The sequence below is a fragment of the Mycobacterium sp. SMC-8 genome (assembly GCF_025263565.1).
GTDB lineage: Bacteria > Actinomycetota > Actinomycetes > Mycobacteriales > Mycobacteriaceae > Mycobacterium.
This window is the reverse complement of the sequence record NZ_CP079865.1, coordinates 6305345-6362297: the sequence shown is the minus strand read 5'-3', so window position 1 is coordinate 6362297 and position 56953 is coordinate 6305345. Positions and strand designations below refer to the sequence as shown.

The following is a 56953-nucleotide window of genomic DNA, read 5'->3' as shown; positions in this document are numbered from 1 at the left end:
GTGACGTTCTTGACCATGCCCACTTCGGTGATCGGCCGCCGGAGTTCGGGGTCGATCACCTTGGCCAGCGCGGAACGGACCGCCGCTTCCAGGTCAGTCGGTGTAGATGTCATCACCGGCGAGTCTAGGCGCCGGACGGCCGGGCCCCCGAATGCGGGCGCCGGCGGTGCTCAGCCCACCGGGCCGGGCGCGGGTCCGGGTGCCGGACCGGGTGCCGGACCAGGCGCGGTCGGCATGTCGGGCACGGCGGCGGCCGGCGGCGCCGCCGGAGCGGGCGGCAGGCCGAACGGAGCCGCGGGCGCCGGGGCGGGTGCGGGGGGCGCCGCGGGCGGGAGGTCTTTGATGCAGAACACCGCGCACTCGGGCGCTCGCTGCTGTTGCTGCTGAATCCACGGCGGCACCCATGCCGGCGGCGGTGGGGCCACCGGTTCGGGCAACGCCTGCGGCGCCGGTCCGGGCAGCGGGCCGAGGCTTTGGCCCGGCACGAAGCCCGGCACGTTCTGGTTGATCTGGCTGGCCACATCGGTGCGGCTCATCAGGGGGATCAATGCCAGCGGATCGTTGGCGGGCAGGCCGGTCGCGTTGAGCGGAAGGCCCGGGCCGATGCCCTCTCGCCGGTCGAGGTGGCTGTTGGTGGTGGCCGCGGTGCTCAGCTCGGGAACCTCACCGGTGATCGGCGGTAGGTCGACCGGAACGACGCCGGTCGCGTATGCCGCGGCCCAGCTCAGCACGTTCTGGGCGTAGGCCATCGAGTTGTTGTAGCGCAGGATCGCGGCGATGACGTCGGGCTGATTGCGCAGGTTCATGTTGCCGCTGCACAGGTAGCGGGCCGCGGCCAGTGAGGCGTCGTACAGATTCTGGACGTCGGCCTTACCGTCGCCGTCACCATCGGAGGCATACCGTGACCACGTTCCGGGCAGGAACTGCATCGGCCCCATGGCCCGGGCGTAGATCACGCGATCGGCCGACCGGCTCTGCACGATGACCTCGTTGCCGGGCAGTGTGCCGTCCAGCGCGGGCCCGTAAATCGGCCGCACCGCGGTGCCGCGGGCGTCGGTGGCGCCGCCGTAGGCGTGCATCGACTCGATGCGCCCGATGCCGGCCAGCAAGTTCCAGCTCAGCCCGCAGCCGGGGTAGGCCGCCGCCATCATGGTCTCGGCGTTGCGGTAGGCGGCCAGCGCCGTCGACGGAATGCGAAGTGTGCCAGGCGAAGTGACGACCAGTGGCGGCGGGGGAGCCGACGAGCTGTTGGCCACGGTGCGCAACGGGGCCGGGGTCTTGGTGACAGCGACGACCGACGGGCCGGAACGGTCCGGTGCCGACGGGGCGACCGCGGCCAGTGGCATCACCGCCGAGTCGCGGCCGGGCTGGGTCGCCTGGGGAGCAGACGCGCCGACGGCTCCGGCGAGCACCAGTGGTGTGAGTACCGCGGCGACGCCGAATGCCGGCATCCGGACGAACTGCCCCGCGCGCCGCCGGGCCGCTGTGAGGGCCGGTCCTCCCCCTATGTGCACTCGACCGTCCTAGCTGTCAGATCACCTGTGAATCAAGTCACCATACCTATTGGGCAACGTTGGTGTTACAGCAATGGGCGTGAGTGTCTCAGCCGGATTTCTTGGTCCTGCGTTCACCTGCGTCTTGTTTGCCGCTCTCGGGTCTGCCGGCGTCGGCGCGGGCGTGCAGATCCTGGATCAGCTCGCGGATCTCCTCCAGTTCGCGGCGCAGGTAGTCGCGGGTGGCGACCTCGCCGACGGCCAACCGCAGCGCCGCGAGCTCGCGGGCCAGGAACTCGGTGTCGGCCTTGGTCTGTTCGGCGCGTCGGCGATCCTCCTCCAGAGCGACCCGGTCGCGGTTCTCCTGGCGGTTCTGGGCGAGCAGGATCAGCGGCGCCGCATAAGCCGCCTGGGTGGAGAAGGCCAGGTTGAGGAGGATGAACGGGTACGGGTCCCATTGCCAGGCGAACGCGCCGAGGTTGAGCAGGATCCACACGATCACGACGATGGTCTGGATCGCGAGATAGCGGCCGGTGCCCAGGAACCGGGCGATCCGTTCGCTGAACCGGCCCACGGCCTCGACGTCCAGCCGGGGCGCCAGGCTCCGCGAGATCCTGGGGGTGTCCAGGCGCTGACGCGACGATGCGTCGCTCATGTGGCCTTCTCGGCGGTCACGATCACGGGCTCGGCCTCTCGTTCACGCCAGTCGTCGGGCAGCAGATGGTCCAGGACGTCGTCGACCGACACGGCCCCCAGCAGGTGGTTCTCCTCGTCCACCACCGGGCCGCACACCAGGTTGTAGGCCGCGAAATACCGGGTCACCGCGCCGAGCGAGTCCTCCGGGCCCAGCGTCGGCAGATCGGTGTCGATGATGCCGCTGACCAGCGCGGCGGGCGGCTCGCGGAGCAGCCGCTGGAGGTGCACGCACCCCAGGTAGCGTCCGGTCGGGGTGGCGGTCGGCGGCCGCACCACGAACACCAACGACGCCAGCGCCGGGGTCAGATCCGGGTCGCGGACCCGCGCCAGCGCCTCGGCGACGGTGGTGTCCGGGGCGAGTGCCACCGGTTCGGAGGTCATCAGACCGCCCGCGGTGTTCGGTGAGTGGCTCAGCAGCCGGCGGACGTCCTCGGAGTCCTCCGGATCCATCCGGCGCAGGAACTGTTCGGCGTCGGCGGGCGTCATCGTGCCCAGCAGATCGGCGGCGTCGTCGGGGTCCATCGCCTCGAGCACGTCGGCCGCCCGGTCGGTCTTGAGTTGGCGGAGCAGGGCCACCTGCTGGTCCACCGGCAGTTCCTGCAGCACATCGGCGAGGCGCTCGTCGTCGAAGGCATTGATCACCTCGTAGCGCCGCTTGGCGGGCAGTTCCCGGATCGCGTCGGCCACCTCGACGGCGCGCTGGCCCTCGAACTGCTCCAGCAGCTGGGCCACTCCCTGATCGGGCATCGCCAGACCGGACGGGGTGAGGCCCTGCACGTTCTGCCAGTCGACGGTGTAGACGTTGCTCCGCCGGCCCAGCCGGCGCTGCTGGCGCACCGCGACCTTGGTGACCATCCAGTCGCGGGTGCGGGTCTGTTCGATGGCGAGGTCGACGACCACGACGTCCACCCCGGCCAGTTCCGGCAGGTCCGGATCGTCGACGCGGACCCGGGTCTCGATCACCTGCCCGAGCACCAGCACCTCACCGGGCCGCTGGGAGAAGCGCCGCAGCGAGACGTTGCCCGTCGACAGTGTGACCGCGCCCGGCTCGATGGCCGTGACGCGCAAGATCGGCACGAAAATTCTTCTGCGGGTGAGCAATTCGATGACGAGGCCGAGCACACGGGGTTGTTGGCGTACGACGCTGATGCCGACGACCACGTCACGGACACGGCCGATGGATTCGCCGTCGGGTCCGAGTACGACCATGCCCGCGAGACGAGCCGCATAGACCCTGTTGACCGACGCCATGGTTGTAAAGGGTAGAGAGTGTTGTTGTGGAAAACCGGTATCGACCCCGTCGGACGTGCCTGTCCGTGCCGGGCAGCAGCGCGAAGATGATCCAGAAGGCCAAGACCCTTCCCGCCGATCAGGTGTTCCTCGACCTTGAGGACGCCGTCGCCCCGGAGGCCAAGGCGCAGGCGCGCGAGCAGGTTGCCGCGGCGCTGGCCGAGCCGGGGTGGTCCGGAGCGCTGCGCGGGGTGCGCGTCAACGACTGGACCACCCCGTGGACGCATGCCGACATCATCGAGGTGGTCGCCAGGGCTGGGACCGCGCTGGACGTCGTGGTGCTGCCCAAGGTGACCGACGTGTCACACGTGTACGCCCTCGATCTCCTGCTCGGCCAGCTGGAGGCCACGCACGATCTGCCATTGGGGCACATCGGTATCGAGGCCCAGATCGAGGACGCCAAGGGGCTGACGAACGTCGACCTCATCGCCGCGGCACCCCGGGTCCAGGCCCTGGTGCTCGGTCCCGCTGATCTGATGGCGAGCCTGAACATGCGGACTCTGGAAGTCGGGGAGCAGCCCGAAGGGTACGGCGAGGGCGACGCCTATCACCACGTGTTGATGCGGATCCTGGTGGCGGCACGCGCCAACGGCATCGCCGCCATCGACGGCCCGTATCTGAAGGTGCGGGACGTCGAAGCGTTCCGGCGGGTCGCGGGCCGCTCGGCGGCGCTGGGCTACGACGGCAAGTGGGTGCTGCATCCCGACCAGATCGAGGCGGGCAACGAAATCTACAGCCCCCGTCAGGAGGCCTACGACCATGCCGAATTGATCCTGGAAGCCTACGAGTGGCACACCTCGAAGGCCGGCGGCGCCAGGGGAGCGGCGATGCTCGGCGACGAGATGATCGACGAGGCCAGCCGCAAGATGGCGCTGGTGATCGCGGGCAAGGGCAGGGCCGCGGGTATGCAGCGCAAGGGCGAGAGGTTCCAGCCGCCGAGCTAAGTGGTCCCGCGGGTCAGGAGCCCGAGCCGATGATGGCCAGGGTGGCGATGCCGCTGATCAGAAGGGTGAGCACACCGACGACGATGCCGGCGATCGCCAGCCCGTTGCCGTCCTGGTGGGTCTGCTTGATCTGGCCCATCGCCACGATGCCGAGCACGATCCCGACGATGGACCCCAGGCAACAGAACAGGCCGACGCACGAGGCCACCAGGGAGCCGATCGCCATGGTGTTGGTGCCCTGCGGGGGCGGCGGCCCGTAACCGAACTCGGCCCCGGTCCACCCGCCGGCGGGCGGATATCCGCCGGGTACGGCGCCGTACGGCGGCGGCGGGTAGGACGGGCCACCGAAATCCGGGGGCGGGTATCCCGGTGGGGCGTAGCCGGGGCCCGGGTAGGGCGCGGGCGGGCCGGCGTCGGGGTAGGGCGGCGGGTAACCGGCGGGCGGCGGATAGTCCGGCGCCGCGAAACCCCCGGGCGGCGGGTAGCCGGTGGTCGGCGTGTACGCCGGAGGCTGGTCGTACCCCGAGACCGGCGGCGGGTTGTATGCCGGCGGGTAGTTCTGCGGCTGCTCGGCCGCGGTGCCCTGGGTGTGCTCGATCGGAGGCGCTTCATAACCGGCCGAGGAAGGTTCGGACCCTCCCGTGGGGGAGTCGGACGATTCGCTACGGCCTGCGTCGTTGTCCGAATTTGTCATGCTGATCAACCTAGCCTAGCCGTGGGAAACCCGAGGTGAGCGCCGCGGCGGCACCTTCCGGGGGTGCCGCTCGTTGATCAGGGGACTAGCGTTACGTGGGCGTAGCGAAGGAGTGACGAGATGACCAGCCCGTTTCAGCCAGGACAGAATCCCGCTGCGGCGCCCGGCGGCCCGGCCACGGGACGTGGTCGCCCGGTAGGCCTTCCGACCCCGCCCAAGGGTTGGCCGATCGGTTCGTATCCCACCTATGCGGAGGCGCAGCGCGCCGTGGACTACCTGTCCGACCAAGAGTTTCCGGTCCAGCAGGTCACCATCGTCGGCGTGGACCTGATGCAGGTCGAGCGCGTCACAGGACGGTTGACGTGGCCGAAGGTGCTCGGCGGCGGGGTGCTCACCGGCGCCTGGCTGGGCCTGTTCATCGGTTTGATTCTCGGGTTCTTCAGCCCCAACCCGTGGAGTGCGCTCGTCACCGGGTTGATCGCCGGTGTGTTCTTCGGCCTGATCACCTCGGCGATCCCGTATGCGATGGCGCGCGGGACAAGAGATTTCAGTTCGACGCTGCAGCTGGTGGCCGGACGCTACGACGTGCTCTGCGACCCGCAGAACGCCGAGCGCGGCCGGGATCTGCTCGCCCGCCTGACCATCTGACTCCTGCGTCGTGCACCGCGGCGGCCTGCGGTGACGATGTTGCACTCGGCGACGCGTTGGCCCTAGTTTTGCCCCGCGGGACAATCCCGTCGCAGGGGCGGGTATCGGTGTGATGCCCGGGCCCGTGCGGTGAGAGGGAGCCGATGGCTGAGATCGTTTTGGACGGGGTGACCAAGAGTTACCCCGACGGCACGGCGGCTGTGCGCGACCTGTCGATCACGGTCGCCGACGGCGAATTCGTGATCCTGGTCGGGCCGTCGGGTTGCGGTAAGTCCACCACGCTCAACATGATCGCCGGACTCGAAGAGATCACCTCCGGCGAGTTGCGTATCGACGGTGAGCGGGTCAACGAGCGGTCGGTCAAAGACCGCGACATCGCGATGGTGTTCCAGTCGTATGCTCTCTACCCGCACATGACGGTGGGCGAGAACATCGCGTTCCCGCTGACCCTGGCCAAGCTGAACAGGTACGAGATCGCGCAGAAGGTCGAGCAGACGGCGAAAACCCTTGACCTGACTGCCGTGCTGGACCGTAAGCCGAGCCAGCTCTCGGGGGGTCAGCGCCAGCGGGTCGCGATGGGGCGCGCCATCGTACGGAATCCCAAGGCCTTCCTGCTGGACGAGCCGTTGTCGAATCTCGATGCGAAGCTGAGGGGGCAGATGCGCACCGAGATCGCGCGTCTGCAGAAGCGGCTCGGGACGACGACGCTCTATGTGACCCATGACCAGACCGAGGCCATGACGCTCGGTGACCGGGTGGTGGTGATGTCGAGTGGCGCTGTGCAGCAGATCGGCACCCCCGAGGAGTTGTACCGCTCACCTGTCAACCTTTTCGTGGCGGGGTTCATCGGTTCCCCGGCGATGAACTTCTTCCCGGCCGCGCTGACCGAGCTCGGTATCCGGTTGCCTTTCGGTGAGATCCCGTTGACCGGAGCCGTCTACGAGCGGCTCAGGGATCACCGCTTCGCCGATGACCTGATCGCGGGGATCCGTCCGGAACACCTCGAGGACGCGGCCGTCATCGACGCCTATGCCAAGATCGGCGCCCTGGTGTTCGAGGTCACCGTCGAGATGGTGGAGACGCTGGGCGCCGACAAGTACGTCTACTTCGGGGTAGACGGCCCCGCGGCGCAGGCGGTGCAGCTGGCCGAGGTCGCCGCGGAGTCGGCGGCCGGTGAGAACGAGTTCGTCGCACGGTTTCCGGTGCATTCGGCGGCCAAGCCCGGGTCGACCGTGCAGCTGGCGTTGAATCCGGCCAACGTGCAGCTGTTCGATCCCCGTACCGGAAGCAACCTGTCCCTGCCGGAAGTGCGCGCATGACCGAGGTTCTCGACCTGGTTCGTGCGCATGTGCGGGATCACTTCGCCCGCAACGGCATCACCGCCGAGCCGGGCATTGCCAGCGTCACCTTCCTCGGCACCGAACGCATCGACGTGCTGCGCTTCGCCGGGCCGGGAGACGCTGCGGTGCAGTATGTTTCGCTGGGGTGCTCGCGGCATCCGATGGTCGACCCGACCGACATGGTGGCCGATCCGGTGCAGGGTCCCCGTGCGGAGGTCGTGGTCGCGTTGCGCGGCCCCTCGCCTGCCGGGTTGTCGCGCTCGGTCGCGATCGTCGCGGCGGCCCCCGCGGTCGAGGGTCTGGTTCTGGCGCCGGACGCGCTGGTCGACCTCGAGACGCCGTTGTGGGAAGGTGCGCCGTTCACGGCATTTCTGTTGGGCCACAGCGATATCGACGACGTCGTGTTGCCCGAGCCGTTGTCGCCGGTGACGCTGCTCTCGGCGGTGCCGATCACCCCGACGGAGGCGGCGTGGGTGCGACTCAAGGGTGCGGAGGCGATGAGGGAGGCGTGGGTGCAGGACGGGGTCGATCCGACGGACCCACGGCGGCGAGCCGCCAATCCAACCTGAGCGGCGAGCCGCCAATCCAACCTGAGCGGCGAGCCGCCCCTGATTCGGCCGAGATTGCAGTCAGCGCGGGATCACCGCGAGATTCTGCGCGTGGAATGCGATTTCGACGAGAATCAGAGCCAGTTGTTGCGCCGGAAGTTGCGGTACAGCAGCACGCACACCGTGGCCATCACCAGCAGGATCATCGGATAGCCGAATTCCCAGTGCAATTCAGGCATCGCATCGAAGTTCATGCCGTAGATGCCGGCCATCGCGGTGGGTACGGCGGCGATGGCGACCCAGGCCGAGATCTTGCGCATGTCGACGTTCTGCTGCATCGCGACTTTACCGAGCGCGGCCTGCACCATCGAGCTCAGCATCTCGTCGAAGCTGGCGATGCGGTCGGCGGCTTTGATGGTGTGGTCGAGGACGTCGCGCATGTAGCGGCGGATCTCGGCGTCGACCAGGTCGGCGTGGTCGCTGCCGATGCTCTGCAGATCGGTGGCCAGCGGGCTGACGGCCCGCCGCAGTTCGACGACCTCACGTTTGAGCAGGTAGATGCTCTCGATGTCGGTGCGCGCCTGCGGCGAGAAGATGTCCTCTTCCATGGCGTCGATGTCGTTCTCGATCAGATCGGTCACGTCGAGGTAGGTGTCGACGACCTGATCGGCGATCGCGTGCATCACCGCGTGCGGGCCGAGCCTCAGATTCGCCGGTGAGCTCTCCAGGCGTTTGCGCACCCCCGCGAGCCCGCCGTGTTCACCGTGGCGCACGGTGACGACGTAGTCCTTGCCGACGAAGATCATGACCTCGCCGGTCTCGACGATCTCCCGGGCCTTGGCCATCGAGTCGTGCTCGACATAGGTGACGGTCTTGAGGACCAAAAACAGCATGTCGTCGTAGCGCTCGAGTTTCGGGCGCTGGTGGGCGTGTACGGCGTCCTCGACGGCCAGTTCGTGCAGGCCGAAGACGTCGGCGACGGTCTGCATCTGTTGTTCGTCGGGTTCGTGCAGACCGATCCAGACGAAGGCCGCTTTCCCTTCGGCTTCGAGGTCGTGCACCTTGGCCAGCGCGGCGGCGTGGGTGTACTTGCCGGGCAACCGCTGGCCTTCGGAGTAGACGCCGCAGTCGACCATCGCCTGCGAAACCGGGAGGTGGATTCGTCTCGCGTCCGGACCGTCCTGACCTGCACCGCGCGCCTTGCCGGTAGGACGGCCCATCGACGGCGGCAACGCACGGAACGCCGGCATGTGCGACCTCCCCTCGTCAGGGCGCAGGGCTCGGACCTGCCCTTCGGGCACCGGCGAGAATCGTACGCGCCGGTGCTGCGCCGTCGGCCTCACCGCGGGGGAACCCGTTCCGGTGAGTTCACGGGGTGGACTACCCTGACGCCCGTGTCGGAATCAGTGGGATCGGTCGAGCGCACGCCGCAGGTCGTCATCGAGGACAGCGAGATCTTCGAGGCTCACGAGGGCGGCAAGCTCTCGGTCGAACTGAAGTCGCCGCTGGACACCCAGCGGGCGCTGTCGATCGCATACACCCCGGGTGTGGCCCAGGTCAGCCGGGCGATCGCGGCGGACAAGACGCTGGCCGCGAAGTACACGTGGGCGAACCGGCTGGTCGCGGTCGTCAGTGACGGCAGCGCGGTGCTGGGACTCGGGGACATCGGTGCGGCGGCGTCGCTGCCGGTGATGGAGGGCAAGAGCGCCCTGTTCAAGACGTTCGGCGGGCTGGACTCGATCCCGATCGTGCTGGACACCAACGATCCCGACGAGATCGTCGAGACGCTGATCCGGCTGCGGCCCAGCTTCGGCGCGGTGAATCTGGAGGACATCTCCGCCCCGCGCTGTTTCGAGATCGAGCGGCGTGTCATCGAGGCCCTGGATTGCCCGGTGATGCACGACGACCAGCACGGCACCGCGATCGTGGTGCTCGCCGCGCTGCACGGTGCGGCGAAGGTGCTCGACCGCGACATGAATACGCTGCGCGTGGTGATCTCCGGTGCCGGCGCCGCCGGGGTGGCGTGCGCGAACATCCTGCTGGCCAAGGGCATCGCCGATGTCACGGTGCTCGATTCCAAGGGAATCGTCCACACCGGCCGTGACGACCTGAACCCGTTCAAGGCCGCGCTTGCCGAGCGCACCAACCCGGCCGGCCGTACCGGGGGGATCGCCGAGGCGCTCGACGGCGCCGACATGTTCCTTGGTCTGTCGGCGGGTCTGGTCACGGAGAACATCATCGCGACGATGGCGCCCAACGGGATCGTGTTCGCACTGTCGAATCCCGATCCCGAGATCCATCCGGACGCAGCCCGCAAATACGCGGCCGTGGTGGCGACCGGCCGCAGCGATTTCCCGAACCAGATCAACAACGTGCTGGCTTTCCCCGGGGTGTTCCGTGGGGCGCTGGATGCCGGCGCCCGGCGCATCACCGAGAAGATGAAGGTCGCTGCGGCCGAGGCGATCTTCTCGGTCGTCGGCGACGATCTCGCCGTCGACCATATCGTCCCGAGCGCACTGGATCCGCGGGTGGGCCCCGCGGTGGCCGCCGCGGTTGCCGCCGCCTCTGAGGACTAGTCGACTGAGCCGCAACAGTTTTCGGGGCCCCTTGCTGCGGCTGGCGGCCGTGGTGATGGCCGGTGGGATACTGGCCGGGTGCGGTGGCCAGTCGTCGCCCCCGTCGATCCCGGTCGGCTCGCCGGCCGATCCGGAATCGCAGCTGATCGCCCACCTGTATGCGGCGGCGCTGCGTTATTACGGGAACCCGGCACACGTGACGGTGGCCGATGACCCGCTCGAATCGCTCGACCGGGACGAGGTGCAGGTGGCTCCCGGGTTCACCGGAACGCTGCTGGCGCGGTTCGCGCCCGACTCCGCGGCGCGGTCGGATGTGCAGGTCTACCGCACTCTGTTGTCGGTGCTGCCCGAGGGGGTCGCCGCCGGTGACTACACCACCTCGGCCGAGGACAAGCCGGCCGTGGCGGTCACCGAACAGACGGCGGACGACTGGGGCGGTCGCGACGTCGGCGCGATGGCCCGCCGCTGCGAGGGAATCTCGCTCGGCGCGGTCGCCGCGGTGCCGCACCCGTCGACGGTGGGGACGTGCTCCTTGGCACCGGCGCGGTCCTTCGCCGACGACGACGCCATGTTCGCCGCGCTCCGGGCCGGGCAGATCGACGCGGCGTGGACGACGACGGCGGCTCCCGATGTGCCCTCGCAGGTCGTGGTGCTGTCGGACAAGACGGCGTTGATCCGCGCCGAGAACCTGGTCCCGCTGTATCGGCGCAACGAGCTGACCGAGTCTCAGGTGCTGGCACTCAACGAGATCGCCGGTGTGCTGGACACCGGTTCGCTGGCGGACATGCGACGCATGGTCGCCGAGGGCACCGAGCCGGGTCTGGTGGCCGGGCAGTGGCTCGACGCCCACCCACTCGGCATCGGCAACTGAGCCTGGCCCTCACCGCGACCGTGCGTGTCTGCGGCGGACACGCCGTCGAGATCAGGCACTTTCCGCACGCTCGTCGCGCCGGCTCCGCACGCTCGAGAGGGCGAGCGGGCTACTCGTCTTCGGTGTCAGCCGGGCCACGGCCTTGGGGAACAGGCTCTGGTATCCGGCGCCGACGACGCGGATGACGATCTCGAACATCTTCGCGTCGTTGCCCACCAAAATGCGGGCCTTGTTCTTGCGCACGCCGTCGAGGATGATCTTGGCGGCTTTCTCCGGGGTCGTGCTGGCGAGTTTCTTGTCGAAGGTCTTGGCCAGTTCCTCGGCGTCGAGCCCCTCGGCGGCGGTGGCGTTGCGTGCGATCGCGGTCTTGATGCCGCCGGGGTGCACACACGACACCTTGACCGGATGTCCGGCCAGTGCCATCTCCTGACGCAGTGCTTCGGTGAAGCCGCGAACGGCGAACTTCGCGGAGTTGTACGCCGCCTGGCCGGGCACCGAGAACAGGCCGAAGACGCTCGAGACGTTGACGACGTGTCCGTCGCCGGAGGCGATCAGGTGCGGCAGGAACGCCTTGGTGCCGTTGACCACACCCCAGTAGTCGACGTCCATCACCCGTTCCATGTCCTTGAACTGGCTGACCTCGATGTCGCCGGTGAACGCGATGCCGGCGTTGTTGTAGATCTGGTTGACCTTGCCGAAGTGCTCGGCGACGCTGTCGGCGTAGAGCAGGAACGCTTCGCGTTCGCTCACATTGAGGCGGTCGGCCTTCACCTGGGCGCCGATCGCCTTGAGCCGCTCCTCGGTGACCGCCAGGCCCTCGGTGTCGACGTCGCTGATCGCCACGTGCGCGCCGGAGCGCCCCAGTTCGATCGCCAGCGCCTGACCGATACCCGATCCGGCGCCGGTCACGACGACGACCTTTCCGGCAAAGCCCTCCATGTCAACTCCCTCGTGGTGTTCTACGCGTGTTGAGTTGGTGCGAGCTTACCGGTACCGCGGGTACCGATGCGGAATGGGTCACGGCGGTAATGACCGGAGCCGTCGCGACGACAGTCCGGGTATGAAGTTGACCTACCCGGCCGTCGCAGCGCTGTGCGCGTCGGCCGCCGCGGCCGCGACGCTCACCGCGGCCCCGGTCCACGCCGACACCGCGAACGACGTCTTCCTGTCGACGTTGCAGCACTACCGCCTCGGCGACATCGATCCGGCCACCGCGATGCGAGTCGGCCAGTCGGTGTGCCCGATGCTCGCCGAACCGGGGCAGAACGCGGCGAATGTGGCGGCCGACGTCGCCGACGCGCTCGGGCGCCCGCTGGGGCCCGCGACCATGTTCACCGGCTTGGCCATTCAGATCTTCTGCCCGCGCGCGGTCAATGCGCTCACCGACGGTGTGCCGTTCTCGTTCTTCCGCTGAGAGAACATCGGCGGCCCGTCCGGCCGCGCCCGCAGCCGACCGTGACCGTGCGCAAAGTGCGCACGATCCACGGCGTGTCGGCTGCAAACACGCACGCTCGCCGGAAGAAGCGCGCCGGGGCAGGAGGCGGCCCTCGGTCCTTACGCGAACGCTTCGTCGATGATCTCCTGCTGCTCGACTGCGTGCACCTTCGACGAACCCGACGACGGCGCCGACATCGCGCGCCGTGAGATCCGCTTGATGCCGGCGAACTTCTCCGGCAGCACCTCGGGCAGCGTCAACCCCAGCGTCGGCCAGGCGCCCTGGTTGGCAGGCTCCTCCTGCACCCAGAACTTCTCCTCGATGTTCGGGTACCGGTCCAGAGTCTCGGCCAGCCGTCGCTTCGGCAGTGGTGCCAGCTGCTCCAGGCGCACGATCGCCACGTCGTCGCGCTCCTGCTTGGCCTTGCGGGCCGCCAGCTCGTAGTACAGCTTTCCGCTGGTCAGCAGCAGCCGCTTGACCTTCGACCGGTCGCCGGTGCCCTCGGTGTAGGTGGGCTCCTCCAGCACCGACCGGAACTTGGCCTCGGTGAAGTCCCGCAGGTCGCTGACGGCGGCCTTGTTACGCAGCATCGACTTCGGCGTGAACACGATCAGCGGGCGGCGGATCCCGTCCAGGCCGTGGCGGCGCAGCAGGTGGAAGTAGTTCGCCGGTGTCGAGGGCACCGCGATCGTCATCGACCCTTCGGCCCACAGCTGCAGGAACCGCTCGATGCGGCCCGACGTGTGGTCAGGTCCCTGGCCCTCGTGGCCGTGCGGCAGGAGCAGCACCACGTCGGAGAGCTGGCCCCACTTGGCCTCGCCGGAGGAGATGAACTCGTCGATGATCGACTGCGCACCGTTGACGAAGTCGCCGAACTGGGCCTCCCACAGCACCAGCGCGTCGGGGTTGCCGACGGAGTAGCCGTACTCGAAACCGACGGCCGCGTACTCCGACAGCGCCGAGTCGTAGACCATGAACCGGCCGCCCGTCGGGTTGCCGTCGGCATCGACGGTCAGCAGCTCCAGCGGCGTGAACTCCCGGCCGGTCTTGCGGTCGATGATCACCGAGTGACGCTGGGTGAACGTGCCGCGCCGCGTGTCCTGGCCGGTCAGCCGGATGGTCTTGCCCTCGGCCAGGAACGAGCCCAGCGCCAGCAGCTCGGCGAACGCCCAGTCGACCTTGCCCTCGTAGGCCATCTCCCGGCGCTTCTCCAGCACCGGCTTGACGCGCGGATGCACGTTGAAGTCGTCGCCGAACGCCAGGTGCGCGTCACCGATGCGGGCCAGCAGGGACTTGTCGACGGCCGTGGTCATGCCGGCGGGCACCATCTGGTCGGACTCCACGGACTCACTCGGAGCGATCGTGTGTTTCTCCAGCTCACGGACCTCGTTGAACACCCGCTCGAGCTGGCCCTGGTAGTCGCGCAGCGCGTCTTCGGCTTCCTTCATCGAGATGTCGCCGCGGCCGATCAGCGCCTCGGTGTAGGACTTGCGGACACCGCGCTTGGTGTCGATCACGTCGTACATGTTCGGCTGGGTCATCGACGGGTCGTCGCCCTCGTTGTGGCCACGCCTGCGGTAGCACAACATGTCGATGACGACGTCCTTCTTGAACTTCTGCCGGAAATCGACGGCCAGCTTGGCCACCCACACCGCGGCTTCGGGGTCGTCGCCGTTGACGTGGAAGATCGGCGCGCCGATCATCTTCGCGACGTCCGTGCAGTACTCCGAGGAGCGGGAGTCGCTCGGCGAGGTGGTGAAGCCGATCTGGTTGTTGACGATGATGTGGAGCGTGCCGCCGGTGCGGTAGCCGCGTAGCAGCGCCAGGTTCAGCGTCTCGGCGACCACGCCCTGCCCGGCGAACGCGGCGTCGCCGTGCAGCATCATCGGCACGACCGAGAACTGCTCGGTGCCGTCGACCTCCTCGCCGACGTTCATCAGGTCCTGCTTGGCGCGGACGATGCCCTCCAGCACCGGGGCGACGGCTTCGAGGTGGCTGGGGTTGGCCACCAGCGAGACGTCGATGTCGTTGTCTCCGAACATCTGGATGTAGGTGCCGTTGGCGCCGAGGTGGTACTTCACATCGCCGGAGCCGTGCGCCTGCGACGGGTTCAGGTTGCCCTCGAACTCGGTGAAGATCTGGGAGTACGGCTTGCCGACGATGTTGGCCAGCACGTTGAGCCGGCCGCGGTGCGGCATCCCGATCACGACCTCGTCGAGTCCGTGCTCGGCACACTGGTCGATGGCCGCATCCATCATCGGGATGACGGTTTCGGCGCCCTCTAGCGAGAACCGTTTCTGCCCAACGTATTTGGTCTGCAGGAAGGTCTCGAACGCCTCGGCGGCGTTGAGCTTGCTCAGGATGTACTTCTGCTCGGCAACCGTCGGCTTCTCGTGCTTGACCTCGATGCGCTCCTGCAACCACTGCTGCTGCTCGGGCTCGAGGATGTGGGTGTACTCCACGCCGATGTGGCGGCAGTAGGCGTCCCGCAGCAGGCCGAGGATGTCGCGCAGCTTCTTGTGGGTCGCCCCGGCGAAGCCGTTCACCTTGAACTCGCGGTCGAGGTCCCACAGGGTCAGGCCGTGAGTGTTGACGTCGAGGTCGGGGTGGCTGCGGAATCGGGTCTTGTCCAGCCGCAGCGGGTCGATGTCGGCCATCAGGTGGCCGCGGTTGCGGTAGGCCGCGATCAGCTCGATGACGCGGGCGTTCTTGTCCTCGATGGAGTCCGGGTTGTCGATACGCCAGCGGACGGGCTCGTAGGGGATGCCCAGAGCGCGGAAGATCTCGTCGTAGAACTCGTCGTCGAGCAGCAGCTGGTGGATCGTGCGCAGGAAGTCGCCCGATTCGGCGCCCTGGATGATGCGGTGGTCGTAGGTCGACGTCAGCGTCATCAGCTTGCCGACGCCCAGCTCGGCGATGCGCTCCTCGCTCGCGCCCTGGAACTCGGCCGGGTACTCCATCGCGCCCGCGCCGATGATCGCACCCTGGCCCTGCATCAGGCGCGGCACCGAGTGCACGGTGCCGATGGTGCCGGGGTTGGTCAGCGAAATCGTCACGCCCGCAAAGTCTTCGGCGGTGAGCTTGCCGTCGCGGGCACGCCGCACGACGTCCTCGTAGGCGGCGATGAACTGCCCGAAGTGCATATTCTCGGTGTTCTTGATCGCGGCGACGACCAGGGAGCGCTTACCGTCCTTGCCCTGCAGGTCGATGGCCAGGCCCAGGTTGGTGTGCGCGGGTGTGACGGCAGTCGGCTTGCCGTCGGTCTCGGCGAAATGCCGATTCATGTTCGGGAACTTCTTGACCGCCTGCACGATCGCGTAGCCCAGCAGGTGGGTGAACGAGATCTTGCCGCCGCGCGTGCGCTTGAGGTGGTTGTTGATGACGATGCGGTTGTCGATCATCGCCTTGGCCGGGATGGCGCGCACGCTCGTCGCGGTCGGGACCTCCAGCGAGGCGGACATGTTCTTGGCCACGGCCGCGGCGGCGCCGCGCAGGACCTGGGTCTCGTCGTCCCCGGAGGTGGCCGCGGCCTTGGGCTTCGGCGCGGGCGAGGATTTGGCGTCGGACTTGTCGGTCCGGTCGGTCCTGTCGGTCCCGGTGCCCGACTTCGCGGGGGCTTTGTCCGTGGGTTTGGTGTCGCTCTTGGCGGGGGTCTTGTCCGCGGGTTTGGTCTTCGCTTTGTCGCTGGGCTTGGGTGTGTCGGTCCTGGTCGGCTGCCGACCGTTGGCGGTTTCCGGCGCCGGAGCCGGCGCGGGCTCCGGGGGAGCGGTCGGCCTGCCGTTGCTGCCGACAGACGACCCGCTTCCGCCGGGGGCGGGAGCGTCGTGCATGGGCTCGGGAGAGTAGTCGACGAGGAACTCGTGCCAACTCGGGTCAACCGATGACGGATCCTCGCGGAACTTGCGGTACATCTCTTCGACCAACCACTCGTTCTGACCGAATGGTGAAGGTGAGCTCACGGCTGCTTTTCGCCTCAATTCTTCGCTTCGGGCCAGCACCCCGCGGCAGCCGGCCACCCCTTTTCGACCCGGTGTGCGGTTACCCGCGTTTCAGCCGCCTCAAGGCTAGCGCTTCCGTCACCGACCCGACCAGGCAACGTACTTATGGTCATTGCGGTCACGCAGCGAGGACCGGCTGCGGCGAGTCGGATGCCCGCCGGGGCGCGCTACGAACGTTGTGGGGGCAGCAGATGCAGCAGGGAGGGCCAGCGGGTCGGCGGCTCGCCGAACGCCTTGTGCGCGTTGCCGACGATCCTCTTGCCCATCAACCGGTTGCCGACACCGCCGACGACGGCGCCGATCCCGACGGGCAGCATCTTGCCGAACGCCAACGCGCCGCGCTTGAGCGTGTAGCGCTTGACGAAATACCGCAGCAGCCGTGAGTTCAGCGTGGACAGGGCAGGCAGCGGCAGCGTCGCAGCGCCGTCGGACACCCACGCTCCGCTGGTGCGACGCGGACCGATGAGGTCGGCCACCGCGCGCTTGCTGTCCTCGCCGACGAGCACCGACAGCACGAGCGCGCGGCGGCGCTCGCGGTGTTCGGCGGGGATGCCGTGCACCTCGGCGACGGCGAGCACATACAGCGCCGTCGCCTCGAGGAAGACCACGGTCTCGCCGGCCACGGCCGACATCGCGACCAAGGTGCCGATGCCGGGATACGCGGCGGCGGACCCGACCGCCGCGCCGCTGGCCGTCACCGTCGCCATGTACTGCTTGTCCAGCCTGGCGATGATCTCGGCGGGGCCGGCTCCGGGATCGCTGTGCCGCAACCTCTCCACGTAGGCCTTGACGGCCGGCCCCTGCACGCGGGCTCCGCGCTCGATGATCTGGGAGAGCGCCTTGGCGGCGACGCCCGGATCCTCGTCGACGACCGCGGGCGGATTCTTGGCTCGTGACTTGGCACTCATGGGTGCGTCCTCCCTGTGAACCTGATCTCAGGCTAACGCGTAGACAACGAACGGCGACGGCGGCCACGTGCCCGGATGTGATCGCGGTCTCGGTCGGCGATCCGGGGAAGAAATTATTGGGAAGTGTCGCTAACCAAACAGTGGCAATATCCCCGGACGTGGATGTGAGGCAAACCGTGCTCGAAGCTCCGCCGAACCGCACCCGGATGATCGTGGTGCTCGGACTACTCGTGGCGTTGGGCCCGCTGACCATCGACATGTATCTGCCGGCCCTGCCGAGGATCGGTGAGGAGCTCTCGGTGTCCTCGTCGGTCACCCAGCTCACGCTGACCGGCACACTGGCGGGCCTGGCGATCGGGCAGCTGGTCATCGGTCCGCTGTCGGACTCGCTGGGCCGCCGCAGGCCGCTGTTCGCCGGCATCGTGGTGCACATGGCCGCCTCGCTGCTGTGCCTGTTCGCGACCAACATCACCGTGCTCGGCATCGCCCGCGGACTGCAGGGCATGGGTGCCGCGGCCGGCATGGTGGTCGCGATCGCGGTCGTCGGTGACCTCTACAAGGACAACGCCGCCGCGACGGTCATGTCGAGGTTGATGCTGGTGCTGGGTGTCGCGCCGGTGCTGGCGCCGTCGCTGGGCGCCGCGGTACTGCTGCACGGCTCGTGGCACTGGGTGTTCGCCGCGCTCGTGGTCATCGCCGGCGCGCTGCTGGTGATGGCGGTGCTGGGGTTGCCCGAGACACTTCCGGTCGACCACCGCCGTCCGCTCAAGGTGCGCGGCATCGCGATGACGTACCTGGAACTGCTCCGCGACGTGCGGTTCGTGATCCTGATGATGGTCGGCGCGCTGGGCATGTCGGGCCTGTTCGCCTACATCGCCGGTGCCTCGTTCGTGCTGCAGGGCCGGTTCGGCCTGGGACAGACCGCGTTCGCGCTGGTGTTCGGCGCCGGTGCGATCGCGCTGATCGGCACCACCCAGTGCAACGTCGTACTGCTCAAAAGGTTCACCCCGCAGCAGATCATGCTGTGGGCGCTGGTCGCGGCTTCGGTGTCCGGCGCGGTGTTCGTCGCGCTGGCCGCCGCGCACGTCGGCGGGCTGTTCGGTTTCGTGATCCCCGTGTGGGCCATCCTGGCCGCGATGGGCCTGGTGATCCCGAACGCGCCCGCAGTCGCTCTGATGCGCCACCCCGATGCCGCGGGCACCGCCGCAGCGCTGCTCGGCGCCGTGCAGTTCGGGATGGGAGCGGCGATCGCGCCGGTGGTCGGGGTGCTGGGCAACGACGAGCTCGCGATGGCCGTCGTGATGGCCGCCGGTGTCCTCGTCGCATTGACCGCGCTGCTGCTGACCGGCGTGCACCGCAACCCGTCACCGGCCGCCGTCACCGAGGAGGCGGTCGCCGAGTCCGCCTGAGCGCGCGGGCGTCCGCGCGCTGACTTGTCGGGGCTTCCGCCGGACCGTAGCGTCAGGCGCGACGATCATCTCCCCCCGAGTGAATTCTGGCTGACTGCACCATGTTCGAAACCGTGACGCCGCGTGCCAGGGGTGCCAACCCCTGGCACGCGTTGTGGGCACTGCTGGTCGGGTTCTTCATGATCCTGGTCGACGCGACGATCGTGCCCGTCGCCAATCCGGCGATCATGGCCCAGTTGAACGTCGACTACGACGCGGTGATCTGGGTGACCAGCGCCTACCTGCTGGCCTACGCCGTGCCGCTGCTGGTCGCCGGCCGGCTCGGGGACCGGTACGGGCCCAAGACCATGTACCTGCTCGGTCTGGCGGTGTTCACGGTCGCATCGCTGTGGTGCGGGCTTTCGGACAGCATCGCCATGCTGGTCGCCGCCCGGGTGCTACAGGGCGTGGGCGCGGCGCTGCTCACCCCGCAGACACTGACGGTGATCACCCGCACCTTCCCGGCGCACAACCGCGGCGTGGCGATGAGCGTGTGGGGCGCCACCGCCGGAGTCGCGACGCTGGCCGGACCGCTGGCCGGCGGGGTGCTGGTGGACACGCTGGGCTGGCAGTGGATCTTCATCGTCAACGTGCCGGTGGGCATCGTGGGCTTGGCCCTGGCGGTGTATCTGGTGCCGTCGCTGCCGACTCAGCGCCGGCAGCGCCTCGATCTGCCCGGGGTGGTGCTGTCCGGGGTCGGCATGTTCCTGATCGTGTTCGCGCTGCAGGAAGGCCAGGCCCACCACTGGGCCGCCTGGATCTGGGCCACCGTCGCCGTCGGTGTCGCGGTGATGGTGGTGTTCGTGTACTGGCAGTCGATCAACACCGGCGAACCGCTGATACCGCTGATCATCTTCCGGGACCGGAACTTCTCGATGTCCAACCTCGGGGTGGCGACGATCGGGTTCGTCGCCACCGGGATGATCCTGCCGCTGATGTTCTACGCGCAGGCGGTATGTGGCCTGACCCCGACGCAGGCGGCGGTGCTGACCGCGCCGATGGCCGTCGCGACCGGTGTGCTGGCGCCGGTGGTGGGCCGCATCGTCGACCGGGCCCATCCGCGCTCGGTGGTCGGGTTCGGCTTCTCCCTGATGGCGATCGGCCTGACGTGGCTGTCCATCGAGATGACGCCCACCACCCCGATCTGGCGGCTGGTGCTGCCGCTGACGGCGATGGGCGTGGCGATGGCGTTCATCTGGTCGCCGCTGGCGGCGACGGCGACCAGGAATCTGCCCCCGCAGCTGGCCGGTGCCGGTTCCGGTGTCTACAACACCACCCGGCAGGTGGGTTCGGTGCTGGGCAGTGCGGGCATGGCGGCGCTGATGGCCTCCGAGCTGTCGGCCAAGCTCCCGGGCGGCGCAGGCGGGCCCCCGCAGGGTGAGGGCCAGGTGGCGCGGTTGCCCGAGTTCCTGCACGCGCCGTTCGCCGCGGCGATGTCGCAGTCGATGCTGCTGCCGGCGTTCGTCGCGCTCTTCGGCGTCGTCGCGGCGCTGTTCCTGATGGACCTGATCCGGTCGGTGTCGCAGGCCGCTGCCGAGTCCGTCACCGAACCGGACCCGCAGTCCGATCCGGGCCCGGGGTACGACCCGGACCACGAGCTGTATTGGGCCGACGGCGAAGACGACTACATCGAGTACGAGGTGCCCTGGGAGGAGCGCAGCGGTGTGGTGGCCGACACCGACGTGCTGCGCCCGGTTGCCATTCCCGATCCGGACCGGGAATGGCGCAGCATCCTCGATCAGCTGATGGTCGACGACGAGCCGGACCGTAATGGCCGCAACGGCTTTCATCTTCCACACGACGGCGACGGCGACGGGGCGAGCGGCGCGCGGGGCAAGCACGCGCGCGGCTAGCCGCTCATCAGTCCGATCAGCTGTTCGTTGGTCTTGCGCAGCGCCACGGCGAGGGCGCCCAGCGCCTTGTCGCGCACCCGTTCCTTGCCCGGCGGGAACACCGGGAACAGGTCGCGCGCGGCGTTGAGGCGCGCCGACTTCAACCACTCCATCAGATCCTGGTCGTGCAACCAGCGCAACTGAGCGGCGTTGTCGGCCAACGTGTGCCGAAGCCAGTCGATCGGCGCGTCGGGGTGCGGGACCGGCACACACAACTCGTTGCGGGTGGCGTCGTCGGGGTAGGCGGCCTCTACGTGGGCGATGAACGCCGAGCTGAACACCTGCTGGCAGCTGCGCACGCTCTGCAGTGTGATGTGGTCGCCGTCGAACACCGGCACCGACGGAGGCCGGGGCAGCCCCTGGGTCGTGCAGTCCACATACAACGAGGGTGCGGGCACCGTCACCGTGCCCTCGCGCAACCGGATGTGGTCGTGGTCGACGTGATCGATGTGGCCGAGACGCACCACATCGCCGATTAGGCGCAGGTGCTCCAGTTCGCGTTCCGACACGATCGCGCAGTGGTACATGGTGGGGGTTATCGCGGGGTCGAGACGCAGCAGGATCCGGGCGTCCTCGAGCCCGGCGAAAAGATCGTCGAGCGAGCCCGCGTCGGCGATCACCTGCATCCGCACCGCGACGGAGTCGCGCAGCGCCTTGACGAACCGCGGCCCCGGCTGGATGTTGGCCCGGTTCAGCAGCCACGACTCGCGGGGCCTGACCCAGCGCACCTGCTCGGGTGGTACCCCGTTGCGCAGCAGCCACAGGCAGCAGTCCATCCCGGTCTTGCCGCCACCCACGATCGTGAAGTGCTCGTGGGCCGGCGCGCGGCGCGGCAGGTCGTTGGGGGCGGCCACGTCGATTCCGTCGGCGGCCGAGAACGGCGCCGCGCGCATCGACTGCACGACGGTCAGCAGATAGGTGGCGTCGACGGTCCGGCGCCGCACCGTCACGCGGCGCTGTTCTCCGTCGAGGGTGCGGAAGGTGTTGTCGCCCAGATACCGCGCCATCGGAAAGTAGGTGAGCCGTCCGGTGGGCAGCATGTGGTTGCGCATCACCTGGTCGTAGTAGGCGCACACCTCGTGGCCGGTGGCCAGTTCGAAGAAGCCCTCGTTCAGACCGCTGCGGTCCACCTCGTCCTCGTTGCCCAGCGACTGTGAGTTCACGCCGTAGTAGGCCGACGGCTGGTGCAGCCGCACGAACGGATATACCGAGTTCCAGTGCCCGCCGGGCTGGTGGTTCTCGTCGACGAGCGCGATCGTCGCGTCCGTCTCGCTCAGCAGTGTGTCGACGAACGCCATCCCCATGGCGCCCGCCCCTACGACAAGGTAATCAGCCTCGATCCCGGCCATCCTGTGCCAAGGTACCGGTCAGGAGAACAGCACCGCGGGATTCAGATAGCCGGTGGGGTCGAAGGCGGCCTTGACCGCGCGCATCGCGGCGATGTCCGCCTCGGTCCGCGCCATCGCCAGATAGTCGCGCTTACGGGTCCCCACGCCGTGTTCGGAGCTGACGTTGCCGCCGTGACGGGCGATCAGCGCCATCATCGCCGAGTACAGGTCGCGCTCCCGGTCATCGTGGAGGTTGCAGCGCACGATGTTCAGGTGCAGGTTGCCCTCGCCGATGTGGCCGAACAGCACCGGGATGGCCTCGGGCGCATGCTCGGCGATCAGGGCTGCGGCCTCGTCGGCGAACCCGCGGATAGCTGAAAGCGGAAGCGACACATCGAACTTCAGGGGCGGACCGTAGACGCCGAGCACCTCGGCCACGGCCTCGCGGACCTGCCACAGCCGCTGCTGGGCATTCGTGTCGACCCCGACGGCCGGCTCGTCGGCCAGCTCGGCGTCCTCCAGCGCGTCGGCCAGCCGGTCGGTGAGATCGGTGACGCCGGCCAGTTCGATCAGCAACTGCCACGCGCCAAGGACCGGCGCGGCGACCCCGGCATGCTCGGCGGTCAGCGCGCTGGCTCTGGCGTCGATCAGCTCCAGCGCGGCGATCCCCTCCATGTCGCGGAACACCCGGCCCGTCGCGATCAGGGCCTCCAGGTCGTCGAAACCGCAGATCGCGGTGACGCGCTGCCGGGGTGTCGGGTGCAACCGCAGGTCCAGCGCGGTGATCACCCCGAGCGTGCCCTCGGCGCCGACGAACAGCGACGCCAGGTCGTAGCCGGTGTTGTCGCTGCGGACCTGGCTGTGCCGGTGCACCACGGTGCCGTCGGGAAGCACCACGTCGAGCCCGAGGACCTGTTCACCCATGTTGCCGTAGCAGACCGTGCGCAGTCCCCCGGCGTTGGTGGAGGCCATCCCCCCGACGGTGGCCGAATCCCGCGCGGCGAGATCGACGCCGAACACCAAGCCCGCCGTCCCGGCCGCGCGCTGCACCTCGGCCAGTGTCACCCCCGCGCCGACGCGGACCCGGCGCTCGAGGACGTCGACCTCGCCGATGTCGCGCAACCGCTCGGTCGAGAGCAGCACGTCGTCGTGTTCGGGCACCGTGCCGGCGACCAACGAGGTGCGTCCGCCCTGCACGGTCACGCTCACACCGGCGTCGCGGCACGCCCGCAGCACGGCGGCCACCTCGTCGGTGGAACCCGGACGCACCAGCAGCGACGCCCGGCCCCGGTACCGCCCGGTGTGGTCGACGCTGCGTCCGGCGAGCACGTCGGGATCGGTGCTCACGTGGGTGGCCCCGACGATCGCGGTGAGCCGGTCGGACAGCGCTTCGGTCACTCCGTGGGTGTATCACATGCCGACAGCGACAGGAACGCGCCCAACTCGCTGAGGCGTTCCGGCGTGCCGGGCAGATATTCGGTGAGGTGGCGCGAGCGCACGATCACGGCAAGGTATTTCGCGCGGCTGACCGCGACGTTGAGGCGATTCCTGTTGAGCAGGAAGGCGATCCCGCGGGGCACGTCGTCCACCGAGGAGGCGGTCATCGACATGAACACCACCGGGGCCTGCTGACCCTGGAACTTGTCGACGGTCCCCGCCCGTACCTCGGTGAGCCCCACCGCATCGAGGTGGCGGCGGACCAGCGTCACCTGCGCGTTGTACGGAGTGACGACGAGGATGTCGCGCTGGGCCAGCGGCCCGGCGCCGTCCTCGTCGGACCATTCGGTACCGAGCAGTCCGGTGATCTCGGCGACGATGGCGGCGGCTTCCTCCGGGCTCTCGGTCGCGTTGCCGAGGTGGTCCAGGGCCAGTGTCCGCACACCCGGCGCGACGCCGGCCAGGCGGCGCGCGGCGGTGACGCTCTCCGCCGACAGCAGCCGTCCGTCGTAGGACAGCCGGGACACGGCCCGGCACACACCGGGATGCATGCGGTAGGAGCGGTCCAGGAAATAGCCCCGCTCGGGCGGCAGGGTGTGGTGGCCGTCGACCAGCCAGCCCAGCGCCGATCCGTCGACTGGTTCGGGATGGGTGCCCTGGCTGACTTGCGGGAGTTGCTGCGGGTCGCCGAGCAGCAGCACGTTGCGCGCCGACTGCGCCACCGCGACGGTGTTGGCCAGGCTGAATTGCCCGGCCTCCTCGATCACCAGCAGATCGAGGCTGTCGCGGGCGATCTTGGCGGCGTTGGCGAAATCCCACGCGGTGCCGCCGACGACGCAGCCGTCCTGGCACAGGAACTGCGCGTAGTCGTCGCGGTCCAGTGCGGTCCACCCGGTGGTGACGGTGTGCAGTTTCTTGCCGACCCGGGCGCCGTCCACGCCGGCCTTCATCACGTCGCCGAACAAGTTCTCCACCACCGCATGCGACTGCGCCACCACCCCGACCCGCCAGCCGTGCCGGTCGACCAGGGTCGCGATCACCTTGCCGGAGGTGTGCGTCTTGCCGGTGCCGGGCGGGCCGTGCACGGCCAGGTACGACGAGTCCAGGTCCAGCAGTGCTGCGGTGATGTCCGCGACGGCATCACCGGTGCGCGGCAGTGCCGAGCCGCTGCGCATCCGGGGCGGCCGGCGCAGCAGGATGTCGGTGAGTGCGTCGGCGGGCAGGTTCGGCAATCCGGCGGCCACCAGTTCCGCGGTCCGGGCGATCGAGTCCTGCAGCTGGGTGGTGCCGATCGGCGGTCCTGGGGTCAGCGCGAACGGCACCTGCGTGAACACCTCGCCGTTCTTGGGCTGCCGCTCGACGACGAGGACCTCGGTCGGCGCTTCCGGGTCGTCGCATTCGGTGACCTTCACCGCGCCGAACGCACGCCGGTCCGGGTCGTCGGACAGCCCGGCCGGCGACGGTGGGTCGTACAGCGCGTACATCTCTGCGGCGATCTCGCCGGCCGCGATCTCGCCGAACAACCGGACGTGCCGCTGCGGCTTGCGCGCCCTCGGCGGCGTGTGCCAGTCGGCAACGATCTCGTGGCGATCGGCGATGAAAACCCCGCTGTCGTCCGCCCATTCGTCGACCGGATTGTTCACCCGGTCGAAGTGCGCCCACCAGAACGGCTTGTCTTCGCGCTTGTGGAAACCCTTGGCAGCGGCGACCATCGCGACCGCGGCCTGCGCCGGGCTGCGGACCTCGATGCCGTCGCCGGCGAACTTGAGCAGTGTGCGCTCGACCCGGTCGGGCGCGGAGTCCGCGGCTTCGCGGCTGCCGGTGGTGGCCGACACCGGCGTCGGCCCCCGTGGCGGCACGCCCGACTCGATGGCGCGGGCCATCAGCCAGTCCCGGAGGCGCCGTGTCGAGCGGCAGTCGTAGCGGTTGTACTCCTCGATCTCCTTGAGCACGGTGGCGGCCTCGTCGGTGCGGCCCTCGTCGCGCAGCTCGCAGTAGCGGGCGTACTCGGTGATCGAGGCGGTGGCATTGGTGACCTCGCCGTCGCGCAGCTCGTTGCCCATGTAGAGCGGCTCCAACGACTTGATGCTGTAGTTCTCGGTGCCCACCCGGATGGTCTTGCGCACCAAGGGGTACAGGTCGACGAGCACACCGTCGCGCAGCAGTTCGTCGATCTCGCGCTCACCTTCGCCGTAACGCCCCGCCAGCCGCAGCAGCGTGCTCTTCTCGTAGGCGGCGTAGTGGTAGATGTGCATACCCGGGTGGCGGCGTCTTCGCTTGCGCACCATGGCGAGGAAATCCTTGAGCGCCTGACGTTCGTCGGGGCGGTTGTGCGCCCAGAACGGATGGAACTCGTCGTTGACCGTCAGCACGCCCCACAGGTACTCAAGCCCCCACTCACGGCCGTCGCCGGTCCACAGCGGGTCGCCCTCGAAATCGAAGAACAGGTCACCCCGGTCGACGTCGGGCAGCACCATCAGCGGCTGCGCGTCGACCAGTTCATACGGCGGCTTGCCGTCCACCCGGTCGGCGAGCTGAAGCCGGGCTTGCGCCGTCAGCGCCGTAACGGTACGAGCGGACAGCTCGGGCACCGGGCCGCGGTGGGCGGCCAGTTCCCGCATGGTGGTGATGTCCGCGTCGAGCAGCCGGGCCCGCTGGCTGACCCGCATTCCGGCGACGAGCAGCAGATCGTCGTGTGCGCGCACCTGCGGCTCACATTCGGAGCACCGGAAGCAGGCCCGGATGTGTTGGTCCTGCCAGCTCACCGGCCGCCCGCCGGACAGGTGGTCGTCGAGCAGCCGCTGCAGCGCGTCCCGCCGCGGCCGGTAGACCGGCAGCAGCTCGTCGACCGGGTAGCTGACGGTGGTGCCGTCGCCGAGCACCAGGTCTACTTCGTCGGCGACGGGAACGCCTGCGGCGGTGAGGGTTTCGGCGTAGGCTGCCATCTGCAGCAGCGCCTCGACCTTGACCGAGCGGGCCAGTTTGGTGTCGCGCAGGCGGTAACGCGGCCGGCCGGGGGTCCTGCCGGGGCCTTGCGGGTCCTCCAGGATCAAAAAGTCGGCGAACCCGACAAACCGGCCATCGAACATCGCGGCCTGATAGATGACCGGTGCCCGGCGTTCGATCGCCTGTCTGGTCTGCTCGGCGGCGGCCGTCAGTCCGGCGACCGTGTACTTGGGCCTGCCGATGATCGCGACGTCGGCCTCGTGCCGGAGGGCATCGAGGTGGCGCTGTTCGTGCTCGTCGCCGAGAGTTGCGGTGCGAGCCAGCAATTCGTCGTCGCCGGACACGGCGGGACCCCATCCCAGCCGCGCGTCGAACGAACGAAGCAGCGCGTACTCACAACGCGCCGCGGCGGCGAGGTCGGAGGCGCTGTAGACGACTCGGACCTCGTCAGCGTCGGTGGCGACGAACACGCAGTCACTGTAGGTGACGCCTCCGACAGCTCGCGGTCCCGCGAAACCGCCACCACGGTAGCGCGCGGCACCGATTCACTACGCTGTGTGCGCTTTCGCGAAACAGCCGCGACAAGCTAGCCGGGCGTGTTGCCGATCAGCTCGACCCCGCTGCCGTTCCACCGAAACTTCACCACGCTGTCCAGCCCGGGCACCCCGCCGGAGTACTTCAGCGCGACGGTGTCACCGGTGCTCTGGGTGGAGTCCAGGCCGTTGAACCCGTAGGTGTCGGGCACCCCGGTCGGGATGAACTTGCCTTGGTGGAACAGCAGCGCGCGGGTGTTCGGGTTCTCCGCGTTGGTGTTGGCTTTGATGATCACCGCGGACAGCTGCGCGCACTCGTTGTAGTTGCCCGCCAACGGCTCGGGGCTCCAGCCCTGGCTGCTGCGCGAGTCGCGTGGCAGCTCGTTGACAGCCCTGGCGATCTCGGGTGCGGCCAGATCGGTCGCGCACGGATCGTCGGCGGGCGCCGGGCCCGGCGGCGGACCGGACGGGGCCGGCGCAGCGGTCGTCGACACCGCGGCGGACGCTCCGGCGCTGGGCTCAGGAGTCTTGGAGACCGTGGAATCCCCGGAGCTGCAGGCGGTGGCGGTCAGCACTGCTGCCCCCAGCAGGAGGGAGCCGATGGTCGCCGCCCTTTTCACAGTTGCGCACCGTACCGGGCCGGGCCCGGGTGCAGGGGAAGGCGCGCAGGGGCGGGAACACCTCGCGACAAGCACTAGACTTCCACCACGATGACGTCGACGAATGCGGAGCCAGAGCCCGCGGACCTGACCTTTGCCGACCTGCGGATACACCCTTCGGTGCTGCAGGCGGTCGCCGACGTCGGCTATGAATCGCCTTCGCCGATCCAGGCGGCCACCATCCCGGCGATGCTGGAAGGGTCCGATGTCGTCGGGCTGGCCCAGACCGGGACGGGCAAGACCGCGGCGTTCGCGATCCCGATCCTGTCCAAGATCGACACCGACAGCCGCCACACCCAGGCCTTGGTCCTGGCCCCCACCCGTGAGCTCGCGCTGCAGGTTGCCGAGGCTTTCGGCCGGTACGGAGCTCACCTGCGGGTCAACGTGCTGCCGGTCTACGGCGGGTCGTCTTACGTGCCGCAGCTGGCGGGTCTCAAGCGCGGCGCCCAGGTCGTCGTGGGCACCCCGGGCAGAGTGATCGACCACCTGGAGAAGGGGAGTCTGGACCTTTCGCACCTGGACTATCTGGTGCTCGACGAGGCCGACGAGATGCTGCAGATGGGCTTCGCCGAGGACGTGGAGCGCATCCTCGCCGACACCCCCGAGTACAAGCAGGTCGCCCTGTTCTCGGCGACGATGCCACCGGCGATCAAGAAGATCACCGCCAAGTATCTGCACGACCCGGTCGAGGTGACGGTCAAGTCGAAGACGCAGACCGCCGAGAACATCACGCAGCGGTACTTCCTGGTGTCGTATCCGCGCAAGATGGACGCGCTGACCCGCCTGCTGGAGACCGAGCAGGGCGACGCGATGATCGTGTTCGTTCGCACCAAGCAGGCCACCGAGGAGGTGGCCGAGAAGCTGAGGGCCCGCGGTTTCGCGGCGGCGGCCATCAACGGCGACATCCCGCAAGCGGTCCGCGAGCGGACCATCTCGCAGCTCAAAGATGGGACCATCGACATCCTGGTCGCCACCGACGTCGCGGCCCGCGGCCTCGACGTCGAACGCATCTCGCATGTGGTGAACTTCGACATCCCGCACGACCCGGAGTCCTATGTGCACCGTATCGGGCGCACCGGACGCGCGGGCAGGTCAGGCACCGCGCTGCTGTTCGTGACGCCGCGGGAACGGCACCTGCTCGGCGCGATCGAGCGGGTGACCCGGCAGAAGCTCGTCGAGTCCGAGCTCCCGTCGGTGGAGGATGTCAACGAGAAGCGGGTCGCGAAGTTCCGTGACTCGATCACCGACGCGCTGGACAAGCCGGGCATCGACCTGTTCCGCACGCTGATCGAGGGCTACGAGCGCGATCACGACGTCCCGATGGCCGACATCGCCGCGGCGCTGGCACTGCAGAGCCGTGACGGGGCGGAGTTCCTGATGACAGAACCCCCGCCGGAGAAGCGGCGAGAACGACGCGAGCGCGACGGTGAGGATCGGGCACCGCGTAAACCGCGCGAGCGGCGCAGCGACCTGGCGACGTACCGGATCGCGGTCGGCAAGCGGCACAAGGTCGCCCCGGGAGCGATCGTCGGAGCGATCGCCAACGAGGGCGGTCTGCACCGTAGCGATTTCGGGCACATCACCATCAACGTCGACCACTCGCTGGTCGAACTGCCGGCCAAACTGTCGCCCAAGACGCTGAAAGCGCTGGAGAACACCAGGATCCAAGGTCAGCTGATCAGTCTCCAACCCGACCGCGGGCCGAAACCGCATCGGGGGAAGCCCAAGTCCAAGTGACCCTGTCCGACCGGGACCGCCTGTCCCTCGGCGACGACGACGTCGGTGGGCTGGAGTCGGTCACGACGACCGGGCGCGTCGCGTCCCTGACGGGAATCCGCGCGGTCGCAGCGCTGCTGGTGGTGCTCACCCACGCGGCCTACACGACGGGCAAGTACCCGCAGGGCTTTGTGGGCCTGGTGTATTCGCGCATGGAGATCGGGGTGCCGATCTTCTTCGTGCTGTCGGGCTTCCTGTTGTTCCTGCCCTGGGTGAAGGCGGCACACGCCGGTGATGCGCCTCCGTCGGTGCGCCGCTACGCCTGGCACCGAGTTCGGCGGATCATGCCCGCCTACGTCGTCACCGTCCTGGCCGCGTACCTGGTCTATCACTTCCGCACGGCGGGCCCGAATCCCGGACACACCTGGGAGGGCCTGTTCCGCAACCTCACCCTGACCCAGATCTACACCGACAACTATCTGTATTCCTTTCTGCATCAAGGCCTTACCCAGATGTGGAGTCTGGCCGTCGAGGTCGCGTTCTACGTGGCGCTCCCAGTGCTGGCCTACCTGCTGCTGGTGGTGCTGTGCCGGCGGCGGTGGCGTCCGGGCCTGTTGCTGACCGGCCTCGCGGCACTGGCTCTGGTGTCGCCGGCGTGGATGTGGTTGGTGCACAGCACGACGTTCCTGCCCGACGGGGCCAAACTGTGGCTGCCCGGATACCTGGCGTGGTTCGTCGGCGGCATGGTGTTGGCGGCGCTGCAGCCGTTGGGGGTCCGGGCTTACGCGCTGGCGTGTGTGCCGCTGGCGTTGATCTGCTACCTGATCGCGTCGACCCCGATCGCCGGTGAACCCACGACCTCGCCGGCGGAGTTGCGGGAGGCCTTGGCCAAGACGGTGTTCTACGCCGTGATCGCCACTCTGGTGGTGGCACCGCTGGCGCTGACCGACCGGGGCTGGTACCCGCGCCTGATGGCCAGCCGGCCGATGGTGTTCCTCGGTGAGATCTCCTACGAGATCTTCCTGATCCACCTCATCACCATGGAACTGGTCATGGTGGAGATCCTGCGCTACCCGATCTACACCGGGTCGGTGTGGTTGCTGTTCTTCGGCACGCTCGCGGTGACGATCCCGCCGGCGTGGCTGTTGCACCGTTTCACCCGCGTCCGGTCTTGAGGAAGGGCCGGGCTCACCGATCAAGTTAGGTTACGCTTACCTGACACAGGGATCGAGGGGTGATGAGTCCATGACGGACACCAGGAAGTCGCGCGGATTCGCGGGCGCGGTGCTCAAGCTGTTGCGCGCTGGGGACTATGAGCTCACGGTCACCGGGCGGACCCAGGTCAGCCCGCATTACCTGCGGCTGAGTTTCCAGGCCGGCGGCCTGCTCACAGACCGTGCGCTGCACCCGACGATGTGGGTCCGGATGTGGTTCTCCGACGGCGACAAGCTGCATCAGCGGGGGTACACCCTGGTCAACCCCGATCCGCAGCACGACACCGTCGACGTCGAGTTCGCGCTGCACGACGGCGTCGCATCCGGCTGGGCCGAACAGGCCCAGCCGGGCGACACCATCGAGGTCACCGTGCTGGGCAGCAACTTCGCGCTGCCCGACCCGCGCCCGGCCGGCTATGTGATCGTCGGCGACACCGCGTCGCTGCCGGCGGTCAACTCGCTGCTCGACGCGATCGGCGACGCGCCCGCCCAGATCTTCCTGGAGGCTGCGCACGACGACGACCGGCAGCTCCCGGTGCGGCGCAGCGCCGACGTGACGTGGGTGGACCGCAAGAACGACGGCGAGGCGCTGGTGTCGGCGGTGGCCGCCTCGGCGTTCGACGCCTCCGACCGCTTCGGCTGGGTGGCCTGCGACAACCGCACCACCCGAGCGGTGGCCAAGCTGCTGCGGGAGGACTACAAGATTGCGCGCAAATCCATCAAGGCGCAGGCCTACTGGGTGGCGTGAGCTGTCGATGACCAGCTGGTGACGGCCTGTCGGCGAAGACGTCAATACCGGGCGTCGGCCGCCGCCGCGCCTTACGCTGACGCTGCGGAGAACCCAAGAAGCGTGGTTCCAGGACGGAGGGCAGCCTTGTCCGATTCAGTAGCGGATCCGGTGCGGCGGGACATCCTGCCGATCCCGGATCCCCAACATGTCGGATTGACGACATACGACGCCAAGGATCCGGACACCACCTATCCGCCGATCACGACGCTGCGGCCGCCCGAAGGCGCGCCCAATGTGCTGATCGTCCTGCTGGATGACGTCGGATTCGGCGCAAGCTCGGCGTTCGGTGGGCCGTGCCAGACCCCGACCGCCGAGCGGTTGGCGGCGAACGGTCTCAAGCTCAACAGGTTCCACACCACCGCTTTGTGTTCTCCGACGCGTCAGGCCCTGCTCACGGGTCGCAATCACCACTCCGTCGGCATGGGTGGTGTCACCGAGATCGCCACGTCGGCGCCGGGCTACTCCAGTATCCGGCCCAAGGACAAGGCTCCGGTGGCGGAAACACTTCGGCTCAATGGCTATTCGACCAGTCAGTTCGGCAAGTGCCACGAGGTGCCGGTTTGGGAGGTGTCGCCGGTCGGGCCGTTCCACCAGTGGCCGACCGGATCAGGGTTCGAGCACTTCTACGGGTTCATCGGGGGAGAGGCCAACCAGTACTACCCCGGACTGTACGAAGGCACCAAGCCGGTCGAACCCGAGAAGACTCCGGAACAGGGTTACACCCTCACCGAGGACCTGGCCGATCGCGCGATCACTTGGGTGCGCCAGCAGCAGGCGCTCACACCGGACAAGCCGTTCTTCATGTACTTCGCCCCCGGCGCCACGCACGCTCCGCACCACGTACCCCGGCAATGGTCCGACAAGTACAAGGGGAAATTCGACGACGGCTGGGACATGTTGCGGGAGAACATGCTCGTCAACCAGAAAGCGCTCGGCGTCGTCCCCGACGACGCGGTGTTGACTGCGCGCCACGACGAGATACCCGCGTGGGACGACATGCCCGCCGAGCTCAAACCGGTGCTCGCGCGGCAGATGGAGATCTACGCCGGCTTCCTCGAACAGACTGACCACGAGGTCGGCCGGCTGATCCACGCGATCGACGAACTCGGCGCGCTCGACAACACGCTGATCTACTACATCATCGGTGACAACGGGGCCTCGGCCGAGGGCACGCCGAACGGCTGCTTCAACGAGATGTGCACCCTCAACGGGCTGGCCGGCATCGAGACGCCGGAGTTCCTGTTGTCGAAGATCGACGACTTCGGCACACCCGACGCCTACAACCACTACGCCGTCGGTTGGGCGCATGCGTTGTGCGGACCGTATCAATGGACCAAGCAGGTGGCGTCGCACTGGGGCGGCACCCGCAACGGGACCATCGTGGTTTGGCCGAACGGGATTGCGGCCAAGGGAGAGACCCGAGATCAGTTCCACCATGTGATCGACGTGGTGCCGACGATCCTTGAGGCCGCAAAACTCCCGGCGCCGACAGTGGTGAACAGCATCCAGCAGGCCCCGCTCGAGGGGGTCAGCATGATGTCCACGCTGCGGGATCGCGACGCCGCGGAGACGCACACCGTGCAGTATTTCGAGATGTTCGGCAACCGCGGGATCTACCACAAGGGCTGGACAGCGGTGACCAAGCACCGGACCCCGTGGATGGCCGACCAGCCGTCGCTCGACGAGGACATCTGGGAGCTCTACGCTCCGCAAGACTGGACCCAGGCACACGACCTGGCAGCGGAGCAACCGGAGAGACTTGCCGCGCTGCAACGTCTTTGGCTGATCGAAGCTGTCAAGTACAACGTCGTGCCTCTGGACGACCGGTCGTTCGAACGGTTCAATCCGGACATCGCCGGGCGCCCACAGTTGATCAAGGGCACGACCCAGACGCTGTTCTCCGGAATGCGGCTGCTGGAGAACTGCGTACTGAACATCAAGAACAAGTCGCATGCGGTAACCGCGGTGATCTCCGTGCCGGACGGAGGGGCCGAAGGTGTCATCGTCAGTCAGGGTGGCGGCGTGGGCGGTTGGTGCATGTACGCCCACGAGAAGCGGCTGAAGTACTGCTACAACTTTTTCGGTATCGAGTACTTCTACGTGACCGCGGACAGTCCCATTCCGCCGGGCCGGCATCACGTCGGATTCGAGTTCGTCTACGACGGAGGAGGTCTCGGTAAGGGCGGAAGCGTCACCCTCTACTGCGACGAAAAGCCGGTCGGGAGCGGACGAGTCGAGCGGACCGAGCCCTTGGCGTTCTCGGCCGACGAGGCCTGTGATGTCGGCTCCGACACCGGCTCACCGACGTCCCCGGATTATGGCCCGCAGGGTAATGGATTCAACGGTCGCATCGATTGGGTGAAGATCGACATCGGCCCGGACAGCCACGACCATCTCATCACCGCCCAGGACAGGTTCACCATCTCGATGGCGCGGCAATAGCCGGATTCACTGCGTGGCCTGAGCCGGCAGCACGATCGGCACCACGAACTCCTCGAGCATGCTGCGCTCGTCGGCCTCATCGCGGCCGGGGAACACCAGCAGCGACGTCATCACGCGCACCAGCCACCGCGCCCGGTGCGCGACCAGATGTGATTCGTCGGGCCCGAGCGAGATCACGAACGCCTCGGTGAGTGCTTTGATCACCTCGGACTGTTCGGCCATCTCTCCGCCGATGGGGCGCTGGGCGGTGGCGAACCACGATGCCAGAGCTGGACTCTGGCGTACGTTCTGCAGCGAGGCCAGCATGCCCTCGATCAGCCGTTCCCGCGGATCGGTGAAGGACATGACGTGGTCGGTCATCTCGCGGTAGAGCCGGTAGGCCTCACGGTGTACGTAGGCGGTGTAGAGCGCCTCGCGATTTTCGAAGTAGCGATACAGCGTGGCTCGGGAACATCCTGCCGCCGAGGCGATTTCATGCATACCGACCGTGGCTGCCGGTTGTTCGGCGAACAGTTCGCCGGCCGCGTCCAGGATGCGGTCGGCGGCCACCTCGGTGCGGCGGGCCGCCAGCCAGTCTCCAGCCATCAGCCCGTTACCGTGAACGGCACCGACAGGGGCCGTCGGACGTAAGAACCGCCGGCCCAGGTGATCCCAGACTCGTCGACCTCGAACTCCGGGATTCGGGTCAGCAACTCGGTCAGCGCCACCCGCGACTGCATCCGCGCCGCGGCGGCGCCCAGGCAATGGTGTGCCCCATGGCTGAAGGTCAGGATGTTGCGGGGCCGGCGGGTGACGTCGAGTTCACCGGCGTCGTCGCCGTACTGGCGTTCGTCGCGGTTGCCCGACCCGTACAGGAACATCACCCGACGGCCTTCCGGAATCGTGACGTCGCCGATCGTGACCTCACGCGTCACCGTGCGGCCCAGCATCTGTACCGGGGAGGTCAGCCGGAGGAACTCGTCGATGGCGTCGGGGATCAGGGTGGGGTCGCCGCTGAGCAGGGCGCGCTGGTCGGGGCGCTGGTGCAGCAGTTGCACCGATCCGCCCAGCATGCCGGTGGTGGTGTCGTTGCCGCCGGTGACCATCGTGAACGTGAACGCCAGAATCGACAGCACCCCGGAGATGTCGCCGTCGGAGCCGACACCGGCGGCCACCAGATGCGACACCGTGTCGTCCTCGGGGTCGGTGCGGCGCCGTTCGATGAGTGCGGTGAAATAGGCCATCATCTCGCCGAGTGCGTCCCCGACCGTCTCCAGCGCTCCAGAAAGACCGCCCACGCTGGTGTTGGCCGCCACGATGGCGTCGGTCCAGCCGTCGAACTTGGCCCGATCCTCGTCCGGCACACCGAGATAGTGGGCGACGACCATCGACGGCAGCGGCTTGAACAGCTCGGCGACGATGTCTCCACCGCCGTTGGCCTTGAGGCGTTCGATCCGTTCGACGACGTACGCGCGGACCTTGGGCTCGACCGCCTCGACCTGGCGCGGAGTGAAGCCCCGCGCAACCAGCTTGCGGAACTCGGTGTGCACCGGCGGATCCTGCATCACCATCGGCGGGTTGTCGGCCAGCCCGATCAGGTCCAGCTCGCCGTAGTTGACGGTCAGCCCGAGCGCCGAGGAGAACGTCTGGTGGTCGCGGGCGGCGGCCCAGATGTCGGCATGCCGGGACAGGACGTAATAGTCACCCGGTTCGGCAGCGTCCAGGCGGTCCTGCGGGACGACGTGGTGCACCGGGTCGCGATCGCGCAGCGCCCGGTACATCGGCCATGGATTCTGCCAGCTGTCCGCGTCGGCGAGCACGAACCGGGCAGGGGAGTTCTGAGACAAAGTCGCAGTCATGTCTTATGGGTACGACAATCGCCAGTGAATGTCAACTATCGCCGGCGTATCCGATCGCGTCGGTGTGGCGCGGCGCGGCGCGGCGCGGCGACGGAAATGACTCGACGTCTCAGATCGCCGCGCCGGGGTTGAGGATGCCGTCGGGATCCAACGCCTGCTTGATGCGGCGGTTGAGCTCCATCACCTCGGGGCCGAGCTGACCGGCCAGCCACGGCCGCTTCAACCTGCCCACGCCATGCTCGCCGGTGATCGTGCCGCCCAGGCTGACCGCCAGATCCATGATCTCGCCGAACGCCTGCTGGGCCCGCTGCTCCATGGCCGCGTCGCTGGGGTCGAACACGATCAGCGGGTGGGTGTTGCCGTCGCCGGCGTGCGCGATCACCGAGATCATCAGGTCGTGCACGCCCGCGATCTTCTCGATGCCGCCGACCAACTCGGCCAGTGCCGGCAGTGGGACGCCGACATCCTCCAGCAGCAGTGTGCCCTTGGCCTCGACCGCCGGGATCGCGAACCGCCGGGCGACGACGAACGCCTCACCCTCGTCCGGGTCCGACGTCGAAAACACTTCCTTGGCACCGTGTTTGGTGAAGACCTCGGCCATGAACTCGGCGTCCTGCGCGCCGGAGGGTCCGCGGTCGTCGCTGGCGGCGACCATCATCGCCGCCGCGTCACGGTCCAGCCCCATCTTGAGCTTGTCCTCGACGGCGTTGATCGCCGCCGAGTCCATGAACTCCAGCATCGACGGCCGGATCCTGCCCGTGATGGTGACCACAGCGTCGGCGGCGTCCTCGACCGAGTCGAACGTCGCCACCACCGTGCAGGCGCCGCTCTGGGCGGGCAGCAGTTTGAGGGTCACCTCGGTGACAACGCCGAGCGTGCCTTCACTGCCGACGAACAACTTCGTCAGTGATAGTCCGGCAACGTCTTTGAGGCGGGGCCCGCCGAGCCGCAGGGCCGTGCCGTCGGCCAGCACCACCTGCAGGCCGAGCACGTAGTCGGTGGTCACCCCGTACTTCACGCAACACAGCCCACCGGCGTTAGTGGCGATGTTGCCGCCGATGCTGCAGATCTCGAACGACGACGGGTCCGGCGGGTACCACAGCCCGTACTCGGCGACGGCCTTCTTCACCTCGGCGTTGAGCAGCCCGGGCTGGGCGACCGCAGTCCGGGTGACGGGATCGACGGTGATGTCACGCATCCTCTCGGTGGACAACACAATGCCGCCGTCGAGAGCCGTTGCGCCGCCGGACAATCCGGTGCCCATACCACGCGGGACCACCGCGATCCGGTGGGCGGTGGCCCACCGCAGCACGGCCTGGACCTCCTCGGTGCGCCGGGGCCGCACCACCGCCAGCGGGGTACCCGCGCCCGGGTCGGCGGCGCGGTCCTGGCGGTAGGACTGCAGAATGTCGGGATCGGTCACGACCGTGCCCTCGGGCAGTTCGGCGATCAGGCTTGCCAGCGGTTGCACAGCCGCCAGTGTAGGTCTGCCCCGGACGCGGCCACGGCAAAGTCAGGCAATGCCCGAATCCGGTCTGGGCTCCAGATCCAGCTCGCGCAACGCCGGCAGGAACACCGCCACGACGCCAAGCGCCAGCATCGGCAACGACAGCGCGAGGAACGTGGTGTGCAGACCGGCCGCGTCGGCCAGCGGACCCGCCAGGATCAGCCCCAGCGGTCCGGCCGCGTAGGCCAGCGATCCCATCACCCCGACCACGCGGCCACGCAGGTGTTGCGGGGCGCGGGTCTGCATCACGTAGTTGTAGATCGGTGCGATCGGGCCGTAGACGAACCCGACGACCGCGCACAGCACCAGGATCACCGGCAGCGGCGGAAGGAACGCGATCACGGTCATGGCCGCTCCCAGCGTCAGCACCGCGGCCAGCATCACGGTGCGCCGCCGCAGGTAGCGCGACATCACCGCATAGCCGAGGGCCCCGACGAGCCCACCGACGCTCAGCGCCATCAGCACCCACCCCAGTTGTGCGGGTTCATTGCGGTCTGTGAAGTACTTCGGGAACAGCACGCTCTCCATCGGCATGTACAGGCCGGTCGCCGCGAGGTCCACGAAGGCCAGCGTGCGCAAGACCTTGTTCTCCCACACGAAGCGCAGACCCTCGACGATGCCGGCCCACACCCCACCGGACATCGCCGACGGGTCGGGCCGCCCGGCGCCTTCCAGCTTCAGCGCGGCGATCGCGACCATCGACAGGACGAACGCCCCCGCGGTCACCCACATCGTGTCGATGCCGCCGAGGGTGGCGATCAGCAGTCCGCCGATGCCGGGCCCGACGATGTAGGCCAGGTTGAACACCGCCTCGAAGACGCTGTTGGCGTGGTCGAGGGTCCACCCGGCGCGCCGCGCCGCCTCGGGGAGCATCGTCTCGCGGGCCGTCATCCCGGCGGGGTCGAAGAACGCACCGAGCGCGGCGAGCGCCGCCAGCACCCCGACGTTGACGGCGTCGGCGCCGAACAGCAGCGCCAGCACCGGCACGGCGGCCACCGACACCGCCGACAGCGCGTCGGAGATCATCGACACCCGCCGGCGGCCGAGGTAGTCGACCGCCGCCCCGGCCAGCAGGGTAGCGGCCAGCAGCGGCAGCGTCCCCGCCATCGCGACGATCGACGCGTCGAGCGCAGAACCGGTGCGCTGCAACACCAGCCACGGGAACGCCACGATCGAGATGCCGTTGCCCGCGCCGGCCATCAGCGCCGCGAACAGGATCAGCAGCAGCGGGCCGCGCCTACTGGGCGCTCGGGTGGGCGTCATGGGTTATCGCCGGGAATCTAACAGCGCCGCGCCCCGCCGGCCACGGAATTTACTGCAGAAGGCTCGGTTTCGCGGCTACCACGTCGCCTCGACGTTGGTGGCGATCTGTTCGGCGATCCGCACCGCGGAGTCACCCGGATCGGCGCTGCACGTGTTGACGTCGACGATCACGTTATTGCGGTGCACCAGCGCCCGCCCGCACCCCCAGCCCGGCGCCGCGGCGTCCTGCTGCATCGCCACGGTGCTCAACGTGCGCTCGCGCTCGGTGATCTGACCGACCTTCCACTGCGTGCCGCTCTGGGTGTCGGTGTACTCATGGCAGGCCGGCCACTGCCGGACCGAGGCGTCGAAAAACTCGGCGGCCTTCTCCAGGTACGGGAAGAGCACCACCGACTGCTTGACGTAGTTCTTCCACGTGCTCTCGGCGCTGCCGTCGTTGAGGCTCTGATCGCGCTCGGCCTGGAACCCGCTGGCGGCGTAGACCCCCCACTCGGCCGCGCCGTCTACGGCGAGGCATTCCGGCGGCGACATGATCGCGCTGTGGTCGGCCATCGTCGCGCGTGACTCCGTCACCGTCATCGCCGGCACGCCCATCGCGGCGGCGGCGTCCTGCGGGCTGAGCAGCAGACCGCCCAGCTCGCGTTCGACCAGCGGCCGCGGAATCATTGTGCGGGTCGGGGTGGCCGACTCCGCGCTGCTGATCGTGTTCGCGCATCCGGTGACCACGATGCAGATGCCCAGGATCGCCGCTTTCGCCCGTCGCATAGTGTCCCCCAATCGAAACGCTGCGCGACCAATGGTGCGGGAGTAGCGATCGCCCGCGTGTGAGGGAAGCGGTGTTTCGTGATAACGATGAACGGTGCTTTCTGGTAACGAATGACGCGGCCCGGTAACGAATGATGCGTCCCTCGCAGCAACGGCTGCCGCACCCGCGCACCGGTGAACTGTTCACCTCGCCGGTGCGGCCGGGTAGCGGCTGGCCGGGTGACCCCGCGACGCGACGGACAGCGGTGGCGGCCACGCCGGCCGATGTGGCGGCGATCGCGGAGGCGGCCACGAGCCTCAAGCAGGTCGACGCCGGGATCTCGGTGTGCCGGGCCTGCCCGCGGCTGGTGCGTTGGCGGGAGGAGGTCGCCGTCGAGAAGCGCAGATCGTATGCCGACGAGCCGTACTGGGGACGGCCGGCGACGGGACTGGGGCCGGCGCGGCCCCGCATCTTCGTCGTCGGTCTCGCCCCGGCCGCGCACGGGGCCAACCGGACCGGGCGGGTGTTCACCGGGGATCGCTCTGGCGACTTCCTGTTCGCCTCGCTGTACCGCAGTGGTCTGGCCAACCAGCCGACGGCCACCGACAGCGGGGACGGGCTGGAGCTCATCGACGTCCGCGTGGCGGCCGCCGTACGGTGCGCGCCGCCGGGCAACGCGCCGGCTCCGGCCGAGCGCAGCACGTGCGCGCCGTGGCTGGACGCCGAGTGGCGGCTGGCCGGCGCCGGCGTGGGGGTGATCGTCGCGCTGGGCGGGTTCGCATGGCAGGCGGCGCTGGCGATGCTGCGCCGGGCGGGCGCGTCGGCCGGAACACCCGCGCCGAAGTTCGGGCACGGCGCCACGGCCGCGGTGCGGACGCCCCGCGGGGACGTCACGCTGCTGGGCTGCTATCACCCAAGCCAGCAGAACACCTTCACCGGCCGGCTGACCCCACAGATGATGGACGACATCTTCGCCACCGCCCGTGAGATATCGGCGTGACCGTCCTCGCTCAGCGACCCTCGCTCAGCGACAGAGTCCACGTCGAAATTCCGCCGGAAACCAGGGACGGAAACAGGGAACGGACCGGTACCGCGGGGCGTTGAATTGGGAATGCGGCTCTCAGTTCTCGACCTCGTACCCGTGCGCTCGGACCAGAGCACCTCCGACGCGATCGCCGCGTCGACGCTGCTGGCCCAGACCGCCGACCGGCTGGGATACACCCGCTACTGGGTCGCCGAACACCACAACATGCCATCGGTCGCGGCCACCAGCCCTCCGGTGCTGATCGCCCACCTGGCCGCGCACACGTCGACGGTGCGACTGGGTTCCGGCGGCGTGATGCTGCCCAACCACGCGCCGCTGGCGGTCGCCGAACAGTTCGCCCTGTTGGAAGCGGCCCACCCCGGACGCATCGACCTCGGCATCGGACGGGCCCCGGGCTCGGATCCGGTGACGTCGCTGGCGCTGCGCGGGGCGGCCGGCCGCGACGAACGCGACATCGAGGCGTTCCCCGAGTACCTCGACGACGTGGCCGCGCTGATGAGCAGCGAGGGAGTACGGGTGTCGCTGCCGCGCGACCTGATGCGCGACAACTACATCCTCAAGGCCACTCCTGCCGCGGTCACCGAACCGCGGCTGTGGCTACTGGGTTCGTCGATGTACTCCGCGCGTCTGGCCGCCGCCAAGGGCCTGCCGTACGTGTTCGCACACCACTTCGCCGACCACGGCACCGAGGAGGCGATGCAGTACTACCGCGACAACTTCCGGCCCAGCGAGCTGACTCCGGAGCCGGTCACGTTCCTGACGGTCAACGCCGTCGTCGCCGAAACCCGGGACGAGGCCATGCGCTTGATCCTGCCCAACCTGCAGATGATGGCGCGGCTTCGGACAGGGCAGCCGCTGGTGCCGATCGACCTCGTCGAGGACGCCGAAGCCCGGGACGTCGATCCGCGGGCCCGCGCCGTCATGGACGCCGGGCTGCGTCAGGCCGTGGTGGGCTCGCCAGCCGACGCGGCCGGCCAGGTGCACGAGCTGGCTGAGAAGTTCGGCGTCGACGAGGTGATGGTGCATCCGGTGGCGTCGGCGTACCGCGGGGTCGACCCGGCGACCGCGCCGGCGCGCGAGACCACGCTGGAACTGCTGGCCAGGGAGATCTTTTAGCTCTTCGGTGTGAGCCGGACCAGCGGGATGCTGCGCGAGGTCCGTTTCTGATAGCCCTCGTAGCGGTTCGAGTTCCCGTCGTTGACCATCTTCCACAGCCGCGGATAGTCCGGATCGCCGGCGAGCACCGGGGTGGCGGTCACGGCCAAACGCCTTGGTCCGATGTTGATCTCGATATCCGGGTCAGCCTTCAGGTTGTGATACCAGCCGGGGGACTTCGGGTCACCGCCTTTGGAGGCGACGACGTAGTAGCTTGCGCCGTCGGGGAAGTACGACAGCGTGTTGGTGCGCGGCTTCCCGGTCTTGGCGCCCACGGTGTGCAGCAGCAGCGACGGCGCAACGCCGGGCAGCGGGATGCGATGGCCGATGCGCCCGCCGGTGCTCTTGTACAGCTTGTCGTGCAGCATCAGCAGCCGAGTGCCGATGTTCTGTTCCACCCACTGCGCAATGCCCATGGGTCATTCTTTCTCGGCGGCATCGAGTTGCGCCAGTGCTTCGCGCAGCAGCCGTCCGGTCTCCTCGCGGTCGGGGTCGCGGCGTATCAGCATGCCCTTGGCGAACTTCACCTTGTCGCCGTCGCGCCGCGGCACCACGTGCAGGTGGACATGGAACACCGTCTGGAACGCGGCCTTGCCGTCGTTGACGGCGATGTTGTTGCCGTCGGCGTGTAGTCCCGACGCGCGGGCCGCCTTCGCGATGCGCTGACCCAACATCGCCATTGCGGCCAGCGTCTGGGGCGGGGTGTCGGTCAGATCGACGGTGTGCGCCTTCGGGAACACCAGTGTGTGTCCGCGGGTGAACGGCCGGATGTCGAGGATGGCGAGAAAGTCGTCGTCCTCGTGGATGCGGATGGCGGGGGCCTCACCGGCGACGATGGCGCAGAAGACGCAGGACATCCCGTGAGGTTAACGCCTACCCGTGCCGTGTGGCTCGATCGTTGAGGCGGCGGTCGCGCTCGTCGGCGGACATGTCCTCGATGCGGACCATGTCGGTGATCTGGCGCCAGGCGTCCAGTTTGCGGTCGAAGGACATGGTCTGCGCCGGGCTGGTCGACGGCAGCCGGCGGTAGCGCAGGGTGTCCCGCGCGCCGACGAGCCGGCCGTAGTTCTTCTCGGCGGCGGCGCCGTTGAAGTACACGTGGGTGATTTCGGGGTGCGCGGCGTAGAACCCGTCGAAGTCGTTGGGCGCCATGCTGTCCGGCTCGACGGCCGAGTCGAGGCTGCCGATCCTGCGGCAGTGTTTGAGCACATCCCACACCGCGACCCCGGCACCCGTCAGCGTGGCAACGCGGTGCTCGTACGGGCCTGCGGGGTCGAATCCGAACAGCTCGCCCATGATGGCCCAGAACGCATTGCGCGTGTAGGCGTAGTAGCGCTGCGCCTGCAGTGACGCGACACCGGGCATGTTGCCCAGAATCAGGATGCGGGCACCGGCCGCGGCGAGCGGCGGGAAGCTCTGCAGCGTCGGGGAGGTCATGTGCCCGACTATGCCGTATACCTTGGGCGGGTGGCCGAACACCTCGATCTGGAGACATCCGGGCTGCTCGATGGGCTCGAAGGCGCCGCGCGGGCCGAGCGTGCCGAGTTGATCCGCTGGCTGGCCGAACGCGGGGTCGGCCTCGATCAGATCCGCGGTAACCCGGCGCCCATGCTGCTGGCGTCGCGGCGGGTCATCGGTGACGACGGCCGGTACGTGTCGGCGCGGCAGGCCGCGTCGCAGGCCCGCGTCGACCTGGCGCTGTTCGAGCGGATTCAGCGCGCCATGGGACTGCCGCGAGTGGACGATCCCGACGCCGAGGTGTTTCTGCGTGCCGATGCCGAGGCGGCGAAGTTCACCCGTGATTTCCTCGACGTCGGGATCGATCCCGATGAGCTGGTGCAGATCACCAGGCTCCTCGGTGACGGGTTGTCCCGGGCGGCCGAGGCGATGCGCCATGCCGCGTTGGCCGCCGTGATACGCCCGGGCGCCACCGAATTGGAGATCGCGCAGGCGTCCGAGAGCCTCGTGGCGAACGTGGCGCCACTGCTCGGTCCGATGATCCAGGAGGTCCTGCTGCTGCAGCTGCGCCACGCGATCGAGACCGAGGCCGTCAACGCGACCGAACGTGCTGAGGGACAACATCTGCCGGGTGCGCGGCTGGTGACGATCGGGTTCGCCGACCTGGTCGGGTTCACCAGGCTGGGCGAGGCGGTTCAGCCTGAGGAGCTGGAGCACCTGTCGCAGCGCCTGGCGGACATGACGCGCGAATTCGCGCTTGCCCCGGTGCGATTCGTGAAGACGATCGGTGACGAGGTGATGCTGGTCAGCCCGGAGCCGGCGCCGCTGCTGGAGACGATGCTGCGCCTGGTCGAGGAGACCGAGGACGAGGACGACTTCCCGCGGTTGCGCGCCGGTGTCGCGACCGGCATGGCGGTCAGCCGCGCCGGGGACTGGTTCGGCAGCCCGGTCAATCTCGCCGCCCGGGTCACCGGTGCGGCGCGGCCGGGGTCGGTACTGGTGGCCGAATCGGCCCGGGAAGCGATCGGCGACGACGAGCGGTTCACCTGGTCGTTCGCCGGGGCCAAGCACTTGAAGGGGATCAAATCGGATGTGAAAGCCTTCCGGGTACGTCGGCAGAGCTCTGAGAAACGCTGAAAACTCTTCTGCCACTTTGGTTTCTCTGGTCACGTGGCGGAATGGATCTGTCGGTGGTTCGAACTAGTGTTCGAGGTATGGAGTTGGTGTCGGAGGCGGTGGGGGCGATCGTCGAGCAGATCGGTGTGCTGTCCAAGGCCGCCGATGAGCTCTCGCACCGCGAGTTGGTCGGGCTGCTGGCCGAGCTGACCACGGTGTTGCGCAGCGTGCCGGCGCTCGAGCACAAGGTGTTGGCCCGGTTGATCGAGGAGACCGAGCCGCATCGGCTCGGGGAATCGTCGTGGAAGGGCGTTCTGACCACCTCGCTGCGGGTCAGTGGCGCCGAAGCGGGGCGGCGGCTGCGACGGGCCAAAATGCTCGGGCCGCGGCGGGCGATGACGGGCCAGCCTCTTGCGCCGGTGTGGGAAGCCACCGCCGCCGCCCAGGCTCAGGGCGTGCTGGATGACGAGCACATCACGGTCATCGCGAAGTTCCACCAGAAGCTACCCGCCTGGGTGGATGTGGACACCCGCGCGGCCGCCGATGCCCACCTGGCCGCCCTGGGCTCGGGTCTGGGTCCCGACGAGCTCGATGCGGCCGCGGGGCGGTTGTTGATGATGATCGATCAGGACGGCCCCGAACCCGCCGACGACGAGGTGGCCCGGAAACGCTGGGTGAAGATCGGCAAGCAGCAGCGCGACGGGTTTCGCAAGCTCTCCGGCTACCTGGACGCCGAACTGGGCGCCTACCTGGAGGCGACCCTGGCCAAAGAGGCCGCCCCCGGGGCCAACATGCCCGACCAACAGCCGGGCGAGGATGGGGCACCGGAGACCGCGTGTGGCGATACCCGCACCGAAGGGCAGCGCAATCACGACGGCCTCAAAGCCCTGCTGCGCCGCACCCTCGAATCCGGACAGCTGGGCAGCCACAACGGGTTACCAGTGACCGTGATCGTCTCGACCAGCTTGCAGGAACTGGAAAAGGGGGCCGGGGTGGCGGTCACCGGCGGCGGCTCGCTGCTGCCGATGCCCGATCTGATCCGGATGGCCGCCCGCGCCCACCACTACCTCTACGTCTACGACGAACACACCGGTCAAAGCCTCTACCTCGGCCGGGCCCAACGGCTGGCCAACGCCGCCCAGCGGATCGTCCTGCACGCCCGTGATCGTGGCTGCACCCGGCCCGGCTGCACCGTGCCGGGGTACTGGTGCCAGGTCCACCACGCGGCCGCGGACTGGAAAAACGACGGCCAGACCGACATCGACGACCTCACCCTGGCCTGCGGACCGCACAACCGGATGATCGAGAACACCGGCTGGACCACCACCAAAAACGCCAAGAACCAGACCGAATGGCACCCGCCACCCGAACTCGACGCCGGCCAACACCGCACGCAGCTGATCAATGGCTACCACCACCCCGAACGCCACCTACTCCCCGACAACGAGGACGACGACGATCCGTGATCAGCGGGACGGCGTGAACGCGCGCAGCCGAAGGCTGTTGCTGACCACGAACACAGAACTGAAAGCCATCGCGGCGCCTGCGATCATCGGGTTGAGCAGCCCGGCAGCGGCCAACGGCAGCGCCGCGATGTTGTAGGCGAACGCCCAGAACAGGTTGCCCTTGATCGTGCTCAACGTCCTGCGGGACAACCGGATCGCGTCCGGCACCGCCCTCAGGTCGTTGCTGACCAGCGTCAGGTCACTGGCCTCGATCGCGACGTCGGTGCCGCTGCCCATCGCCAACCCGAGGTCGGCTTGCGCCAGCGCCGCTGCGTCGTTGACGCCGTCGCCGACCATCGCGACCACCTTGCCGCTGTCCTGGAGGCGTCTGACGGTGTCGACCTTGTCCTGTGGCAGCACGCCGGCGACCACCTCGTCGATGCCGACCTCGGCGGCGACCGCGCGTGCGACCGCCTCGTTGTCACCTGTCACCATGATCGGCGTCAATCCCAGCTGCTTCAGCAGCGAAATCCCCTCGGCGGAACTGGGTTTGATCGCGTCGGCAACCATCAGCACGCCGCGGGCGCGACCGTCCCAGCTCACCACGACCGCTGTCTGGCCGTCAGCTTCGGCGCGTGCCACCACGGCGTGGACGTCGTCGGGGATGTCGGCCGAGTGCTCCACCAGCAGGCGGGACCGGCCCAGCAGGACCGTCCGGCCGTCCACCTCACCGGACACCCCGAGGCCCCGCAGGTTGGTGAACGCCGCGACCTCGGGCAACTCGCCGAGCTTTTCGCGTGCGCCGGTGGCGATGGCACGGGCGATCGGATGCTCCGACGGGTTCTCCACCGCGCCGGCGATCCGCAGCACCTCGTCGGGCTGCTCCCCGTCGGCGGCGAACACGTCAACCAGCGTCATGTTGCCCGTCGTCACCGTGCCGGTCTTGTCGACGATCACCGTGTCCACCCGGCGGGTGTCCTCGAGCACCTCGGGACCCTTGATCAGGATGCCGAGTTGGGCCCCGCGGCCGGTGCCGACCATCAGCGCCGTCGGCGTCGCGAGGCCCAGTGCGCACGGGCACGCGATGATCAACACCGCGACCGCTGCGGTGAACGCCGCGGCCGGTGAGAACCCGCTGCCGATCCAGAAGCCCAGGGTGGCCACCGACAACGCGATCACGATCGGGACGAACACCCCGGAGATCCGGTCGGCCAGCCGCTGCGCCTGCGCCTTGCCGTTCTGTGCGTCCTCGACAAGGCGTGCCATCTGCGCAAGCTGCGTGTCGGCGCCCACACGTTCGGCACGCACCACCAGACGGCCGTCGACGTTCACCGTCGCTCCGACCACCTGGTCGCCGGGGGCCACCTCCGCCGGCACCGATTCGCCGGTCAGCATGGACGCATCGACCGCCGAGGCGCCCTCCAGCACCACGCCGTCGGCGGCGATCTTCTCGCCCGGCCGCACCACGAACTCGTCGCCGATCGCCAACTGGTCGATCGGAATGCGTTGCTCTGCACCGGCTCTGCGGACGGTGACTTCGCGGACGCCGAGCTCCAGCAGCGCCCGCAGCGCGGCTCCGGCACGTCGTTTGGCCCGCGCCTCGAAGTAGCGGCCCGCCAGGATGAACGTCGTCACCCCGGCGGCGGCTTCGAGGTAGATGTTGGCGCTGCCGTCGGTGCGGGCAATGGTCAGCTCGAACGGGTGCGTCATCCCCGGAACACCCGCCGTGCCCCAGAACAGCGCATAGACCGACCAGCCGAACGCGGCGAGCGTGCCGATCGAGACCAGCGTGTCCATCGTGGCGGCTCCGTGGCGCAGATTCGTCCACGCCGCCTGATGGAACGGCCAGGCGCCCCACACCACCACCGGCGCGGCCAGCGTCAGCGACAGCCACTGCCAGGAGGTGAACTGCAGCGCCGGCGCCATCGCCATCGCGATCACCGGGATCGAGAGGGCGACGCAGATCAGCAAGCGGCGCTTCAGCGCGTCCGCCGGATCGTCGGGATCTGCGGCGGCATCTGCCGATTCGGCCGGGGGCTGCGGCAGCGCAGCCTGGTATCCGGCGGATTCGACCGCCGTGACCAGCTGTTCGGGGGTGATCTGCTGGTCGTATTCGACGCGCGCCTTCTCGGTCGCGAAGTTCACCGTGGCGCTGACGCCGTCGAGCTTGTTCAGCTTCTTCTCGACCCGCGCCGCGCAGGACGCGCAGGTCATCCCGCCGATGGTCAGTTCGACCGTGTTCATCGATGCACGCCTCCGTGATGGTCGCTCGTCGCGGGGGCCACGCCGTCGGGCGCGGGTCCGAAGGTATGGCCCACCCACAGCGACGCCGCGAACACCACGGCGAGCATGGCGAGGAAGGTGGCGATCTTCACCGGGGTGGTCATCACGGTCAGCTCGCCAGCGAGTAGCCGGCCTCTTCGACCGCCGCGCGGATGACCGAGGGGTCGACCGGGTCGTCACTGTCGATCGTGACCGTACCGTTGGTGACGTCGACGTCGACCCCGACAACGCCGGGGATGTGGACGAGCTCGGCGCGCACGGAGTTGGCGCACCCCCCGCAGCTCATTCCCTCGACGGTGATGGTGGTGGTGCTCATCGGGCTCCTCCCGCATTGTCTGAACTTTATGTACCATACCCCCCTAGGGTATCGAAGTCACACGAAGGGAGCGCAAGTTGCTAGCGAAACGCAGTCTGCAGGTCGGGGCGGGCGCAATGGGGGCCACCGTCGCTCTGCTGTTGTCCGGCTGCAGCGATGTGGGAACGCAGACCGCCGAAGATGACCACGCGACCCACGCACACGAGACGACCTCCCAGGCGGCCGCAGGTGAGCACGGCCACAACGAGGCCGATACGGCGTTCGCGCGCGACATGATCCCGCATCACGAACAGGCCATCGTGATGAGCGACATCATCCTGGCCAAACAGGGCATCGACCCCCGGGTGACGGAACTGGCCGAGCAGATCAAGGCCGCTCAGGGTCCGGAGATCGACACGATGCGTCAGTGGCTGAACCAGTGGGGCGCCCCTGCGGCCTCTGGCCACGAGGGCCACGACATGGGTGGCGACATGGGAGGCGACATGGATCACGCCGCGATGGGGATGATGACCGACGCGCAGCTGGAACAGTTGCGTCAGGCGCAGGGCGTCGACGCCGCCCGTCAGTTCCTGACCGGGATGATCGCCCACCACGAAGGCGCGGTCAGGATGGCCCAGACCCAGGTGGACACCGGGCAGTCCGCGGACGCCACGCACCTGGCGCACGAGATCATCGACACCCAGCAGCGGGAGATCGCCACCATGAAGGAAATCCTGGGCTCCCTGTAGGTTCACCGGATGCGCATCCTCGTCCAGCGGGTGACCTCGGCTCGGGTGACGGTGGCCGGCGAGACCGTCGGCGAGATCCATCCACAACATCAGGGTCTGCTCGCGCTCGTCGGCGTCACGCACGACGACGACCCCGCCAAGGCCCGCCGGATGGCCGAAAAGCTGTGGTGGCTGAGGATTCTCGACGACGAGATGTCGGCCGCCGATGTCGGGGCGCCGATCTTGGTGGTCAGCCAGTTCACCCTTTACGGCAATACGACCAAGGGGCGACGGCCGACGTGGAACGCCGCGGCGCCGGGTTCGGTCGCAGAGCCGTTGGTCGATGCGTTCGCCGCGGCGCTGGCCGACCTCGGCGCCGAGGTGGCCTGTGGCGTCTTCGGCGCCGACATGCAGGTCGAGCTCGTCAACGACGGGCCGGTCACCGTGATGCTCGAACTGTGACCTACTGCGGGGTGGTGACCGGAATCCCTTCGGAGGGTTGGACGATCACGAACCCGTTGCCGTAGAACGACACCTGCATCGCCTCACCTGAGCCCCGGCCGATCAGCGCCCCGGCCTTGAAGCTGGTCTTGAGCTGCGTCTGCAGGTTCGCCGACCACGCGACCACGGCGTTGGTGTCGGCGAACGTCGGGGCCTCGGCGGCGTTGAGCACCACGGGCGGGCCGTCGGTGGTCAACGCCACCCATCCGGTGCCGCGCAGCATGGTGTTGAACAGTCCGCCTGCGACCATGCTGCCGCCCTTGACCCGCTCGATGTTCCAATCCAGGCTCGTCGAGAAGGCCAGCACGTTCTTGCCGCTGATCGACAGGCCGGAGTTGGTCAGGTTGAGCAGGTGCACGTCGTAGGCGCGGTCGGCCAGAAACACGTCCCCCTGCCCCTGGCACCGCATCAGCGGAAGGCCCTCGCCGGTCAGCGCCTTCTTCAGGAACTTCGAGGCGCCACCGCCCTCGAACGCGAAATCCACGTTGCCCTGGTAGGCGACCATCGAGCCCTGCCGGGCCATGAAGGGCTCGCCGAGCCGCACCCGGAGCAGTTTGGTGTTCTGGTTCGCGATCGGTTTGGCTTCCTTCTCGCTGAAGCGCCCGTCGACGAGATCGCCGCTGATCCCGGCGAATCCGTCCGCTCCGCCAGGAACCGCCTGCGCCTGATGCTGTCCGGGATGTTGCTGCGGCGCCTGTGGACCGGGTTGTTGCTGGGGCGCCCCCGGTCCGGGGGCGCCGCCCAGCGGCGCGCGCTGCAGTTGTCCGTGATGAGAGACCTGGTCCGTCCACTGCCGTCCGTCATGCCACCGGTAGTCGAACCGGCCCTCGGGATCGGGCTGCCAACTGCCTTGTCCGGGTCCTGTCATCGCCGCCTCCTCGGGTGGGTCGTCTTGGTTTCACCCTATGACCGTCGCGGCGGTGCTCAGCTGGCATTCTGGCGATATGGCCAAGGAAATCGACCGCCGGCGCGCCCAGGGCGCCCTGGCTGTCATCAAGGAGCATCCGGCGATGGTGTTGTTCGCGCTGTCACCGGCGCTGGCGGCACTCGGGCTGGTGTGGTGGTTGCTGGGGGCGGGATGGGCGATTGCGCTGTTCGTCGTTCTGGCTGTCGGCGGGGGTGTCCTCGTGCTCGGTAAGCGCTGACCTGCTGATTCAGCTCTCGGCGAACCCGGAACCGCCGCGCCTTTAACGGTGTAAGCATGTAATCATGCGACATCATCCTCATGGCCGACGCGCCGGCCGCTCCGGCGGCTGGCAGCAGGCCGATCAACCCGATGCGGCGGACGCCGGCGAATGGTTCGCCGGACGCCTGCCCGACGACTGGTTCGCCGGTGACCCCGAGGTCGTCGTCGACCGCGAGGAAATCACCGTCATCGGTCGTCTCCCCGAATCCGACAACCCCGAGAGCGAAGCCCGCGCCTCCGGCCGTGCCGCCCGCTTCCGCGAGCAGACCCGCGCCGAACGCATGCAGATCGCCGACGAAGCCGAGGCCCGGTACGGGCGCAAGGTGTCGTGGGGCGTCGAGATTCCCGGTGACGGTCAACCGGAGCGAATCCTGTTCACCCACCTCGCGGTTCCGGTGATGACGCGGCTGCGGCAGCCTGAGCGCCGGGTGCTCGACACGCTCGTCGACGCGGGCGTCGCCCGGTCCCGCTCCGATGCCCTTGCGTGGTCGGTGCGGCTGGTCGGCGAGCACGCCGACGAGTGGCTGGGCAAACTCCGTGCCGCCATGCGCGAGGTCGACGACCTGCGGGCCGAGGGGCCGCAACTCTAGGCGCCCCGCCAGCCGGGGGTGACCGCCACGTACGTGGAGTTCAGCACAACGCTCACTCGTCAGCGGCCGGCCATCATCCAGTACTCGCCGTGCCGGGCCATCAACTCGTCGTGGGTGCCGCGTTCGACGATCCTGCCCGCCTCCATGACCAGGATCGTGTCCGCATCCCGGATGGTGGAGAGCCGGTGCGCGATGATGAAGCTCGTCCGGTCCCGCCGCAGCCGGCTCATCGCCCGCTGGATCAGCACCTCGGTGCGGGTGTCCACCGAGCTGGTCGCCTCGTCGAGGATCAGCAGCCGCGGTTGCGCCAGCACCGCGCGGGCGATCGTGATGAGCTGCTTCTCCCCGGCGCTGATGTTGGTGCCGCCGTCGTTGATCCGCGTGCCGTAGCCGTCGGGCAGGGTCTGCACGAAACGATCGACGTAGGCGGTCCGGGCCGCTTCGAGCACCTCGTCGTGGCCGGCCCCGGGACGGCCGTAGGCGATGTTCTCGTAGATCGTGCCGGCGAACAGCCAGGTGTCCTGCAGCACCATGCCGATGCGTGACCGCAGCGACTCGCGGCTCACCGAGGTGATGTCCACGCCGTCGAGCAGGATGCGGCCGGCGTCGACGTCGTAGAACCTCATCAGCAGGTTCACCAGTGTGGTCTTGCCTGCGCCGGTCGGCCCGACGATCGCGACGGTGGTGCCGGGGTCGACGACAAGGCAGAGATCTTCGATCACCGGGACGTCGGCCCGGTAGCCGAACCGCACCCGGTCGAACTCCACCCGCCCGGTGCGTCCATCGTCGCCGGCCGGCAACGTGACCGGCGCATCCGGGGGCTCCTCCTCGGCGTCGAGGAGGTCGAAAACCCGTTCGGCGCTGGCGATCCCGGACTGCAGCGTGTTGTACATCCCGGCGATCTGGGTGAGCGGCTGGTTGAACTGGCGGACGTACTGGATGAACGCCTGGATACCGCCGAGCGTGATCTGCCCGGTGGCCACCTGGACCCCGCCGAGCACCGCGACCGCGACATAGCTCAGGTTGCCGATGAAGATCGTGGCCGGCGACACCAGCCCCGACAAGAACTGGGCCCCGAAGCTGGCGCGATAGACGTCGTCGTTGAGTTCGGTGAACTGCTCCTCGGCCCGGGTGCGGTGGCCGAAGGTCTTGACGACGGTGAACCCGCTGTAGGTCTCCTCGATGTGCGCATTCAGCCGGCCCGTATTGGTCCACTGCGCGACGAACAGCGTGCGGGACCGCCGGGCGATCGAACGAGTCACCCACAGCGACAGCGGCACCGTGACCACCGTGAGCAGCGTCAGCATCGGCGAGATCGTCAGCATCATCACCAGCACACCGATCACCGTCAGCACCGAGGTCAGCAGCTGGGTGATCGACATCGTCAGGGACTGCTGCAGGTTGTCGACGTCGTTGGTGACCCGGCTGAGCACCTCGCCGCGCTGCCGCGAGTCGAAGTACCGCAGCGGCAGCCGGTGCAGCTTGTCCTCGACATCGGAGCGCAACATCACCATGGTGCGTTGAACCACCACGTTGAGCAGCCTGGCCTGCACCCAGACCATCAGGGCGGCAACCAGATACAAGCCCAGCGCCAACGCCAGCGTGCGCGCCACAGCCCCGAAATCCACCCCCTGCCCGGGCACGACGTCCATACCCGAGAGCAGGTCGGCGAACGTGCCGTCACCGCGAGCCCTGGCGGCCTCGACGGCCTGCTCCTTGGTCTGGCCGGTCGGCAGCTGCCGGCCGATGACGCCGTTGAACAGCAGGTCGGTCGCGTGCCCGAGGATGCGCGGGCCGATCACCCCGACGGCGATGCCGCCGATTCCGAGCAGCATCACCGCGACGGTCAGTCGGCGGTGTGGTGTCAGTCGTCGCAACAGCCGCAGCGCCGACCCCTTGAAGTCCCGGGACCGGGTCTGCGGGGGCTCGTTCATCCGCATCGGGCGTGCCAGCGGGCCGCTCACCGCTCACCTGCCGGCACCGCTTGCGAGTCCGCGAACTCCCGGTAGGGCTGGCAGGTGCCGAGCAGGTGCTCGTGGGTGCCGGCGCCCACCACCCGACCGTCATCGACGACGACGATCAGGTCGGCCGCGGAGACGGTCGAAATCCGTTGCGACACGATGATGACGGTGGCCGAGGCGGAGACCCCGCGCAGGTGGTCGCGGACCCGCGCGTCGGTGTGCACGTCCAGTGCGGAGAACGCGTCGTCGAACAGATAGATCGCCGGATCGCGAATCACCGCACGGGCGATGGCCAGCCGCTGCCGCTGACCGCCGGAGAAGTTCATCCCGCCCTGGGCCACCGGCATCGACAGCCCGTCGGGATGGGCGGCGACGAAGTCGTCGGCGCACGCAACGCGCAGCGCCGCCCACATCTGGTCGTCGGTCACGACCCGTCCCGGGGGCGCACCCAGGGCCAGATTGTCGGCGACGGTGCCGGAGAACAGGTAGCCGCGCTGGGGCACCAAGCCGATTGCCGCCCAGAGGTGTTCGATGTCCAGGTCGCGCACATCGACGCCGTCGACGCGCACCGCACCCGCGGTGACGTCGTAGAGCCGGCAGATCAGCGACACCAGGGTCGACTTGCCCGAACCGGTGGATCCGACGATCGCGGTGGTGGTCCCGGGCCGGGCCGTGAACGTGATGTCCTGCAGCACCGGACGGTCAGCGCCGGCGTAGCTGAACGTCGCGGCATCGAACCGGATTTCGCCGGCGATCGGTGCCGACGTCGTCGCGGCGGGGGAGTTGGTGATCGCCGGTTCGGTCGCCAGCACCTCAGTGATCCGCTCGGCGCACACCGACGCGCGCGGAAGGATCACCAGGATGAACGTCGCCATCAGCACCGCCATCAGGATCTGCATGAAGTAGGACAGGAACGCGATCAGCGAACCGACCTGCATCTGACCGGCGTCGATGCGCATGCCGCCGAACCAGATCAGGGCCACGCTCGACACGTTGATCACCAGGGTGGTGGTCGGCAGCATCAGCGCCTGCCAGCGGCCCGCCTCCAGCACACTGTCGGACAGCGCCGTATTGGCCTCGGCGAATCGGTTGCGCTCGAACGGTTCCCGGGCGAACGCGCGAACCACGCGCAGACCGGTCAGCTGCTCGCGCATCACCCGGTTGATCCCGTCGATCTGGCCCTGCACGCGGCGGAAGATGGGTAGCAGGTGCGACACGATCCAGTAGTTGGCCAGCGCCAGCACCGGCACGCTGACCACCAGCAGCCACGACAGTCCCGCATCCTGGTGGATCGCCATCACGATGCCGCCGACGCTCATGATCGGCGCGGTGACCAGCATCGTGCACGTCAGCTGAACCAGCAGCTGGATCTGTTGCACGTCGTTGGTGGTGCGTGTGAGCAGGGAAGGGGCGCCGAAGCGGGCCGTCTCCTCCGCGGAAAAGCCCGTGACGTGGTGGAACATCGCCGAGCGCAGGTCGCGGCCCACCCCCATGCCCGCGCGCGACCCGAAATACACCGCGCCCACCGCGCACACCACCTGCAGCGCGGTCACGGCGAGCATGACAAAGCCGAGTTCGACGATGCGGCGCAGGTTTCCCTGAGCCACACCGTCGTCGATGATCGCGGCGTTGACCGTCGGCAGGTACAGCGTGGCCAGTGTGCTGACCACTTGAAGCGCCGCGACGATCGTCAGCAGGCGGCGGTAGGGCCGTGCGTACCGGCGGAGCAGCCCCCAGAGCATCTGGCTACTGTCGCACACCGGCCGCGCCGCCCGAGGCCGGGGCGAGCCCGAACTCCACCTGAGAATCCGATAAAGAGGCAGGTCAGTCGGCATGTCGGTGGTTGAGGGCGAGGGCTGCCGCTACAGTGCATGGCGTGAACCCCAGCTTCCGCGGACACCGTCGGCCGACGGTGTCGGTCATCGCTCCCCGCGCACGTGGGGCGCTGGCCGTCGCCGTCGCCGCCATGCTCCCCGTGCTCGCCGGGTGCTCGGACTCCGAGCCGCAGAACCCGGCCATGCCGTCGACCGAGGCTCCGCAGCAGAGCGTCACGCACGGACCGTTCTTCCCCGAGTGCGGTGGGGTCAGTGACGAGGAGATCACCAAGCAGACCGAGGTGCCCGGTCTGGTGAACACGGCCAAGACCTCGGTCGGATGCCAGTGGCTGTCCGGTGGATCGATTCTGGGGCCGCACTTCTCGTTCTCGTGGTTCCGCGGCAGCCCGATCGGCCGCGAGCGCAAGACCATGGAGCTGTCGCGGACCAGCGTGGAGGACATCAACATCGAGGGCCACGACGGCTTCATCGGGATCAACGAGGACCCCGACCCCGAGGTCGGCGTGAATCTGTGTGAGGTCGGCATCCAGTTCAACGACGATTTCATCGAATGGTCGATCAGCTACGCGCAGCCGCCCTATCCGGACCCCTGCGAGGTGGCCAAGGAGCTCACCCGCCAGTCGATTGTGAACTCCAAATGACCCGACGCCTGCTCACCGGGGCGGTCGCCGCTCTGGCCGGTCTGGCCGTGCTGACCGGCTGCACGCAGACGGTCGAAGGCACCGCCGCCAAATCCGGCACCGGCACCGTGCCCCGCAATGACAACTCCGAGCGCAAATACCCCAACCTGCTCAAAGAATGCGAGGTCCTCACCGAGGACATCCTCGCGGAGACGGTCGGCGCCGATCCGCTGGACATCCAGAGCACCTTCGTCGGTGCGATCTGCCGCTGGCAGGCCGCCAATCCGGCCGGTCTGGTCGACATCACCCGCTTCTGGTTCGAGACCGGCAGCCTGGACAACGAGCGCAGCGTGGCCGAGCAGCTGCAGTATCAGATCGAGAACCGGTCGGTCGCCGGTATCTCCTCGATCGTCATGCGGCCCAACGATCCCAACGGCGCGTGCGGGGTGGCCAGCGATGCCGCCGGCGTGGTCGGCTGGTGGGTCAATCCGCAGACACCCGGCATGGACGCCTGCGGCATGGCGATCAAGCTGATGGAGCTGACACTGGCCACCCGGGCCTGACTGTCAGCGCGGGACGTGGAAGTCGACCAGCTCGGCGCCACGGAGCGCGAGCTGTTCCCACGCCGCGCCGGTGCGCAGCACCGCGACCGCCGACGTCGGGAACTTCGCCGAAACCGCCTGATAGGCACTGTTGTCGGCGTCCGGGTTGGCGGCCAGCCCCAGCGCCAGCGACGACATCACCGGCTCGTGGCCGATGACCAGCAGCGTCGAGACGTCGCCGCCGAAACGGGTCGGCACGGCGTTGATCTCCTCGATCACGATGCCGGGCGTCGCATCGTAGATGCGGTCGACGTACTGCACCGGCGCGATGATCCCGGTGCGCTCCAGGGTCTGCCGGGTGCGCGTCGCCGTCGAGCACAGCACAGCGTCCACCGCGCCCACGTTCGTCCTGATCCAGTCGCCGGCTAGGGCTCCCTCACGGACGCCCCGCGCCGCCAGCGGGCGGTCGTGGTCGACGACCCCGTCCGGGTAGTCCGACTTGGCGTGGCGCAGCAACAGAAGGGTGCGTCGGCGGTCGCTCATCCATCAACCGTAGGCCATGCCGGTGCGCGTCCACGGACTTGTCGGAGCCCGGCCCTACAGTAGCCATGCCATGACAGACACAGCCGGCGACGACGCGGAGGGGGCGGGGCGAGATGCGTTTTCTGCACACTGCTGACTGGCAGTTGGGGATGACCCGTCATTACCTCAACGGTGATGCGCAGCCGCGCTATTCGGCGTCCCGGCGCAGTGCAATCTGCGCGCTGGGGCAGCTCGCCGCCGAGGTCGGGGCCGAGTTCGTCGTCGTCGCCGGCGACGTGTTCGAGCACAATCAGCTCGCCCCACGTGAGGTCAGCACCGCCCTGGAGGCGATGCGCGCCATCTCGATCCCGGTCTATCTACTGCCCGGCAACCACGATCCGCTGGATGCGTCGTCGGTGTACACCAGCGCGCTGTTCGCCTCCGAGAAGCCCGACAACGTGGTGGTGCTGGA

Annotated in this window: 52 protein-coding genes (2 of these 52 cut by a window edge); 24 read left to right on the top strand and 28 right to left on the bottom strand. The window is 68.5% G+C overall.

Features of this window, described 5'->3' with window-relative positions:
* The 4 genes from KXD97_RS30495 to KXD97_RS30480 form a co-directional block, all read right to left on the bottom strand.
* Positions 1-113: the start of an Mrp/NBP35 family ATP-binding protein gene (locus KXD97_RS30495; protein WP_260754724.1), read on the bottom strand. The gene continues 1015 nt to the left of window position 1, outside the view; only the first 113 of its 1128 coding nucleotides appear in the window; the start codon lies at positions 111-113; its stop codon lies beyond the left edge, outside the window.
* Positions 114-170: 57 nt separating this feature from the next.
* Positions 171-1514 (bottom strand): lytic transglycosylase domain-containing protein, encoded by a 1344-nt coding sequence (locus KXD97_RS30490; protein ID WP_396884619.1) that lies wholly within the window; start codon positions 1512-1514, stop codon positions 171-173.
* An 88-nt stretch (positions 1515-1602) separates the two neighbouring features.
* Complete coding sequence (locus KXD97_RS30485) at positions 1603-2148, bottom strand: DUF1003 domain-containing protein (protein ID WP_260754722.1); 546 nt, start codon at positions 2146-2148, stop codon at positions 1603-1605.
* Complete coding sequence (locus tag KXD97_RS30480; protein WP_260754721.1) at positions 2145-3440, bottom strand: magnesium transporter MgtE N-terminal domain-containing protein; 1296 nt, start codon at positions 3438-3440, stop codon at positions 2145-2147. Before KXD97_RS30480 ends, KXD97_RS30485 begins: the two co-directional genes overlap by 4 nt.
* Positions 3441-3466: 26 nt before the next feature.
* Here KXD97_RS30480 and KXD97_RS30475 point away from each other — a divergent pair, with 26 nt between their 5' ends.
* The gene (locus KXD97_RS30475) at positions 3467-4423 is read left to right on the top strand and encodes a CoA ester lyase (protein WP_260754720.1); all 957 of its coding nucleotides are present in this window, start codon (positions 3467-3469) and stop codon (positions 4421-4423) included.
* Between the two features lie 13 nt (positions 4424-4436).
* Here the strand turns inward: KXD97_RS30475 and KXD97_RS30470 are convergent, their stop codons facing one another.
* A complete protein-coding gene (locus tag KXD97_RS30470; protein ID WP_260754719.1) occupies positions 4437-5117 on the bottom strand; it encodes a DUF4190 domain-containing protein in 681 nt (226 codons plus the stop codon).
* 120 nt (positions 5118-5237) lie between these two features.
* Between KXD97_RS30470 and KXD97_RS30465 the strand changes: the two genes are divergently transcribed.
* The 3 genes from KXD97_RS30465 (at position 5238) to KXD97_RS30455 (ending at position 7674) form a co-directional block, all read left to right on the top strand.
* Positions 5238-5765 (top strand): general stress protein, encoded by a 528-nt coding sequence (locus KXD97_RS30465; protein ID WP_260754718.1) that lies wholly within the window; start codon positions 5238-5240, stop codon positions 5763-5765.
* Between the two features lie 143 nt (positions 5766-5908).
* On the top strand, positions 5909-7084 hold the full coding sequence (locus tag KXD97_RS30460; RefSeq protein WP_260754717.1) for an ABC transporter ATP-binding protein: 1176 nt from the start codon (positions 5909-5911) through the stop codon (positions 7082-7084).
* The gene (locus KXD97_RS30455) at positions 7081-7674 is read left to right on the top strand and encodes a suppressor of fused domain protein (protein ID WP_260754716.1); all 594 of its coding nucleotides are present in this window, start codon (positions 7081-7083) and stop codon (positions 7672-7674) included. The genes KXD97_RS30460 and KXD97_RS30455 overlap by 4 nt, the downstream gene beginning before the upstream one ends.
* 113 nt (positions 7675-7787) lie before the next feature.
* Here the strand turns inward: KXD97_RS30455 and corA are convergent, their stop codons facing one another.
* Positions 7788-8903 carry a magnesium/cobalt transporter CorA gene (gene corA / locus KXD97_RS30450; protein WP_260754715.1) on the bottom strand — a complete coding sequence of 372 codons (1116 nt, stop codon included), beginning with the start codon at positions 8901-8903 and terminating at the stop codon, positions 7788-7790.
* 144 nt (positions 8904-9047) lie between these two features.
* On the opposite strand from corA, the gene KXD97_RS30445 reads away from it, so the two are divergent.
* A complete protein-coding gene (locus KXD97_RS30445) occupies positions 9048-10229 on the top strand; it encodes an NADP-dependent malic enzyme (RefSeq protein WP_396884617.1) in 1182 nt (393 codons plus the stop codon).
* Positions 10230-10284: 55 nt separating this feature from the next.
* Positions 10285-11100, top strand: coding sequence for a glycine betaine ABC transporter substrate-binding protein (locus KXD97_RS30440; RefSeq protein ID WP_260758232.1), 816 nt, complete (start codon positions 10285-10287; stop codon positions 11098-11100).
* 51 nt (positions 11101-11151) lie between these two features.
* Here KXD97_RS30440 and KXD97_RS30435 read toward each other — a convergent pair whose 3' ends face one another.
* Complete coding sequence (locus tag KXD97_RS30435; RefSeq protein WP_260754714.1) at positions 11152-12039, bottom strand: SDR family oxidoreductase; 888 nt, start codon at positions 12037-12039, stop codon at positions 11152-11154.
* Positions 12040-12160: 121 nt separating this feature from the next.
* Between KXD97_RS30435 and KXD97_RS30430 the strand changes: the two genes are divergently transcribed.
* Entirely contained in the window at positions 12161-12514 is a 354-nt protein-coding gene (locus KXD97_RS30430) for a DUF732 domain-containing protein (protein ID WP_260754713.1), read from the top strand.
* A 140-nt stretch (positions 12515-12654) separates the two neighbouring features.
* Here KXD97_RS30430 and KXD97_RS30425 read toward each other — a convergent pair whose 3' ends face one another.
* A complete protein-coding gene (locus tag KXD97_RS30425; RefSeq protein ID WP_260758231.1) occupies positions 12655-16446 on the bottom strand; it encodes a multifunctional oxoglutarate decarboxylase/oxoglutarate dehydrogenase thiamine pyrophosphate-binding subunit/dihydrolipoyllysine-residue succinyltransferase subunit in 3792 nt (1263 codons plus the stop codon).
* A gap of 254 nt (positions 16447-16700) precedes the next feature.
* Complete coding sequence (locus KXD97_RS30420; protein ID WP_260754712.1) at positions 16701-17441, bottom strand: hypothetical protein; 741 nt, start codon at positions 17439-17441, stop codon at positions 16701-16703.
* A 140-nt stretch (positions 17442-17581) separates the two neighbouring features.
* On the opposite strand from KXD97_RS30420, the gene KXD97_RS30415 reads away from it, so the two are divergent.
* Positions 17582-18850 carry a multidrug effflux MFS transporter gene (locus tag KXD97_RS30415; RefSeq protein ID WP_396884615.1) on the top strand — a complete coding sequence of 423 codons (1269 nt, stop codon included), beginning with the start codon at positions 17582-17584 and terminating at the stop codon, positions 18848-18850.
* A 101-nt stretch (positions 18851-18951) separates the two neighbouring features.
* Positions 18952-20742 (top strand): MFS transporter, encoded by a 1791-nt coding sequence (locus tag KXD97_RS30410; RefSeq protein WP_260754711.1) that lies wholly within the window; start codon positions 18952-18954, stop codon positions 20740-20742.
* Here the strand turns inward: KXD97_RS30410 and KXD97_RS30405 are convergent.
* The 4 genes from KXD97_RS30405 to KXD97_RS30390 form a co-directional block, all read right to left on the bottom strand.
* Positions 20739-22130: an NAD(P)/FAD-dependent oxidoreductase gene (locus KXD97_RS30405; protein ID WP_260754710.1), complete on the bottom strand. Its 1392-nt coding sequence runs from the start codon at positions 22128-22130 to the stop codon at positions 20739-20741. The genes KXD97_RS30410 and KXD97_RS30405 overlap by 4 nt on opposite strands.
* A gap of 18 nt (positions 22131-22148) precedes the next feature.
* Complete coding sequence (locus KXD97_RS30400; protein ID WP_260758229.1) at positions 22149-23495, bottom strand: FAD-binding oxidoreductase; 1347 nt, start codon at positions 23493-23495, stop codon at positions 22149-22151.
* Positions 23496-23503: 8 nt separating this feature from the next.
* Positions 23504-26962, bottom strand: coding sequence for a TM0106 family RecB-like putative nuclease (locus tag KXD97_RS30395; RefSeq protein WP_260754709.1), 3459 nt, complete (start codon positions 26960-26962; stop codon positions 23504-23506).
* A 116-nt stretch (positions 26963-27078) separates the two neighbouring features.
* A complete protein-coding gene (locus KXD97_RS30390; protein ID WP_260754708.1) occupies positions 27079-27645 on the bottom strand; it encodes an LppP/LprE family lipoprotein in 567 nt (188 codons plus the stop codon).
* 90 nt (positions 27646-27735) lie between these two features.
* Between KXD97_RS30390 and KXD97_RS30385 the strand changes: the two genes are divergently transcribed.
* The 4 genes from KXD97_RS30385 to KXD97_RS30370 all read left to right on the top strand — a co-directional run bounded on the left by KXD97_RS30385 (position 27736) and on the right by KXD97_RS30370 (position 33846).
* Positions 27736-29421 (top strand): DEAD/DEAH box helicase, encoded by a 1686-nt coding sequence (locus KXD97_RS30385; protein ID WP_260754707.1) that lies wholly within the window; start codon positions 27736-27738, stop codon positions 29419-29421.
* Positions 29418-30575, top strand: coding sequence for an acyltransferase (locus KXD97_RS30380; RefSeq protein WP_260754706.1), 1158 nt, complete (start codon positions 29418-29420; stop codon positions 30573-30575). The genes KXD97_RS30385 and KXD97_RS30380 overlap by 4 nt, the downstream gene beginning before the upstream one ends.
* Before the next feature lie 70 nt (positions 30576-30645).
* On the top strand, positions 30646-31362 hold the full coding sequence (locus KXD97_RS30375; protein ID WP_260754705.1) for a siderophore-interacting protein: 717 nt from the start codon (positions 30646-30648) through the stop codon (positions 31360-31362).
* A 126-nt stretch (positions 31363-31488) separates the two neighbouring features.
* The gene (locus KXD97_RS30370; RefSeq protein ID WP_396884613.1) at positions 31489-33846 is read left to right on the top strand and encodes an arylsulfatase; all 2358 of its coding nucleotides are present in this window, start codon (positions 31489-31491) and stop codon (positions 33844-33846) included.
* A gap of 6 nt (positions 33847-33852) precedes the next feature.
* Here KXD97_RS30370 and KXD97_RS30365 read toward each other — a convergent pair whose 3' ends face one another.
* From KXD97_RS30365 to KXD97_RS30345, 5 genes are all read right to left on the bottom strand, one after another.
* The gene (locus tag KXD97_RS30365) at positions 33853-34431 is read right to left on the bottom strand and encodes a TetR/AcrR family transcriptional regulator (protein WP_260754704.1); all 579 of its coding nucleotides are present in this window, start codon (positions 34429-34431) and stop codon (positions 33853-33855) included.
* Positions 34431-35684: a cytochrome P450 gene (locus tag KXD97_RS30360; RefSeq protein WP_260754703.1), complete on the bottom strand. Its 1254-nt coding sequence runs from the start codon at positions 35682-35684 to the stop codon at positions 34431-34433. Before KXD97_RS30360 ends, KXD97_RS30365 begins: the two co-directional genes overlap by 1 nt.
* A gap of 109 nt (positions 35685-35793) precedes the next feature.
* On the bottom strand, positions 35794-37155 hold the full coding sequence (locus tag KXD97_RS30355; protein WP_260754702.1) for an FAD-binding oxidoreductase: 1362 nt from the start codon (positions 37153-37155) through the stop codon (positions 35794-35796).
* A gap of 42 nt (positions 37156-37197) precedes the next feature.
* Positions 37198-38454 carry an MFS transporter gene (locus KXD97_RS30350; RefSeq protein ID WP_260754701.1) on the bottom strand — a complete coding sequence of 419 codons (1257 nt, stop codon included), beginning with the start codon at positions 38452-38454 and terminating at the stop codon, positions 37198-37200.
* 75 nt (positions 38455-38529) lie between these two features.
* Positions 38530-39219, bottom strand: coding sequence for a sensor domain-containing protein (locus KXD97_RS30345; RefSeq protein ID WP_260754700.1), 690 nt, complete (start codon positions 39217-39219; stop codon positions 38530-38532).
* Positions 39220-39350: 131 nt separating this feature from the next.
* Between KXD97_RS30345 and KXD97_RS30340 the strand changes: the two genes are divergently transcribed.
* Positions 39351-40199: a uracil-DNA glycosylase gene (locus KXD97_RS30340; protein ID WP_260754699.1), complete on the top strand. Its 849-nt coding sequence runs from the start codon at positions 39351-39353 to the stop codon at positions 40197-40199.
* A gap of 111 nt (positions 40200-40310) precedes the next feature.
* A complete protein-coding gene (locus KXD97_RS30335; protein WP_260754698.1) occupies positions 40311-41360 on the top strand; it encodes an LLM class flavin-dependent oxidoreductase in 1050 nt (349 codons plus the stop codon).
* On the opposite strand, the gene KXD97_RS30330 is transcribed toward KXD97_RS30335, so the two are convergent.
* The 3 genes from KXD97_RS30330 to KXD97_RS30320 are packed head-to-tail and all read right to left on the bottom strand — an operon-like array spanning position 41357 to position 42836.
* Positions 41357-41815, bottom strand: a complete 459-nt coding sequence (locus KXD97_RS30330) for a nitroreductase family deazaflavin-dependent oxidoreductase (RefSeq protein WP_260754697.1) — start codon at positions 41813-41815, stop codon at positions 41357-41359. The genes KXD97_RS30335 and KXD97_RS30330 overlap by 4 nt on opposite strands.
* A 3-nt stretch (positions 41816-41818) precedes the next feature.
* Complete coding sequence (locus KXD97_RS30325) at positions 41819-42256, bottom strand: HIT family protein (protein ID WP_260754696.1); 438 nt, start codon at positions 42254-42256, stop codon at positions 41819-41821.
* A gap of 16 nt (positions 42257-42272) precedes the next feature.
* Positions 42273-42836 carry a DNA-deoxyinosine glycosylase gene (locus KXD97_RS30320; RefSeq protein ID WP_260754695.1) on the bottom strand — a complete coding sequence of 188 codons (564 nt, stop codon included), beginning with the start codon at positions 42834-42836 and terminating at the stop codon, positions 42273-42275.
* Positions 42837-42866: 30 nt separating this feature from the next.
* On the opposite strand from KXD97_RS30320, the gene KXD97_RS30315 reads away from it, so the two are divergent.
* Both KXD97_RS30315 and KXD97_RS30310 read left to right on the top strand, forming a co-directional pair.
* On the top strand, positions 42867-43994 hold the full coding sequence (locus KXD97_RS30315; protein WP_260758227.1) for an adenylate/guanylate cyclase domain-containing protein: 1128 nt from the start codon (positions 42867-42869) through the stop codon (positions 43992-43994).
* Positions 43995-44071: 77 nt separating this feature from the next.
* The gene (locus KXD97_RS30310) at positions 44072-45439 is read left to right on the top strand and encodes an HNH endonuclease signature motif containing protein (protein WP_260754694.1); all 1368 of its coding nucleotides are present in this window, start codon (positions 44072-44074) and stop codon (positions 45437-45439) included.
* Here the strand turns inward: KXD97_RS30310 and KXD97_RS30305 are convergent, their stop codons facing one another.
* Genes KXD97_RS30305 through KXD97_RS30295 form a run of 3 tightly spaced genes read right to left on the bottom strand, consistent with a single transcriptional unit; the run spans position 45440 to position 48017 of the window.
* Positions 45440-47662, bottom strand: coding sequence for a cation-translocating P-type ATPase (locus tag KXD97_RS30305; protein WP_260754693.1), 2223 nt, complete (start codon positions 47660-47662; stop codon positions 45440-45442).
* The gene (locus KXD97_RS30300; protein WP_260754692.1) at positions 47659-47805 is read right to left on the bottom strand and encodes a hypothetical protein; all 147 of its coding nucleotides are present in this window, start codon (positions 47803-47805) and stop codon (positions 47659-47661) included. The genes KXD97_RS30305 and KXD97_RS30300 overlap by 4 nt, the downstream gene beginning before the upstream one ends.
* Positions 47806-47810: 5 nt before the next feature.
* Positions 47811-48017 carry a heavy-metal-associated domain-containing protein gene (locus KXD97_RS30295; protein ID WP_260754691.1) on the bottom strand — a complete coding sequence of 69 codons (207 nt, stop codon included), beginning with the start codon at positions 48015-48017 and terminating at the stop codon, positions 47811-47813.
* Positions 48018-48133: 116 nt separating this feature from the next.
* Here KXD97_RS30295 and KXD97_RS30290 point away from each other — a divergent pair, with 116 nt between their 5' ends.
* Both KXD97_RS30290 and dtd read left to right on the top strand, forming a co-directional pair.
* Complete coding sequence (locus KXD97_RS30290; RefSeq protein ID WP_260754690.1) at positions 48134-48745, top strand: DUF305 domain-containing protein; 612 nt, start codon at positions 48134-48136, stop codon at positions 48743-48745.
* Positions 48746-48754: 9 nt separating this feature from the next.
* Positions 48755-49186, top strand: coding sequence for a D-aminoacyl-tRNA deacylase (dtd, locus tag KXD97_RS30285; RefSeq protein ID WP_260754689.1), 432 nt, complete (start codon positions 48755-48757; stop codon positions 49184-49186).
* A gap of 1 nt (position 49187) precedes the next feature.
* Here dtd and KXD97_RS30280 read toward each other — a convergent pair whose 3' ends face one another.
* Positions 49188-50093 carry an AIM24 family protein gene (locus KXD97_RS30280; RefSeq protein WP_260754688.1) on the bottom strand — a complete coding sequence of 302 codons (906 nt, stop codon included), beginning with the start codon at positions 50091-50093 and terminating at the stop codon, positions 49188-49190.
* A gap of 76 nt (positions 50094-50169) precedes the next feature.
* Between KXD97_RS30280 and KXD97_RS30275 the strand changes: the two genes are divergently transcribed.
* Positions 50170-50370 (top strand): hypothetical protein, encoded by a 201-nt coding sequence (locus KXD97_RS30275; protein WP_260754687.1) that lies wholly within the window; start codon positions 50170-50172, stop codon positions 50368-50370.
* A 64-nt stretch (positions 50371-50434) separates the two neighbouring features.
* Positions 50435-51001 (top strand): hypothetical protein, encoded by a 567-nt coding sequence (locus tag KXD97_RS30270; RefSeq protein ID WP_260754686.1) that lies wholly within the window; start codon positions 50435-50437, stop codon positions 50999-51001.
* A 59-nt stretch (positions 51002-51060) separates the two neighbouring features.
* On the opposite strand, the gene KXD97_RS30265 is transcribed toward KXD97_RS30270, so the two are convergent.
* Positions 51061-52965: an ABC transporter ATP-binding protein gene (locus tag KXD97_RS30265; RefSeq protein ID WP_313901332.1), complete on the bottom strand. Its 1905-nt coding sequence runs from the start codon at positions 52963-52965 to the stop codon at positions 51061-51063.
* Positions 52962-54704: an ABC transporter ATP-binding protein gene (locus tag KXD97_RS30260; protein ID WP_260754685.1), complete on the bottom strand. Its 1743-nt coding sequence runs from the start codon at positions 54702-54704 to the stop codon at positions 52962-52964. Before KXD97_RS30260 ends, KXD97_RS30265 begins: the two co-directional genes overlap by 4 nt.
* A gap of 125 nt (positions 54705-54829) precedes the next feature.
* Between KXD97_RS30260 and KXD97_RS30255 the strand changes: the two genes are divergently transcribed.
* Both KXD97_RS30255 and KXD97_RS30250 read left to right on the top strand, forming a co-directional pair.
* On the top strand, positions 54830-55438 hold the full coding sequence (locus KXD97_RS30255) for a DUF3558 domain-containing protein (RefSeq protein WP_260754684.1): 609 nt from the start codon (positions 54830-54832) through the stop codon (positions 55436-55438).
* Positions 55435-55980, top strand: coding sequence for a DUF3558 domain-containing protein (locus tag KXD97_RS30250; protein WP_260754683.1), 546 nt, complete (start codon positions 55435-55437; stop codon positions 55978-55980). The genes KXD97_RS30255 and KXD97_RS30250 overlap by 4 nt, the downstream gene beginning before the upstream one ends.
* Before the next feature lie 3 nt (positions 55981-55983).
* Here the strand turns inward: KXD97_RS30250 and KXD97_RS30245 are convergent, their stop codons facing one another.
* Positions 55984-56502 carry a histidine phosphatase family protein gene (locus KXD97_RS30245; protein WP_260754682.1) on the bottom strand — a complete coding sequence of 173 codons (519 nt, stop codon included), beginning with the start codon at positions 56500-56502 and terminating at the stop codon, positions 55984-55986.
* Positions 56503-56615: 113 nt separating this feature from the next.
* Between KXD97_RS30245 and KXD97_RS30240 the strand changes: the two genes are divergently transcribed.
* On the top strand, positions 56616-56953 hold the beginning of the coding sequence (locus tag KXD97_RS30240; RefSeq protein ID WP_260754681.1) for an exonuclease SbcCD subunit D. The gene runs 814 nt beyond the window's last position; the window shows 338 of its 1152 coding nt (coding positions 1-338); its start codon is at positions 56616-56618; its stop codon lies beyond the right edge, outside the window.

What these genes read in the sequence shown, in the direction of transcription:
- KXD97_RS30260 (WP_260754685.1), bottom strand. Translation starts at nt 54,704, where the DNA reads ATGCTCTGGGGGCTGCTCCGCCGGTACGCACGGCCCTACCGCCGCCTG.
- KXD97_RS30385 (WP_260754707.1), top strand. Translation starts at nt 27,736, where the DNA reads ATGACGTCGACGAATGCGGAGCCAGAGCCCGCGGACCTGACCTTTGCC.
- KXD97_RS30435 (WP_260754714.1), bottom strand. Translation starts at nt 12,039, where the DNA reads ATGGAGGGCTTTGCCGGAAAGGTCGTCGTCGTGACCGGCGCCGGATCG.
- KXD97_RS30365 (WP_260754704.1), bottom strand. Translation starts at nt 34,431, where the DNA reads ATGGCTGGAGACTGGCTGGCGGCCCGCCGCACCGAGGTGGCCGCCGAC.
- corA (WP_260754715.1), bottom strand. Translation starts at nt 8,903, where the DNA reads ATGCCGGCGTTCCGTGCGTTGCCGCCGTCGATGGGCCGTCCTACCGGC.
- KXD97_RS30280 (WP_260754688.1), bottom strand. Translation starts at nt 50,093, where the DNA reads ATGACAGGACCCGGACAAGGCAGTTGGCAGCCCGATCCCGAGGGCCGG.
- KXD97_RS30410 (WP_260754711.1), top strand. Translation starts at nt 18,952, where the DNA reads ATGTTCGAAACCGTGACGCCGCGTGCCAGGGGTGCCAACCCCTGGCAC.
- dtd (WP_260754689.1), top strand. Translation starts at nt 48,755, where the DNA reads ATGCGCATCCTCGTCCAGCGGGTGACCTCGGCTCGGGTGACGGTGGCC.
- KXD97_RS30295 (WP_260754691.1), bottom strand. Translation starts at nt 48,017, where the DNA reads ATGAGCACCACCACCATCACCGTCGAGGGAATGAGCTGCGGGGGGTGC.
- KXD97_RS30440 (WP_260758232.1), top strand. Translation starts at nt 10,285, where the DNA reads ATGGCCGGTGGGATACTGGCCGGGTGCGGTGGCCAGTCGTCGCCCCCG.
- KXD97_RS30375 (WP_260754705.1), top strand. Translation starts at nt 30,646, where the DNA reads ATGACGGACACCAGGAAGTCGCGCGGATTCGCGGGCGCGGTGCTCAAG.
- KXD97_RS30345 (WP_260754700.1), bottom strand. Translation starts at nt 39,219, where the DNA reads ATGCGACGGGCGAAAGCGGCGATCCTGGGCATCTGCATCGTGGTCACC.
- KXD97_RS30465 (WP_260754718.1), top strand. Translation starts at nt 5,238, where the DNA reads ATGACCAGCCCGTTTCAGCCAGGACAGAATCCCGCTGCGGCGCCCGGC.
- KXD97_RS30425 (WP_260758231.1), bottom strand. Translation starts at nt 16,446, where the DNA reads ATGTACCGCAAGTTCCGCGAGGATCCGTCATCGGTTGACCCGAGTTGG.
- KXD97_RS30245 (WP_260754682.1), bottom strand. Translation starts at nt 56,502, where the DNA reads ATGAGCGACCGCCGACGCACCCTTCTGTTGCTGCGCCACGCCAAGTCG.
- KXD97_RS30290 (WP_260754690.1), top strand. Translation starts at nt 48,134, where the DNA reads ATGGGGGCCACCGTCGCTCTGCTGTTGTCCGGCTGCAGCGATGTGGGA.
- KXD97_RS30455 (WP_260754716.1), top strand. Translation starts at nt 7,081, where the DNA reads ATGACCGAGGTTCTCGACCTGGTTCGTGCGCATGTGCGGGATCACTTC.
- KXD97_RS30250 (WP_260754683.1), top strand. Translation starts at nt 55,435, where the DNA reads ATGACCCGACGCCTGCTCACCGGGGCGGTCGCCGCTCTGGCCGGTCTG.
- KXD97_RS30325 (WP_260754696.1), bottom strand. Translation starts at nt 42,256, where the DNA reads ATGTCCTGCGTCTTCTGCGCCATCGTCGCCGGTGAGGCCCCCGCCATC.
- KXD97_RS30420 (WP_260754712.1), bottom strand. Translation starts at nt 17,441, where the DNA reads ATGAGTGCCAAGTCACGAGCCAAGAATCCGCCCGCGGTCGTCGACGAG.
- KXD97_RS30460 (WP_260754717.1), top strand. Translation starts at nt 5,909, where the DNA reads ATGGCTGAGATCGTTTTGGACGGGGTGACCAAGAGTTACCCCGACGGC.
- KXD97_RS30480 (WP_260754721.1), bottom strand. Translation starts at nt 3,440, where the DNA reads ATGGCGTCGGTCAACAGGGTCTATGCGGCTCGTCTCGCGGGCATGGTC.
- KXD97_RS30350 (WP_260754701.1), bottom strand. Translation starts at nt 38,454, where the DNA reads ATGACGCCCACCCGAGCGCCCAGTAGGCGCGGCCCGCTGCTGCTGATC.
- KXD97_RS30275 (WP_260754687.1), top strand. Translation starts at nt 50,170, where the DNA reads ATGGCCAAGGAAATCGACCGCCGGCGCGCCCAGGGCGCCCTGGCTGTC.
- KXD97_RS30470 (WP_260754719.1), bottom strand. Translation starts at nt 5,117, where the DNA reads ATGACAAATTCGGACAACGACGCAGGCCGTAGCGAATCGTCCGACTCC.
- KXD97_RS30335 (WP_260754698.1), top strand. Translation starts at nt 40,311, where the DNA reads ATGCGGCTCTCAGTTCTCGACCTCGTACCCGTGCGCTCGGACCAGAGC.
- KXD97_RS30360 (WP_260754703.1), bottom strand. Translation starts at nt 35,684, where the DNA reads ATGACTGCGACTTTGTCTCAGAACTCCCCTGCCCGGTTCGTGCTCGCC.
- KXD97_RS30340 (WP_260754699.1), top strand. Translation starts at nt 39,351, where the DNA reads ATGATGCGTCCCTCGCAGCAACGGCTGCCGCACCCGCGCACCGGTGAA.
- KXD97_RS30485 (WP_260754722.1), bottom strand. Translation starts at nt 2,148, where the DNA reads ATGAGCGACGCATCGTCGCGTCAGCGCCTGGACACCCCCAGGATCTCG.
- KXD97_RS30300 (WP_260754692.1), bottom strand. Translation starts at nt 47,805, where the DNA reads ATGACCACCCCGGTGAAGATCGCCACCTTCCTCGCCATGCTCGCCGTG.
- KXD97_RS30305 (WP_260754693.1), bottom strand. Translation starts at nt 47,662, where the DNA reads ATGAACACGGTCGAACTGACCATCGGCGGGATGACCTGCGCGTCCTGC.
- KXD97_RS30310 (WP_260754694.1), top strand. Translation starts at nt 44,072, where the DNA reads ATGGAGTTGGTGTCGGAGGCGGTGGGGGCGATCGTCGAGCAGATCGGT.
- KXD97_RS30270 (WP_260754686.1), top strand. Translation starts at nt 50,435, where the DNA reads ATGCGACATCATCCTCATGGCCGACGCGCCGGCCGCTCCGGCGGCTGG.
- KXD97_RS30330 (WP_260754697.1), bottom strand. Translation starts at nt 41,815, where the DNA reads ATGGGCATTGCGCAGTGGGTGGAACAGAACATCGGCACTCGGCTGCTG.
- KXD97_RS30405 (WP_260754710.1), bottom strand. Translation starts at nt 22,130, where the DNA reads ATGGCCGGGATCGAGGCTGATTACCTTGTCGTAGGGGCGGGCGCCATG.
- KXD97_RS30430 (WP_260754713.1), top strand. Translation starts at nt 12,161, where the DNA reads ATGAAGTTGACCTACCCGGCCGTCGCAGCGCTGTGCGCGTCGGCCGCC.
- KXD97_RS30320 (WP_260754695.1), bottom strand. Translation starts at nt 42,836, where the DNA reads ATGACCTCCCCGACGCTGCAGAGCTTCCCGCCGCTCGCCGCGGCCGGT.